Annotated in this window: 37 protein-coding genes; all 37 read right to left on the bottom strand. The window is 32.9% G+C overall.

Going from position 1 to position 43,807, the window contains the following annotated elements; translation table 11 throughout:
- Nucleotides 1-64: 64 nt before the first annotated feature.
- Nucleotides 65-190 carry a hypothetical protein gene (locus AB1349_04585; protein MEW6556616.1) on the bottom strand — a complete coding sequence of 42 codons (126 nt, stop codon included), beginning with the start codon at nucleotides 188-190 and terminating at the stop codon, nucleotides 65-67.
- A 599-nt stretch (nucleotides 191-789) separates the two neighbouring features.
- Nucleotides 790-2,097, bottom strand: coding sequence for an FAD-dependent oxidoreductase (locus tag AB1349_04580; protein MEW6556615.1), 1,308 nt, complete (start codon nucleotides 2,095-2,097; stop codon nucleotides 790-792).
- A 3-nt stretch (nucleotides 2,098-2,100) separates the two neighbouring features.
- A complete protein-coding gene (locus AB1349_04575; protein ID MEW6556614.1) occupies nucleotides 2,101-3,111 on the bottom strand; it encodes an MraY family glycosyltransferase in 1,011 nt (336 codons plus the stop codon).
- The gene (locus AB1349_04570; protein ID MEW6556613.1) at nucleotides 3,108-4,091 is read right to left on the bottom strand and encodes a tetratricopeptide repeat protein; all 984 of its coding nucleotides are present in this window, start codon (nucleotides 4,089-4,091) and stop codon (nucleotides 3,108-3,110) included. The genes AB1349_04575 and AB1349_04570 overlap by 4 nt, the downstream gene beginning before the upstream one ends.
- Nucleotides 4,088-6,007, bottom strand: a complete 1,920-nt coding sequence (locus AB1349_04565) for a hypothetical protein (protein ID MEW6556612.1) — start codon at nucleotides 6,005-6,007, stop codon at nucleotides 4,088-4,090. The genes AB1349_04570 and AB1349_04565 overlap by 4 nt, the downstream gene beginning before the upstream one ends.
- Nucleotides 6,007-6,789, bottom strand: coding sequence for a glycosyltransferase family 2 protein (locus AB1349_04560; GenBank protein ID MEW6556611.1), 783 nt, complete (start codon nucleotides 6,787-6,789; stop codon nucleotides 6,007-6,009). The genes AB1349_04565 and AB1349_04560 overlap by 1 nt, the downstream gene beginning before the upstream one ends.
- A complete protein-coding gene (locus AB1349_04555; GenBank protein MEW6556610.1) occupies nucleotides 6,786-8,282 on the bottom strand; it encodes a glycosyltransferase family 39 protein in 1,497 nt (498 codons plus the stop codon). Before AB1349_04555 ends, AB1349_04560 begins: the two co-directional genes overlap by 4 nt.
- 11 nt (nucleotides 8,283-8,293) lie before the next feature.
- Nucleotides 8,294-9,337: a glycosyltransferase gene (locus AB1349_04550; GenBank protein MEW6556609.1), complete on the bottom strand. Its 1,044-nt coding sequence runs from the start codon at nucleotides 9,335-9,337 to the stop codon at nucleotides 8,294-8,296.
- Nucleotides 9,298-10,500, bottom strand: a complete 1,203-nt coding sequence (locus AB1349_04545) for a glycosyltransferase family 39 protein (GenBank protein ID MEW6556608.1) — start codon at nucleotides 10,498-10,500, stop codon at nucleotides 9,298-9,300. Before AB1349_04545 ends, AB1349_04550 begins: the two co-directional genes overlap by 40 nt.
- The gene (locus AB1349_04540; GenBank protein MEW6556607.1) at nucleotides 10,475-11,452 is read right to left on the bottom strand and encodes a radical SAM protein; all 978 of its coding nucleotides are present in this window, start codon (nucleotides 11,450-11,452) and stop codon (nucleotides 10,475-10,477) included. The genes AB1349_04545 and AB1349_04540 overlap by 26 nt, the downstream gene beginning before the upstream one ends.
- Complete coding sequence (locus tag AB1349_04535) at nucleotides 11,452-12,390, bottom strand: glycosyltransferase family 2 protein (protein ID MEW6556606.1); 939 nt, start codon at nucleotides 12,388-12,390, stop codon at nucleotides 11,452-11,454. The genes AB1349_04540 and AB1349_04535 overlap by 1 nt, the downstream gene beginning before the upstream one ends.
- Nucleotides 12,391-12,399: 9 nt before the next feature.
- Nucleotides 12,400-13,398: a Gfo/Idh/MocA family oxidoreductase gene (locus AB1349_04530; GenBank protein MEW6556605.1), complete on the bottom strand. Its 999-nt coding sequence runs from the start codon at nucleotides 13,396-13,398 to the stop codon at nucleotides 12,400-12,402.
- A gap of 13 nt (nucleotides 13,399-13,411) precedes the next feature.
- A complete protein-coding gene (asnB, locus tag AB1349_04525) occupies nucleotides 13,412-15,274 on the bottom strand; it encodes an asparagine synthase (glutamine-hydrolyzing) (protein ID MEW6556604.1) in 1,863 nt (620 codons plus the stop codon).
- Nucleotides 15,275-15,280: 6 nt separating this feature from the next.
- Entirely contained in the window at nucleotides 15,281-16,381 is a 1,101-nt protein-coding gene (locus AB1349_04520) for a DegT/DnrJ/EryC1/StrS family aminotransferase (protein ID MEW6556603.1), read from the bottom strand.
- Nucleotides 16,378-16,899, bottom strand: a complete 522-nt coding sequence (locus tag AB1349_04515) for an acyltransferase (GenBank protein MEW6556602.1) — start codon at nucleotides 16,897-16,899, stop codon at nucleotides 16,378-16,380. The genes AB1349_04520 and AB1349_04515 overlap by 4 nt, the downstream gene beginning before the upstream one ends.
- The gene (locus tag AB1349_04510) at nucleotides 16,896-18,287 is read right to left on the bottom strand and encodes a radical SAM protein (protein ID MEW6556601.1); all 1,392 of its coding nucleotides are present in this window, start codon (nucleotides 18,285-18,287) and stop codon (nucleotides 16,896-16,898) included. The genes AB1349_04515 and AB1349_04510 overlap by 4 nt, the downstream gene beginning before the upstream one ends.
- Nucleotides 18,288-18,290: 3 nt before the next feature.
- Nucleotides 18,291-19,703 (bottom strand): radical SAM protein, encoded by a 1,413-nt coding sequence (locus AB1349_04505; protein ID MEW6556600.1) that lies wholly within the window; start codon nucleotides 19,701-19,703, stop codon nucleotides 18,291-18,293.
- Complete coding sequence (locus AB1349_04500) at nucleotides 19,696-21,111, bottom strand: FAD-dependent oxidoreductase (GenBank protein MEW6556599.1); 1,416 nt, start codon at nucleotides 21,109-21,111, stop codon at nucleotides 19,696-19,698. Before AB1349_04500 ends, AB1349_04505 begins: the two co-directional genes overlap by 8 nt.
- Nucleotides 21,108-22,085 carry an NAD-dependent epimerase/dehydratase family protein gene (locus tag AB1349_04495; GenBank protein ID MEW6556598.1) on the bottom strand — a complete coding sequence of 326 codons (978 nt, stop codon included), beginning with the start codon at nucleotides 22,083-22,085 and terminating at the stop codon, nucleotides 21,108-21,110. Before AB1349_04495 ends, AB1349_04500 begins: the two co-directional genes overlap by 4 nt.
- Nucleotides 22,076-23,446 carry a glycosyltransferase family 39 protein gene (locus AB1349_04490; GenBank protein MEW6556597.1) on the bottom strand — a complete coding sequence of 457 codons (1,371 nt, stop codon included), beginning with the start codon at nucleotides 23,444-23,446 and terminating at the stop codon, nucleotides 22,076-22,078. Before AB1349_04490 ends, AB1349_04495 begins: the two co-directional genes overlap by 10 nt.
- A gap of 233 nt (nucleotides 23,447-23,679) precedes the next feature.
- Nucleotides 23,680-25,248, bottom strand: a complete 1,569-nt coding sequence (locus AB1349_04485) for a glycosyltransferase family 39 protein (GenBank protein ID MEW6556596.1) — start codon at nucleotides 25,246-25,248, stop codon at nucleotides 23,680-23,682.
- A 111-nt stretch (nucleotides 25,249-25,359) separates the two neighbouring features.
- The gene (locus tag AB1349_04480) at nucleotides 25,360-26,772 is read right to left on the bottom strand and encodes a glycosyltransferase (GenBank protein MEW6556595.1); all 1,413 of its coding nucleotides are present in this window, start codon (nucleotides 26,770-26,772) and stop codon (nucleotides 25,360-25,362) included.
- Nucleotides 26,754-27,701, bottom strand: a complete 948-nt coding sequence (locus tag AB1349_04475; protein ID MEW6556594.1) for a GDP-L-fucose synthase — start codon at nucleotides 27,699-27,701, stop codon at nucleotides 26,754-26,756. Before AB1349_04475 ends, AB1349_04480 begins: the two co-directional genes overlap by 19 nt.
- A gap of 140 nt (nucleotides 27,702-27,841) precedes the next feature.
- Nucleotides 27,842-28,915, bottom strand: coding sequence for a hypothetical protein (locus AB1349_04470; protein ID MEW6556593.1), 1,074 nt, complete (start codon nucleotides 28,913-28,915; stop codon nucleotides 27,842-27,844).
- Between the two features lie 4 nt (nucleotides 28,916-28,919).
- Nucleotides 28,920-30,695, bottom strand: coding sequence for a carbamoyltransferase (locus AB1349_04465; GenBank protein ID MEW6556592.1), 1,776 nt, complete (start codon nucleotides 30,693-30,695; stop codon nucleotides 28,920-28,922).
- A 1-nt stretch (nucleotide 30,696) separates the two neighbouring features.
- Nucleotides 30,697-30,921: a hypothetical protein gene (locus AB1349_04460; GenBank protein MEW6556591.1), complete on the bottom strand. Its 225-nt coding sequence runs from the start codon at nucleotides 30,919-30,921 to the stop codon at nucleotides 30,697-30,699.
- 4 nt (nucleotides 30,922-30,925) lie between these two features.
- Nucleotides 30,926-31,099, bottom strand: coding sequence for a DUF5989 family protein (locus AB1349_04455; GenBank protein MEW6556590.1), 174 nt, complete (start codon nucleotides 31,097-31,099; stop codon nucleotides 30,926-30,928).
- Nucleotides 31,099-33,033, bottom strand: coding sequence for an asparagine synthase (glutamine-hydrolyzing) (gene asnB, locus AB1349_04450; GenBank protein ID MEW6556589.1), 1,935 nt, complete (start codon nucleotides 33,031-33,033; stop codon nucleotides 31,099-31,101). Before asnB (AB1349_04450) ends, AB1349_04455 begins: the two co-directional genes overlap by 1 nt.
- Before the next feature lie 4 nt (nucleotides 33,034-33,037).
- Entirely contained in the window at nucleotides 33,038-33,961 is a 924-nt protein-coding gene (locus AB1349_04445) for a class I SAM-dependent methyltransferase (GenBank protein ID MEW6556588.1), read from the bottom strand.
- Complete coding sequence (locus AB1349_04440) at nucleotides 33,906-35,459, bottom strand: radical SAM protein (GenBank protein ID MEW6556587.1); 1,554 nt, start codon at nucleotides 35,457-35,459, stop codon at nucleotides 33,906-33,908. Before AB1349_04440 ends, AB1349_04445 begins: the two co-directional genes overlap by 56 nt.
- Nucleotides 35,460-35,463: 4 nt before the next feature.
- A complete protein-coding gene (locus AB1349_04435; GenBank protein ID MEW6556586.1) occupies nucleotides 35,464-36,675 on the bottom strand; it encodes a glycosyltransferase in 1,212 nt (403 codons plus the stop codon).
- Between the two features lie 6 nt (nucleotides 36,676-36,681).
- Nucleotides 36,682-38,400 (bottom strand): radical SAM protein, encoded by a 1,719-nt coding sequence (locus tag AB1349_04430; GenBank protein ID MEW6556585.1) that lies wholly within the window; start codon nucleotides 38,398-38,400, stop codon nucleotides 36,682-36,684.
- 3 nt (nucleotides 38,401-38,403) lie between these two features.
- Complete coding sequence (locus AB1349_04425; GenBank protein ID MEW6556584.1) at nucleotides 38,404-39,807, bottom strand: radical SAM protein; 1,404 nt, start codon at nucleotides 39,805-39,807, stop codon at nucleotides 38,404-38,406.
- Nucleotides 39,808-39,814: 7 nt separating this feature from the next.
- A complete protein-coding gene (locus tag AB1349_04420; GenBank protein MEW6556583.1) occupies nucleotides 39,815-41,308 on the bottom strand; it encodes a radical SAM protein in 1,494 nt (497 codons plus the stop codon).
- A 4-nt stretch (nucleotides 41,309-41,312) separates the two neighbouring features.
- On the bottom strand, nucleotides 41,313-42,269 hold the full coding sequence (locus AB1349_04415) for a transketolase C-terminal domain-containing protein (protein ID MEW6556582.1): 957 nt from the start codon (nucleotides 42,267-42,269) through the stop codon (nucleotides 41,313-41,315).
- Nucleotides 42,266-43,090 (bottom strand): transketolase, encoded by an 825-nt coding sequence (locus AB1349_04410; GenBank protein ID MEW6556581.1) that lies wholly within the window; start codon nucleotides 43,088-43,090, stop codon nucleotides 42,266-42,268. Before AB1349_04410 ends, AB1349_04415 begins: the two co-directional genes overlap by 4 nt.
- 30 nt (nucleotides 43,091-43,120) lie before the next feature.
- Nucleotides 43,121-43,807, bottom strand: a 687-nt coding sequence (locus AB1349_04405; GenBank protein ID MEW6556580.1) for a hypothetical protein, incomplete at its 5' end; no start/stop codon positions are given.

Genomic DNA, 43,807 nt, shown 5'->3' with positions numbered 1-43,807 from the left:
GGAATCCATTTGTATCCACTCAAATATTAGAAGCGTCCCCATTTTCCATTTTAACTTTTAACCTTTAACCTTTAACTTGCCTTTTTGTTACTCGTAAGTGAACCATTTCAACCTCGTCCCCTAAATCCTTCAAGCCATCCAATGCATCAGTGACATCCGCAAACGATCTTCCAACCCGTGCCTTCGCCATAAAAAGCCCCTCCTTTTTATTTTTTTCAATTCGAACATTTGTTCGAATTGGATTTTCCTGTTTTACCGACGACCAATTTTCAAATGTAAGCATTTGCTTACATTTTGATTACAAAAAGAAAAAGCACACCCTGGGCGTGCTACTACAAAAAATAAAACGCTCCGATAAATCGGAGCGACTACATTTACCAATTTTACATTTTTAATTTTTACTTTTAACTTTTTACTTGCCCCCCCGAAAATTTTTGAGTTATCCACAGAGGTAACATCTGTGGATTCCCGATAGAGCCTGTCCCCGAATGTAGTAGTCGGGGACACTCAGGAATGAATACCCCGTCCCCGCGGGACACCCCTTTTGGGAAAAGGGGAATGACAGGCGAAGGATTTAGAATGACTTCACTTAAAAAATTGTTTCTCATTTATCTGCTTACGAAGTTCTTTTGTCCACTTCCCTCTTAGCTAGCATTGATAACCGATAAATATTGAATTAATAAATATCACAATACTACAAATTATTAAAAATAATTCAGTCCTCAAACCGAATAATAATTCCATTTTCTAAAACCTCCGATTTTAGTATAACACAAAATGTGCATTTTGTCAAGTAGTTTTTTCAGCAACTGATTTACCGTCTAAAATTGCATCTTCCATTGTGGAGTATTTCCAGCCACCGAATCTGCCAATAGAAAAAATAGAATTTTTTTGCAGATATCTCTGGATTGTTTCAACTGCCTTGTTTCTGTTTTTATCGTAGTGAACATATGCATAAGGAATATCAAGGATACATTTTGAGATTATTTTATCAGTTGGTTTTATTATTTTTGCAGTTTGTAAATCAAAAATTACCTGTTGAACAATTTTTGATTTATTAATTTTTCTATTTCTGTATGAAATCTCTATGTACATTGAAGATGTGTTTTTAGAGCAGAGTGATTCAGAAAAATTATTAAAAAAACCAACTCTGTAAAAAGAGAATTTTTTTTCAGGGAAATAAATCCAGTGTTTATCAGAGATATTTTTTCTTTTTACACCGATATTTATGTCTAAAACTGAAGTCCATCTTAATTTATGACAGGCAGATATTACTCGTTGAGATGGATTTTTGATCAGTTTTATCAATTCTGGTACAGGAATAGTAGATACGAGTTTGTTATACTGAAAATTGCCCAGATTGGTTTTTACAGTTTTTGCAATCAGGTTTATTGAGATTATTTTTACACTGGTTATAATATTTGCGCAGGAAATTTCTTGTATAAATTGGTTTATGAGCGATTGTATTCCACCTTCTTTGGGATAAAAAAAAGTAACATTATAACCGTACTTCCCACCGTTTTTAGTATCGGTAAATGCGCCTGTAATTACTTCCTGCAAAGTTGGTTGTGGAACATAATTTCCCAGCCAGTCAGTTGTAAGTTCCTTTAAGTTTCGTTGCCATAGTTTTTGGTTGTAAGGAATCATAAAATATTTTGAAATACCTTTACCAAAAGTTCTTAAGCACCAATTGTGGAATGAGAATTGAGAATTGAGAATTGAGAATTGAGAATTAGAAAGTTTAGCTTCTATAAAACCTTCAATACATTCATCAATAATTTTTTGAGGCAAGCCAAAAAGGTTCGCCTGGAATGGATAGCGAGTAAAAACGTTTTGAGAGAAAATCCAGGAATTGCGGACTTTCAATGTGAGATTATTTCTTAATAATTTTTTTACAAGGTTTTTTACATAATCACTTTTTATATGAAGCAGATGTCCTGTATAATCGTAAGTGAAACCATTTTTGTTGGTAACAGACCTACATAATCCACCAACGACATTTTCCTTTTCCAGTATGATAAACTTTTTATTTTTTAAGTGATATGCAGTAGATAATCCGGTGATGCCTCCGCCAAGTATTACCGTGTCAGATTTCATTTGTTAGTCCATTTTTATTTTAGAGAGTTTCCAACCACCATAAACTGCAAGAGAAAGGATGAATATGTAGATTATTATTGCAACAACCAGATTTACTCTTGAGATAACAAATGCTGCCAAACTTAAAATTACCGATATTAGCCATATTAAAATTACAACTTTTTTTCTTGAAAACCCTGCCTTTTCAAGCCGAAGTGCAAAATGGTCTTTGCTGCCTAAAAAAGGCGATTTCCCTTTTTTGAATCTCAGATACATTACATATAAAGTATCAAAAATTGGTATTCCCAAAATAAGTATGGGTGAATACAATGCAATATTATTTATTTTAGTGTAAGAGGTTCCAAGCGACAGTGCGGCAAGGACAAAGCCAAGAAGCATACTGCCAGTATCACCCATAAAAATTTTTGCCTGTGGAAAATTGTATCGGATAAAGCCTAAAATACTGCCTGAAAGTGCAGCAGCTGCAAAATTAACATAGATTTCTTCTGTAGGCAGTGCGATAAAAAGAAAAGTAGTCGCAGCAATAAAAGAAATACCCGCTGCTAACCCGTTCATTATATCAATGATATTGATAGCATTTATAATTCCCACAATCCATATTACCGTGAGAATATCAGCAAGATATTGTGGCTGAATAAATTTTATTCGTATATCAAAATTGATTAAAATTATTGCGACAACAATCTGCCATAAAAACTTCGCCTTAAAACCGATTATCTTAATATCGTCAATCAGCCCGACAATTACTAGCAATGTAGCGCCTGTAACGATACCTCTTAATGCCCGTAGCGTACCAGTTGGGAAATGAGTTATATACCGTATTACAAAAAGTGAGAATAGAAATCCCAGAAAAATTGACAAGCCACCAAGATAAGGTGTTGCAATTTTGTGTGTTTTGACAGAAGTATGTGGATGGTCAAGGATATCAAATTTTTTTGCAATAGTTACAAAAATGGGTGTAATAAAATATGCTATAAAAAAAGATATTAAAAACGCATAAAGATAACTAATCATTTTACTAATTTTTCCAGATTTTTAATTTTGCTCAATGCAATTCCGACCCAGATACTTTCAGGATAACTTGAAATTAGCAATTTATATGTTCTGATAGCGTATACCCAGTCCTTCATTTCTTCATAACATTGAGCGATATAATACTGTGCGTAATCGGTATATTGAAAATCATTGTAATTTTCAAGAAATTTTTTATACGCGGTAATTGCTTCATTGTATTTGTGTAACTTCCTGTAAGTATCTCCTATTTTGAATTGGGAATGTCCTGTGTATCTATGTGGTGAAAACCGTTCAACGAGTAGAGAGTAATAATGCAATGCAGTAGTATAATCATTTTTTTTGAAAAAGAATATATCGCCAAGAAAATATGCTGCACTTCCTGCAAGTTTTGTATGCGGATAGGAAGTAAGAATTGATTTCAGGAATTCTATTGTTTTGTTAAATTCCTGTACTTCAAAATATTTTTCTGCAAGTGCATATTTTTTCAAAGCGCCTTCTTCGTTAGGATAGGCAGATTTTATAAGTTTCAATCGTTCTGCTGCAACTTTCTGCCATTTACTATTCGGGTATTCCTTTAATAATTTTTCGTAAAATTTGATTGACTCAATAAAATTAAAATAATCAAAAAAATATATATTTGCAAGTTTGAATAGAACATCATCCATTTTTTCAAATTTCGGATAGTTCTCAATAAGTTCAAAATAAATATCTTTCAATTTCTTGAGTTCCAGTTCGGTTCTATCAATTTTTTGGAAATAAAATTCAGATATTAAATAAAATCCTGTCGCTTTTATTGGTTTTGTCGTTAGTATCCGGACAACCATTTCATAGTCGGCTAAGTTATTTTTTTCCGGGAGTTTCCAGTCAGCGATCAGTGTTTCAATTTTCTTAATTCGTTCAGTTTCCTTTTTTTTCTGATAGAATTTATAAATTATAAAACAACTAATTATCAATATAATTACTATTATGAGTATAATCATTTTTTTATTTCGTAAATGCAGATACCTTCACTATCATATATAGAATTCAGATGCTTTTTTTTGAATACATTTATAACTTCCAGTGCTTCCGCACTAAAGTCATTTGGTCTAAAACCATTTTTAAGGCGTTCATATTCGCCTTCATTCCATAAAATATGGGTAAAATTATCGGATTTCAATTTGTTAAACAATTCTTCAGATGTTTTTGAATTATTTGCTATCTCGGTTAAAATGTCTGGGTCAAAAGGACTGCTTGAGAGCGTATTAAAGTTTGTATAATAATTTCTTGCCTCACCGACAAAAAGCGTTTTTGATTTACTGTTAAATGTTTCATTCATAAATTTGGCAGCAGGATAAAAATTGTTTGGTTTAAGAACCTGTGAAGAAAGATAGGCATCTTTTGTTACATTCCCGAACAAACAAGTTAATGGTTTAACAAAATTCTGGATAAACATCAGAACAGCGAAATTAGATATTATTATAATACAAAAAACAATTTTTACAATACTTTTGACCAATTTATTATTATTTATAAATTCAGCAATACAAGCAGAAAATACAATTGCAGTTGCCGGCACTGCAGGGATAAGGAATCGTAAAACTCTTGCAGAAAATCCCCAAATCAAAAAGTAGAATGCCGTATAAACAAAACAGAGTTTTGCGATATTATCAGTTTTTGTTATTAAAAACAAAACAGGTAGAAAAACCAAATAAAACGGACCTATAACATCAAAGCCACCGCCGAATTTTACACCTTCCATTGTTATATCCCAAGGTAGATTGATTATAGAAAAAACGCCAACTGTGCCATGATGTGATACATGAGAAAGATATTGTTTGATATAAAATGATGCTTGGCTGAAAATAAAGAATGGAAAAAAAGGTTCACCAGTAAAGATATAATTTTTTACAAGCCATGGCAATGGAACTAAAATAGCAGGTATAAAAAACAAAAATAATATAGCAAAGATATTTTGTTTTAAGGATACACACTTATATAAAATTACCAAGACAAAAATAGCAACAGATATTATTGCAGTATATTTTATACTGAGTGAAAAACCTGAAAATAAACCCGACAAAATCAACCATTTTTTTTCAGATGTCTCTGCCCAGTTTATTAAAGAGACAAAACTTAAAAATAGATAAAATGTAAGTCCCATATCAATATATGTTCCAGAAGCGAGCAATACAATTGCTGGTGTTATTACAAAAATTAGTGTTGCATACAATGATATTTTTATGGATAAATACTGTATTGAGAACCCGTAAATTATGCATAATGTCAGTGGTAAAAATGCCCAGTGTATTAAATTTGCAAGAATATCATTATAAAGCAACAGAGCCATTGTATAAAGCATTTCTATATTTTGTGGGAAGTTAGCAAAAAGGTTTGTTTCTATATGACATATTTTATGCTGTTTTATATACTGTGCAGGAATTGATAGATGGTAAACAAGTGAATCATAAAAAGTTGGTGGGACTAAAGCACCAATGAATGCGGTTGATAAAAAAATAAAGAAAACGAAAAGTAATAGAACTATTTTCAAATCAAACGATGGAAGTTTTATATTTGTGTATTTAAAATTTTTTAGTGATATAAGGAACAGAAACAGAATTAAAATATAAAAAACCAATTTGTATAACATTCCGAAAATACCCAATAAAAATGTAACTATTGACAAAACAGCGAGACCTGAGCCGATAAAAAATGGTATTTTTAATACTTCAATAAAATTCAAATTAGATTTTGTCAGTATAAAATTTCCTGTTTGAAAAGAAACAAACATAATGATACCAAAAAACAAAAATTCCCCAACCCGTTCACAAAAATTGGGTAATGGATAATTACGGAAATACGAGATTAAAACGATTGCTATCCAACAGAAGACGAGATATAAAAATATCTTTTTCATTATTTTTCTGTAAAAATTTGCTGGCGTAATAAATTTGTCTTATGCAACAGAAACCTGAACAAAAAAAACAGAGCAGTGATTCCATATTTGCAACTTCTTAAAAAGTTTATTGATGATGCTTCTTTGAAATATTTGGCAGGGACTGGAATGTCACCGAGCCGGAATTTGCAGGCGACTGCTTCAATCAGAAATTGCTGGTCGAAAACAAAGTCATCAGAATTATCCTCCCACCGCATCGTTTCAATGACTTTTTTTGAATAGGCGCGGAATCCAGAATGAAATTCACCAAGGTTTTGACCTAAAAGAAAATTTTCTAAGATTGTTAGAAATCTGTTAGCAATATATTTATACAAAGGCATCCCGCCTAAAAGTGCTTCCCATCTTGTTCGGATTCTGTTTCCCAACACTACATCGCAAATATCATCAGCAACAATCCCTGCAATATAGGGCACCAGCCGTGCATCATACTGATAATCCGGATGTATCATAACAACCACATCAGGATTGTATTTAAGTGCTTCGCAATAGCATGTTTTCTGATTCGCACCGTAGCCCATATTTTTTTTATGAACGATTGTTTTTATTCCAAGTTTTTTTGCAATTTCAACCGTTTTATCTTTTGAAGCGTCATCTACAAGTATAATTTCGTCTACGATATTTTTCGGAATATCAAGATATGTTTTCTCTAAAGTATTTTCTGCATTATATGCTGGCATCACAATAACAACTTTTTTATTCTTTATCATACTATCGCTATCGCTGATTCCCGCTGATGATGTCATTCTGAGCGAAGCGAAGAATCTCGAGACTCTTCACTGCGTTCAGGGTGACACATTGTATCATCCGCGGTCATCTGTGTTATTTTATAGATTTTTATCGTAGGGTTATGAAATTCTCCCGCCGAAACTTTTGATATTTCGTAAATTTTTTTTCCGTATTCCATTAATTTCGTCGTGAATGTCTCTGGATCTGAATGCAAAGAACTTGTAATTACAAAGTCAAATTTTTTTTGTAATTCTGAAAATTTTTCTGCTTTTATTTTATCATGCCAGTCAACCGTCGTAACATAATTGTCGTTCGGGAATTCCGGACAAAACGGTCCCCGCAGGATTTTTGATTGCTCGGGAATATTTTTAATTACCCATTCTCGTGCTAAAACCCGGCTATCTTTTTGCGTTAGCAAAATATCCGTTTTTATAATTTTTGGAAATGTTACAATCAAAAAAATTAGCAGAATAAAAGTAAGTATTTGCTTATTTTTAATTTTTGCAGTAACTAACGCAGATATTATAGCAAAAAACGGATAAAGTGCAAGTATGTATCGTCCTGTAAGTCCCTTCCAACTGCCAAAAAATACCACCAGAATAAAAATTATTGCAAGTAAAAAAACATTTTGCTTTATTCTATTTTTTATTAAAAGTAATAATCCCGAAGCTGAAGTAATTACTAAAAAATAACCCAAACCATCAACTAAAATATCAGGATAATTTAAAAAGCCGTGAAACAATTGATTTTTGTCTGTTGCAACGATCAAATTAAATCTATCCAAAAACCTTTCTGAAAAACCTGCAAAATCAATAATTGAATAAGGACAGCCGATAAAAAAACCGAGTATCAATGCAAGAAATGAATACAGGATATATTTTTTATTTTCCCATCCTAATAAAATTATTGTCAGAAAAAGAATCCCGCCATAGTATTTTGTAGCGGCGGAAAGCCCGCAGAAAAACCCCGCATAAATAAAAGATTTTGGTTCACCTTGCGAATAAACATTCCAAATAAAAAATGCAGTAAGCAAAGTAAAAAATGCTGCGGTAATATCCGTTGTAGCATAATGCGAACTTAAAATATGTTGCCAACTCAAAGATAAAAATAATGCCGACAATAATCCTGTTTTTTTATCAAAGAGTTTTTTTGCAAGTAGATATGTAAGATAAATTGTACCAATAGAAAATGCAACCGTAAGCAACCGTCCTATTAAAATAAAAGGCACAGCGTTGGTATTATAATGCGATATAAAACTACCGATTGAATCAAATTTACCGAGTAGCAATCCGAGCATAAAATATAAAAAATAGCAAAAAAAAAGCAGATATAAATAAAAAGTTGGGTAATCAAAAAACGGGTTCGGATTAAAATCACCTGTAAAAAACCGCATTGTATAAAAAATAACAACAGATTCATCTATATGTCCATATCGTAGTGGAAACGCAAAATTTATCCCCCAAACTCTTACTATCGTAGAGATTAAAAGTATCAACCAGATTGGGTTCATATTAAAATTTTTTATAGTCCATAGTTACTGTAAATTTTGTCAATAGCATTTATCATTTTTTCAATTCTGAACTCATCGGATTTTATTTTAGAGTTTTGAGAATAATGGAGATAGCAATAATTGTTCTGTGAGATAGAGAGAATCGCATCTGCAAATGCTTCGGGCGTGAGGTATTTTATTAAAAATCCTGTTTTTTTGTCGTCTACGAGTTCAGAAACACCACCTACATCTGAAGCAATTACAGGGATGCCATAAGCCATTGCTTCAAGTGCTGATTGTGGGAATGATTCTTCTTCCGACGGTAGCAGTAGAATATCAATTGAACTATAAATCTCATTTAAATTTGTTTGCCAGCCAAGAAATTCAACTCTGGTTTCCAGTTGTAAATTCTTAATTCTTAATTCTAAATTCTGTCTTTCCGGACCATCGCCATAAATTAAAAATTTTATTCTGTCATTTTGCTGGCAAACAATTTTTGCAATTTCAGGAATAAGATATACACCTTTTTCGTTATGAAGGCGGCCGATGTAAGCAACAGTAAAAGTGGTTGACGGTTGACGGTTAACGGTTGACGGAAAAACAATACCGTTATAAACAACAGTGGTTTTGTCAGTAGGAATATTTTCGCGTGTTATTAGGATATTTTTGGAAGCTAAAGAATTTGCAATTATTAGATTACAGAAGTTTGCTGTCCACTTATCAATCCAGATATGATAAAACTTTTTCCAGCCATCAATACTTCGCTGACTTGAAATTATTGTTGGTACACCGGTGATTTTTCCTGCGAGTCGTCCTAAAATATTAGCACGATAAAGATGGGTATGGATAATTTGTGGTTTGTTTTTTTTTAGATATTTTACAAGCGAAAAAAAATTGAATTTTAATACAGAAATATTAAGTTTTTCAATTTCTTCTGTAATAGCTCCTCGTTCTTTCAGATACCCAACAGTAAAATTGTATTTATCTTGAAGGTTTTTTAAAACCGCCAACAAAAATTTTTCAGTTCCACCGATATTTAAACTCGTAATGAGATGTAAGATCTTAATTTTATCCATAGTATATGAATTGTATATGCTGCAAAAATTATAATATAAGGGTCAATGGGAACTCTATATCTTAAAACAATTGCAAAAGGAAGATGAACCAGAGTATATATAATAAATAATACAATAAATAGCGATGTATTTTTAAAATGTTTAATTGATAAAATTATACCAATAAAACACAATGGGATATAAATTCCTGATGTTAGCATAGCAACTATTTTCTGCCATTTATACGCCATCATAGGATATAAACGCCAGAAGTGAATCAGGCGCCTTTTAAGGACCCATCTGAATTTTTTTGGATTATCCTTTATCCATTTTATTGCCTTCTGCTTGAATATTTTTTCCGATTCCATTCGTGGCAGTACAAGTATTTTCTGATATTCCTCCGGTACATATGTTTCGGTCATTGGTTGGTCGCACTCACCCGCAGTTTCCAGTATCATTGCAGTATCGTTGTTGGACCCTGCCAGACTTTGGTATGCAGGTGAAATAAGAATGAAATGTTTGTAACGGATGTAGTTTCTGAATGTCCACGGTGAAATCGTAAGTAGAGTCATCATTCCTGCAATAAATGCAGGTTTTATTTTTTTTGTCCTGAAAACAAGCCAGAAGCACGAAAAGAAAAAAAACGGCAGTATTGTAGATTTTGTAAGTGAGGTTATTCCCCAGAGAAAACCGGTTATAAGCGAATTTTTGAAATCCGGTTTCTCTGCAAGATTCAACAAAACAAACAGCGAAACGGCAATTAAAAACGTATAAAAAGTTTCCGAAAGCAAATCACCGGTATATGCTATCAAGTAAGGATAAAAGCAGACAAGCACTGCAGATATTCTGCCTGTTGACTCGGCGAAAATTTTTTTCCCTGTTAGATATACGAAGACAACTGTCAAACTGCCAAGTACTGCATTTATTATTCTGACTAAAGCGACCGATTCGCCGAACAAAAAAAATACAACCCCCAGGAATGTTGCATAACCTGGCGGTCTCCAAGTATCAGCGAATCCATTGCCTGCTGCTATACTTCGTGCGATGGCCATCCAGTCATATGAATCCGGAGATAGGTTCTGCTGCGACAGAAGTAAAACATAAACAGTTCTTATAATGAGAGCTAACAGGGATACTGATAAAACAAAAGAGTGTTTTTTAGTAAATGAATTTTTGTATGACATTTCTTATGCTTGAAAGATTGAAAGAAAAAACTGATGAATATTCGCCGTGGCATTTTGCAAAGCAGTAGCATTCGTCTGCCGGTTTGTCAAGATGTTTGAAGTCATCCACGCTGTCTTTGCCGTACCATGCACAGTTTCTTATGATGCCGGAAGGTTCCATCTGGCAGTAAAGGAGTCCAGCGTAACATCTGTTTCGTTTAAAATTTTTGGTGCCGTAATTAAGGCAATATCTCAAAAAATGTGCAGAAGTCATTATGCGTCTGTTTTTTGCTTGTTCTATCTGTCGTATTAGATATTTTATGTTTTCTTTGAGTGCAGCAGTTTTTTTACCATCGGTTACAGTGGCATTATCCTCTTTTCCGGTTGATGGTTCAAATACCGGTTGGAATCCGCAGAATATGCCGTATTCTTCAGCTAGGTCAATTATGAATTTTATTTCGTCAAGATTATCGTGAAGGACTACGCAGTCAAAGGACACCGTTTTTATCCCTTTTGGTTTTATTATTTGCAGAGTATTTATCACCCTGTCAAATGTTCCTCTACCGCGGATTGTGTCATTTTTTTCTTTTGACCCCTCAATGCTTAGCATTAGAAAATCAAGATGCTTGCCATCCACTTCTGAAATCTTTTCCGTCAATGTGCCGTTAGTGACAACCGAAGTCAAAAAGCCACATTTGTTTTTTGCATAACGGAGCAGTTCTGGTAAGTCGTTTCGTAGAAACGGCTCTCCGCCGGAGAACCCCCATGCGAGTGTCCCCATTTTTTTGAGCATTAGCATCTTATTTTTTATTTCATCGGTCGCTAGTTCCGGCAGATTTTCTGGTAATATACAGAACCGGCATTTCAGATTGCAGCGGTAAGTAATGAAATGTGTGACTCTTAAAGGCGTAGTTTTTCCGAAGGATAGTCTAAACCGTGCAAAAGCGCTTTTTATTATACATTTCAGTTTCATTATTTAGATTCCAGCATATCAAACAACATTCCGAACAGGAACAACTGTCCGCCAGTTATCAGAAGCAGCGCTGTTAGCACTGCGGTCGCACCCGTCAGAACCGCTCCCTGGATTTTTGCGATTATGATGTAAGAACCGGTCAATAAACCCATAAACAGAAGCACCATACCGGTGATGTACATAAAAATCAATGGATGGAAATCACCAATTAGATATCTTTTGTATAACCGATAGAAAAAGTTTCTCAATAACATTGGGGATACGCGTAAAGCATATGGGAGCCCTTTTATTTGAGATTGTCTTACGCCTTCAAGATAGATTGCTCGTCGGGAAACGTCCATAACCCGAAACTTATGCACATTCAACCGCACGAGAAAATCCATCGGGTAGCCGTATTTTTTCCATGCCTTATCCCAATCAATTGTATGAAGTGCTTTTTTGCTGATTGCTGTAAAGCCATCAACAACATCAAAAATTTTATAATAACCCGATGCAATTTTTGTAAGCAATGAAATAATTGTATTCCCAATGACCCGTGTTATTGGCATATCTGAAAGTTTTTCCCCGCTTTCAAGGAACCTGTTGCCTTTTGTATAGTCGGCAGTACCATCAATTAAAGGATCAAGTAGGTTCTTAATTTGGTCTAATGGCATCTGGTTGTCACCACCGCAAACCGCTACAATATCAAAATTTTCTTCAATTGCTTTTTTATAGCCAGTGATTATTGCAGCACCCGGTCCGATATTCTTTTCATGCTCAAATAATTCAACTCGTTTGTCGTGATATTTTTTGACAAGTTCAGATGTTTTATCAGTAGAACCGTCATTAATTACATAGATTTTATCTATATAATCAGGCACACTCTGTAGTGTTGGTAGTATCAGTTTTTCTTCATTTCTTGCAGGTATTACGAGTGCTATTTTGTATTCTTTATACATTTTTTTCTCCTATAAATTTATTATTTTACCCTGTTTAATTGAATTCTGAACTGCCTCTAAAATTTGCACAACAGGCAGAGCTTTTTTTGCTGATGTCAGTGGCTCTTTGTTCTCGCTGATGCAATCAGTGAAATGCGCCGCCTCAATTTCCAGCGGTTCCCTGAAATCTATTTTAGGAATGTGGATGTCGCCTGCACGGTGAATCAACTGAAACTGCCCGAATGTCTGGAAATCTTCAAATCTGTCTATACCTTTATCATAAATCTGAACCTTCATATCTAACGAGACATCGTCATAGATTACCATTTTTTTACTTCCAACAACGGTCATCTGTCTGATTTTGTGAGGGTCAAGCCATGAGACATGAATAAAGGCCGTAGGCACTTTTTCAAACTTTATATTTGCGGATACGACATCTTCAATACCATTCTGGATAAACGAGACTCCAAAACCGTGAACAGATTTCGCTTTCTGATTTAGCCAGTAATTGATTATAGAAACATCGTGCGGTGCAAGATTCCACCACACATTTACATCTTTTCTTACGATACCAAGATTTAATCGTTGAGAATAGACATAATAGATTTCACCTAATTCACCGGAATCAATAATTTCTTTTATTTTTCTAACCGCTGCGTTATAAAGGAATGTAAAACCCACCATCAGAATTATTTTTTTCTTTTCTGCCATTTCGGTTAATTCTTCTGCATCTATAAGTTGTGTTGTAAATGGTTTTTCAACCAGAACATTTTTTCCACATTCTAAAGATTTTTTTGTTAATTCATAATGTGAAATAGCAGAAGTTGAAATTACAATCCCGTTTATATTACTGTCAGTTAGTATTCTTTGAAAATCATTTGTACAAGTTATATCAGGATAAACTTTGTTGAGTTTGGTTAACAGTTTTTCGTCAATGTCACATATCGTTTTTAGCACACCAAGTTTATAGAAATTTCTCACCAGATTTTTACCCCAGTAACCGCATCCAACAATAGCAATATTTTTCATAACAAATCCTCAATTATTGATAATATTTTTGCCACAGAAAAAACGAAATCAAACAGGTTAATTTTCGGGTATTATCTTTTTTATATTCTAAATGTTCTTTTTGGAGTTGCTTGATATAGTTGAAATTGAACATATCTCTGTTTTTTTTCTCTGCTTCTGAAAAAATACTATCAACAAAACCTTTCAGTTCTTTTTGCAACCAAAACGATGTTGGCATAGCGAGTCCCTTTTTTGGCATTTTTGCAATTTTTGATGGTAAATATTCTTTCAATGCTTTTCGTAAAATATATTTTGTTGTAAGACCATGTAATTTTAAGTTAAGCGAAATTTTTTCTGATAGTTGTATCATTTCCATATCAAGAAATGGCACACGGCATTCCTGCGAGTTCATCATTGTTGCCATATCTGCTACATGAAGTGTGCAGTCGGGATGAAAGACCTTTAAGTCAAGATATAGCAACCTATTAATTACTTCTTCGGTTGTAACATTTTCAAGATGTTGTTTATAGACATCAAATGGATTGTATTGGAATATATTATACAAAAGTTTTTGTCGTTCGTCATCAGCAAAAATTTCTTTATACCTTAGATGTGCCTTTTCAGATGGTAAATCAGCACCGGCTACAAATAATTTTGCTTTTTGGTCAAACGGCAATCGCTCATATGAAGCCGGTAGTTTATTGGTAACAAATTTTATAAATTTTTTGATAGGTTTCGGTAATTTTTTATAGAATAAGGCAATCTTTGATGCAGTTAATGTCGGATAGCCACCAAAAAGTTCATCACCACCTGCACCTGAAAGAACAACCGTGATATCTTTTTTTGATTGTTTAGACAGGTAATAAAAAGCGATATGTGTCCAATCGCCGTGTGGTTCTGCAAGATGTTTTATCATTTCAGGTAAAAACTCTTCAACCTGATTTGGTTTTAATATACAATCATAATGTTCGGTGTTATATTTTTTTGCAACCAGTTTTGCTTCTTCAAGTTCGTTATAACTTTTTCCATTTTCATAACCAATAGTATATGTTTTCGTCAAATATTTAAGTTTTGACATCATTGCTACAATTGAAGTTGAATCCAGACCGCTTGACAAAAATACTCCCAATGGAACTTCACTTTGGAGATGTCTTTTTACTGAATTTAGCAGTGTATTTTTTATTTGGGATATAACTTCTTGTATATTATTTTGCTCTGGTATGAATTTAAAATCCCAGTATTGTTTTATTTCTATTTTTCCATTTTTTAATATTATATAATGTCCGGGATAAAGTCGCCTTATATATTTAAAAATTGTCCATGGTGCAGATATATAATAAAAAGAAAAATAGTTTATTAATGCTTGATTATCTATTTCTTTAGAGATTGTTTTCTCTGCCAGAATCGATTTGATTTCCGAAGCAAAATATAAACAACCGTTAAAAATAGAATAAAAAAGAGGTTTTATGCCTATCCGGTCTCTTGCTATAAATAATTCTTCTTTTTTTTTATCCCAGATTGCAAATACAAACATCCCGTTTAATTTTTTTACGCAGTTGACACCTGAATCCTCGTACAGATGTACTATAACTTCCGTATCAGATTTTGTATAGAATTGATGTCCTTTTTTTTGCAGGTCTTCACGAAGTTCCAAGTAATTATAGATTTCACCGTTATAAACAATCACAATATCACCGGTTTCATTGAATATCGGCTGATGTCCGCCTTGCAAGTCAATTATTTTAAGCCGCTTAATACCAAGTCCAACATACCTATCAAGGAAAACTCCTTCATCGTCAGTCCCACAGTGTGTCATTAAATCCAGTGGCACTTTTATTTCATTTTGTTCAACCGGATTTTTTTTCTCAAAGTTTACAATTCCGTATATCCCGCGCATAAGATATTAGCATAGAAATTTTCTTATGTTTTCTATGATATAGTCCTGTTTTTTTAGGCTCATTGACGGATAGATAGGAAGCAGTAATGTATCTTTATTGCATAATTCAGTAACAGGGAGTTTTTTTTCTCCAATTTTTTTCTGATAGTATGGCTCTAAATGTGCTGCTAATATCTTACGTGTAGCAATCCCTTTCTTTTGTAATTCTTTCATTAATTCGTCTCTTGCTTTTGGAGAGTTTTGTTTTATTCGGATTATATAAGACTGATAAATATGTTTAACATTTTCTGGAATATATGGTGTAATTATATACTCTATTTTGTTTAAAGATTCATTATATCTCCTTGCTAGTTCTATTCTTCTATCTATTAAATGTCTTATTTTTTTCATCTGTTGGATTCCTATTGCTGCTTGAATATCAGTCATTCTGTAATTAAATCCAGCAATATTATATTTGCCAGAAGTTGATATCCCATGTGACCTAAGCGATATTAGTTTTTCATATATATCTTTGTTATTGGTTGTGATCATTCCTCCTTCACCGGTTGTGATTATTTTTCGCGGATGGAAGCTAAAACATGTCAATTCACTTATTGAACCTATTTTCATTCCATGGTATTCTGTTCCAAGAGCACATGCTGCGTCTTCGATTATATGTAGATTATATTTTTTCGCTATTTTAGAGATGTGTTCCATTTCTGCAGGCAGACCAATTTGATGCACAGGCATAATTGCTTTTGTTTTTTTTGTTATAGTCTTTTCGATTTTGGTGTGATCAATGTTATAAGTATTTAAATCAATATCTACAAAAACGGGTGTCGCTTTTGCATTAACAACACTATTTACAGTTGCAATAAAGGTAAAAGATGGCACGATAACTTCATCCCAGTCATTTATCCCCAATGATAATAATGATATATGCAATGCTGATGTACAGGAGTTAACTGCTAAAGCATATTTTGCACCTACAAATTCTTTGATCATCTGCTCAAAATGTTCAACCAATTTTCCTTGAGATATCCATTTAGACCTAATGACGTTTACTACTGCACTTTCTTCTTTTCGTGATAAATCCGGAATTGATATTGGTATCTTTTCTCTTATCATTTTCTTTTCCGTAAAAGTTTAGCAGGAACCCCTGCAACTATTGAATAAGACGACACATCTTTTGTTACAACACTACCAGCACCTACAACACTGCCTTTGCCAATTTTGACTCCTGGCAGGATAATGGATCCGGTTCCAATGTCACAGTTGTCTTCCAGTATGGTCTCCTCGTAAATTTGTTCCCGTGTAATGATTGGACGTGATATGTCTTTATCAATTACATGTTGAAGGGTAATAATCTTTACAAACGGGCCAATACCAACAAAATTTCCTATTATTAACCCTCCACCACTATGTAGAAATGAGCTTTGTCCTATCCATGTATTACTACCTATTTTCATCAGGTTTTTATAATATCCTTTTAAGAAAACATTGTGTCCTATATAAACATTATTACCAATCTCAATGTTTTCCGGATGAAATACTAAGACGCCTCTTTCAAAAACAACATTTTTCCCAATTTTCTTAAAATCTTTTTTACTGAATTTTCCAGATCCGTGACTTTTATAGATTTTCATTTTGTTGTCCTTTGCCGCAGCCCTGCCACAGAAAGAATAAATGGCATGCATTGAATTGCCCGAATGAACCATTTTGGATTTTTTGTTACAATAAACCCCCAAAGTTCAATAATTTTTGCCAGTCGTGTGTAAAACTTTCTCGATGCTAATGAACACAATTCATCAACTCTTTCTTTAGAAAGTGAGCAGACATTATTGCTACCATATTTTTGTTCTATTTCCGAACCCTCCAAAACAGTCAGTGCAAAAAAACCCGAAATATGAGGATTGACGGAAATCGTATAATCAATACTTTGCTTTATTGTTTCTTCGGTATCACCGGGCAATCCGAAAATCATTTCCAGCTGGATAAGTATTCCCAGTTTTTTGGCTATTCTAATCGTTTCTGCGGCTGCTTCGGGTTGTTGAGGATCTCTGTTAATATTTTTAAGAATTTCAGGGACAGCAGATTGCAATCCCAATATCATATGGTCACAACCTGCTTGTTTCATTATTTCCATTGTTTCCTGTTTGCGACCCTCAAAACTAAAAGGATTGATTGCGCAACACCAATGAAAATCATATTTTTTCTTTATCAATAGATTACAGAACTCAAAAAGCCATTTTATATTTAACCCAAAATTTTCGTCAAGAAAATATACATATTTTAATTTATGTTTTTTAAGGATTTCATTTATCTCTTTCACTATATTTTCGGGACTTCTTAACCGTACCTTTCTTTTCCAGAAAACATGGGATGTACAAAATGAACAGTTATACGGACATCCGCGTGATGTTATTATACTGGTAAAAGGTGTGCGCATTGTAAATTTATGAAAATCATAATATTTGTTAAACTGAGTTTTTTTCCTGTCGGGGAATGGCAGTATGTCCAGGTCTCTGATCAATTCTCTGGGTTCATTATTGATAATCTTGCCGTTCTTACAATAAGAGATTCCTTTTATTTCATTCAAATGTTTTTTTCCTTTAAGATATTCGACAATTTCACATATTGTAACTTCTCCCTCACCATTACATACAATATCACAACCTGCATCAAAGAACGCTTTGTTATTCAGCGTTCCCGGTCCACCAACGACAATCGGAATTTTTAAGGTATTCTTTATCTCCCGTATATATTCGCAAATGATACTTTTTAAGGTGGAATCAGAATAAAATCCTATAAAGCCGTATTTTTCGGCATTTAATTTGTTTTTTAAATCTGCAATTGAGAAATTATCCACCGATTGGTCCATGAAATCCGTCGCAATACCGTAATTTTCCAAAGAGGAACTAACATACAATAAACCAAGAGGTTGATACCTTTGAAGGCCGTATTCAGATTCTGCTACATTCCAATAAAATTTATGCTGTTGTTTTAGTAAAATTAATAATACTTTCATTTCCATATCTTATTTGCTAAAAGTGTAACCGATAAAACTTTTTGTAGCTGAATACAGTGATTTCGCCTGTTTTAAATTTAATCTTGAAAGATAAGACAGTATTGTTTTTGGTTTAAGGTAAAATTCTCTTAATAGATTTTTTTGCATTTTTATTAGGTATTCTTTTGTCAAACCTGTAGGAACAAAAACAGGTTCCAGATTGGCATCCAGTTTTTTCCAATCATCATTGAAAGTTCCATATTGTTTTGCTGTCTGAAAAATTTTTGACCCTGGATATGGTGTAAAAAAAGTAATCTTAATATCATCCAAATCCAGTTCTTGGATAAGTTTTTGTGTTGCTTTAATTGTTTCTTCTGTTTCTTTTGGATTCCCAAGCATAAAGTAACCCAATGTTTTGATTTTCGCCTCTTTTGTTAACCATATCGCTCTTCTGATTTGTTCCAATGTAATATTTTTGTTTAGTATGTCTAGTATTTCCTGCGAACCGCTTTCAATCCCATATGCAATTTGCCAGCATCCAGACATCTTAATCATTTTCAATATGTCAGGATAGACCATATCAACCCTTGCAAGACATGACCATGTTATGTCAATTTTCTGTTCTTGTATCATCTTACATACTTTTACTATTTTTGACCGGAACAGTAAGAAATTATCATCCATTATCCGTATATCCCGAATAGCATATTTTTCTTGAAGATACTTGATCATATCAAGTATGTATTCAGCACTGTATCCTCGTATAATTTCACCGAACCCGCTTCTATCGCAAAAAGTACACTTCCCAGTACATCCACGTGTGGTTATTATTGAAGTTGACGGCAGTCTTTTGTAACTGGCAACAGCGGGACGATATTTTTTCATATCTGATAAAAGGTTCCATGCTGGTAAAGGCAGTTCAGATAAATTTTTAACAAATTCTCTTTTGTTGGTAATAGTTAATGTTCCATTTTTTCTAAATATTATACCATTTATTTTATCAAGCGGATGCTTTTCGTCAAGGGTTTTTATCAGTTCAATTATTGTTATCTCACCTTCCCCTATGACTCCGATATCAAATGACGAAAACTTGTTCATAGTTTCTTTTGGCAGTGCTGTTAGATGCGGTCCGCCAATGATGGTGACAATTTTGCTGTCAGCCGCCTTTATCAGCTGTGCAAGTTTTGCAGCGTTATGGATAGATATGGTTACTGCCGTTATTCCAACATATTTAGGTGACTTTGTTTTTATAATATTTACTATTTGTTCGTAATTCAATCCGAATACAGGCGCATCCAAGATTTCAGTATCTATATTATGTTTTAGACATACAGCTACTAAATTACATAAACCATGGGGTGGCTCCAGACTACCAGCATTTGCCAATTTACCATATCTTTCTTCAAGTGTTAATGGAGGATTGATGAATATTATATCAGGCATAATTTTTTTTCTCAAAAGGAATCCAACTTATCTCATTTTTAGATTTTTTGTTTAAAATGTGCTCAGCTGTTATAATTCCCATTTCCATTGCTACATCCATGTCAACATATTTAAATAAACCTTGTCTACCACTTATTAGCAGATTATCAAAATTTTCAATATATTTTGTTATTTTATCCATTCTTACTTCATAATCTATGTTATAAATTGGATAACCATTTCTTACTTTAAGAATATCATATTTTAGCACGTCAGCTCTGTTTATAAAACCCTCTTCCTCCAGTTCTTTAATTACTTTTTGACAAAGAAACTCTTTATCGGCATTCCATATATTATCACCAACATCACAAGTAATTTCCGCCATTAATCCTGTTTTACCTTCTTTGACTGCATTTGTTGCACCGCAATTTTTGATATCTGAAAGACGATTGAAGATTTTATTTGTAAAATATATCCATTCTGCATCAAAGACTTTTGGTTTATTAATTAATAAACATACAACAACAATTGCCCTGTAATGCGTCTCATTAGCTATAGATATTATTTCATGGTTAACAGGAGGGTTAAACATAGATAATAAATCGGTTATTGGGATAGTAGATACGAAGTAATCACTTTTTAACTCTATAATACCTTTGTTTGATTTATAGGTTACAGATTTTATTTTATTATTTTCCCAATTTACCGCGATTATTTTTGAATTTAGATATATATTTCCGTTATGTTCAAAAATTTTCTTGGCCATTCGTTTTGGAATAGACCCAGCTCCGTCTTTTGGGTAAAAAAAATCTATTACAAGTGGAGAATATTTATGTTCTTTACCTGTTAGTTTTTTTGTGCCAGTTAAGAAAGATTTTATAGCAACTGTGATAAGACTTGTATGGGGAATTCTATGCTGTGCAAACAAGGAAGACATCTGAGAGGGTTTAAGCCCCCATACCTTTTGAGTATAAGGTCCAAAGTAAATGTTATATAATGTTCGCCCAAATCTACTTACAAGCCAATCTTCAGTTGAATTTATTTTACTTTTGATAAAACTATTTTTTATATTAACAAATAGATAATCAAACAAACATTTTGCAGCGAGTAAAGGATTTAATTTGAAGATAATATCCGTTGCTTCTAAAGGGTATTTGTAATATTTACCCTGGAATTTGATTCTGACATTTTTTTTCAGCTCAACAAAATTATTATCAGCTAATTTTTTAAGTTGAGATAATACTTCAGGCGTATTAGAATGATATGCATGAGGACCATAATCAAATGTGTTGCCATCAATTTTTACGCTGGCTGCGAGACCGCCAACATAAAGTTTTTCTTCCAGGATTTCAATATCAATACCGTTTTCTGCTAATTTCAACGCACAACTTAGTCCTGTTATACCTGCACCTAATATTAGTACTTTCATATATTTTTTTCAGATAGGTCTATTTTCTTATACCATTCAATAGATTGAGATAATCCCTCATCAAGTTCAACCTTTGGATAAAAGCCTAAAATCTCCTCAGATTTCTTTATATTTGGGACGCGCAGATCAATATCTATATTGGGATGAGGAATAAATTTTATTTTTGATTTTGAATTTGTTAACTTTATAATTTTTTCTGCCAGTCCCAAAATAGTAATAGTTCCTCTAGGATTTCCAATATTGAAAACTTCTCCAATAGTTTTTTTACTTTGCAAACATAAAATTATTCCATCAATCATATCGGCTATATAACACCAGGCTCTAATTTGATTTCCATCGCCAGTGATCGAAATTTCCTTATTTTTTATAGCAAGAGGAACAAATATCTGAACCGCACCTTCACCAACCTGACCAGGACCGTAAATGTTAAATGGTCTTAAGGATACTATGGGTAATTTATATTGCTTATAGTAAGCAAAACAGAGATGTTCGGCGGCAAGTTTACTTACAGAATATGTCCATCGCGACATTTTCACTTCACCTTGTGTTGTTGGCTCATTTTCTTTCGCCCTGAATATGAAAGGACCATAAACCTCGCTTGTTGAGAAATTTATAAATTTTTCAAGTTTTAAATCCTTTACCGATTCCAGAATATTATATGTACCAATCATATTTACTTCCATTGTTTTTAATGGATAACGAAAATAATCTGAAACACCTGCCATTGCTGCTAAATGAATTACAATATTAGGGTTGTGTTCAAGCATATTTTTTTTAAGAAAAGGTTTGTCTAAAATATCTCCATTTATGATTGTAATGTTCGGATGTGATAGTAACTTTGTATATTTGAGTGCATTTCGTCTACCATTGTCATAAATTATTAACTTGTTATAATTAACAAGTTTTTGACATAATGAACTGCCAATAAATCCCAACCCACCTGTAATGAAAATCTTCTTACCTTTTATGGGCATACTTTCTCCTTTTTTGTTCTTTCTAGTATTAATATTGTAGGACAGGGAAATTTCCAATCTACAGGAAATGAATCTTTTTTCTTAAATGAAAATATTAAAAACTGCGGTGCTGATTCAAAACGTTTGATTTCAATATATTTACCAGAAGAAAAAATTTCCTCAATAAAGACTTTAGCATCCGGTCCCGCGGGTAGGTTGTCCAGATACTCAAATTCGGAAGTAACTATGTAGTCAGGTTTTTCCATATTCAGTTTAACGGGATTATATTCCAGATTAACGATTTTGTAATCGGGTTTATTGTATTCAGGATTATCGGAGTATCTGCTCAAAGCGAAATATTTCATATTTATAACAGGTGGAGAATAATAATATGGCTTTCTAATTACCCCAATTTTACTTCCCCGTGAAATGTTATTTTTTATCCACAACGAAGCGATATCCTGTGTTGACAGTTTTATCATCATATTTGTATATGATAAAGTATATATTGAGGTTATAGATATGGATAAAAGTATTATAATGTTAACAACATATTTTTTAATAGAATCTTTCAGATAAAAAATAAACCTGGCAGCCAGTAATATTAAAAAAGGCAAATATTCATTTTGATACCTTGCAATCTTAAATCCGGCCTGTGCCTGAATATAATAGTATAATAGTATCCAGACCAAAAGCAACAGATCGGCTTTTTCTCTTTTTAACAAGGCGAATACAACGCCCCCGATTGCAAGTACCAAAATAAATGGACCTATAGTATGATAAAGAAGGTTTATTATAGGATAAAACCAGTTAATTTTCAGACTCCCAACACCTTTTGTTGCAGCATTAAAGAATACAGACATGTTATACTTAAATGTTGGCAAATCCAAGACGGAATAGGGCACTCCCATTATGAAAAAGACTACGGTCATTAGGAAAAATAAAAAAATGTTTTTATTTATAATTTTGTCCCGTCTTAATAAATGTGCAAGCAATACTATCAATCCGAAAGGAAGGGCGGTGTATTTTGAACCGATTGCCAACCCTAAAGAGATACCTGCCAGTATGTACCATTTTTGCTTACCGGTGTGGATAATGGATAAACTGAAAAACATCGTAAGTGTAAGCCAGAATGTTACGGCTACTCCCGGTTCCATGTAATGTGAGCAGACAACATTCAGAGGAACGATGCTAAGGAATGCCCCTGCTAGAAGTCCTACTCTTTCAGAGTAAAATTTTTTTCCAATAAGATAAACAAAATAAACCGTCAACACTCCCATAGCAGATACCAAAAGTCTACCTACTAGATATATTTTTGCATATTCCTCAGGATGGTAGAGATAAAACTGTTTAGATTGACTTAAAGTAAGCAGTCCCAGCAAAGAAGCCATTTTTGTAAAAAAACCAACAAGAAAATAAAAAAATGTGGGATTGGCCATTGGTACAGGTGGTGTAAAATTGAACCGACATGGATTAATCGTTTCCAGTGTATGAATGACATTGTATTCATCCGGATAGTATGAATAAAAATGTTCTTTATTAGGCAGCCCCCATTTTATACCATATAATCGCAGAAATAGTCCGATTAATAGGATAATAATTATCAAATATCTTTTCATATTAATTTTTTATAAATAAGTATTGTGGGATTAACCATACGAAATTCAGGTGGAAAGAAGCCACCAATTGGTATAATCCCAAATAATTTAGGTTTTTTTTCAAATTTTTTTATAAGTGTATATCTATCGCTTTGCATTATTTCTTCTAAAAACGGCATCAATTCCGGATGAGGATATTTATCTTTTAGTTTAAGAATTGGGTAGTATTCATAATCTGCCAGAACTACATAGTCAGGATTTATTTTTTCCAATTTTTTTATATCCCATTCGGTTTGAAAAATTTTATATTTTTTTATATTAGCATAAAACGGTTCCGTTTCTTTATACCAGTAATTTGTCATTACTATTGATGGATTCCAGAAATATACATCAGGAACTGCAATTTTTTTACCTTCCGGAATATTTTTTTCTATCCATTCTGATGATTCATCTCTGACATCTTTTTCAGTCATCATTTTCATATAAGCAACAGAATAAAATAATGTAGCGATGGAGATGCAAGCAACAATCAGCAGTATTAAGATTTTTAATTTTTTGCTAATATTTTCTAAAACAACAAAAATAGATTTTGCTGATAAAAGGCATAAAACAGGAATATATGGAAGTTGCCATCTCATTGATTGCCAGGGAGAAGAAAGTGCTATGAACAAATAAAATATAATCATCCAGACTATAATGACAATATCTATTTTTTCTTTTCTAATGAATGCAAATATAAAACCAAATAGAAACAAAATAGCAAGTGGTATTCCAAAACTGTATTTTGGAGCAGTGGTTAGATAATATAAAAACATTGGTTGTGGCCCGAAGGAGTCCAGTGGATTTAGAACCGAGTTTACAGTTACATTAATCTGTGATGAGTATTTCAATGTTTCATAAAAACATCTGGGTTCCAGAACACTGTAGGGATTACCCAGTATAAAACCTGCGGGCACGAAGAGCAGGTAAAGAAACAATTTTTTGTTGAAGAATTTGTTCGACGACAGATAATGAGCTATTACCGGAATAAGAGTCAGGGGTATTATGCTATATTTTGTTGCTCCGGTTAAACCCACAAGCAAACCGGTAAATAAATATATTTTGTTGCTCCCATTTTTTAGAATATAGAAGCACAACAGAAAAACAAGACATACTTCAAATGTTAATAACGCATCCGTTCCGATATAATGTGACCATATAGCATGTATTGGAGTAATTGCAAGTAAAAAAGCCGATAGAAGCCCAATTCTGTAATCGTTATAAAAAATCTTTGCCATAAAGAAAAGCAAAATTACTGTTAATATCCCGAAAAAGATAGACAGGCTTCTTCCTGTAACATATAATTTCACAAGTTCTCTTGGATTTGCTTTATAGTAGTCAAACGAAGAAGAAATTTTTACAAGTTTGAACACAGAGGCAATTTTTATCCATACAGCCATCAGATACGGCTGAAATGTTCCTTTTGTTTGAACAGTGACCGTGCTTAATCTAAAATCAAGTTTTTTAGGATTTATTCCTTGATATGCTTTTAATACTTCCGATTCATCGGGATGGTATGCCGCTGCATGAAAATATTTAGAAGTCATAAGTCCCCACCGAATACCAATTATTCTTAGGGACGCACTCAGTATCACTATAATGATTAGTAATAAAAATTCCTTTTTCATCACCAGAAATTTAGAAATCCCTTTTCGATTTTAAGACAATTTAAATTTTCTAAATCCGATCCAGCACATTTTTAGCAATAGCCAACCGTGCAAGAATCTTCTTATTTTTATCTCACCATATTTTCTCTCTTTATATCTTACTGGCATTTCAACGATTTTTAAGTTGAGTTTTGCAGCACCGAAAAGTAGGTCAAAATCGCCAAACGGGTCGAATTCACCAAAAAATTTCCTACCTGCTTTTATCCGAAGATAATCATTTCTAAATAGCGCTTTAGTGCCACAGAGTGTATCTTTTATTCTTTGTTCCAAAATCCAAGTAAAAATTAAAGAAAACATTTTATTGCCTAATTTATTCAATATCCTCATTGCTTCTTTTTCCATTGGATATACAAGTCGTGTGCCGGAAATAAATTCTCCTTTACCTTCTGATAGTGCAAGATAAAATTTTGTAAGGTCTTCAGGTGGGACAGTTAAGTCAGCGTCGAGTATCATAAGGATATCGCATATGGCAGCATCAAAGCCCTTCCAAACAGCATCTGCTTTACCAAATACACCACCTTGAAATATTAGTTTTATGTTCTTATCATTATGTTTTTTAATCATTTCTCGGATTTTTTCAACTGTTCCATCTGTTGAATTTCCGTCAATAAATATTATTTCAGTTGATTTTCCAATACTTCTAATCCGCTCTATGGCTGGTTCAATATTTCCAGCTTCGTTTCTACAAGGAATTATTACAGAAACAGAATAATCTTTTTTTTGAACTTCTTGTTTGATTTCTTTTGCTATTACAAATCCGACAAGACAAAATTTCTTTATTATCGGTAGTTTTGCAGTGTATTTATTGATGATATTGGAAATGATAGGAATGTATATTGGGAAGAGAAATCTGTAACCTTTTTTTATAACTTCATAGTGATTTAGATATAAAAGATTTTCAATATCTTCTATTGATAACCAATTTTGATATGGTTGTTTCATTTTCAATCCTATTTTTTCTGCAAAAAATATTATTGGTTCCCAGAAATGATTGTAATATGTGATTATTACTCTTGTTTGCGAGGTGGTAACCTTTTTTAAGTTTCTGAATGCTAACCATACATCAGAAAGATGTCCAATAAGGTCTTGCAAGATTAGGTAGTCAAACTTCTTATCAATAGTTAGATTCTCGATATCGTCTACATAAAATTCTAAGTATGAATATTTTTCTTTTGCAATTTTTATCATTTGTTCACTTATGTCTATACCAGTACCATTTTTAGGTTTGAGATTTGCAAGTAAATCACCTGTGCCACAACCGATTTCTAATACTGAACTATTCTCTGGAATAATAAACGAGAAGAATCTTTCCAATTCTTTATGATAGTACCAGTTTCTTTTTCGCCAGTAGTTCCTTGTTTTTGCTGATTGATTAAAATACGAAATTATTTCGCTTTTTTCCATATTTCTTCTCTATACCGGTCGATAGTTTTTTTAAGTCCTGCTTTAAATGAAGTTTTTGGTTTAAACCCAAACTTTTTTTCTGCCTTTGATGTATCAAGGTATCTTCTTGGTTGACCGTCGGGCTTTGTGCTATCCCAGATAATTTTACCTTTAAAGCCTGTAAGTTTTACGATAAGTCCAACTAATTCCTTTATAGATATTTCAAATCCTGCACCGATGTTTATTGGCTCTGGTTTGTTGTATTTTTCTGTAGCTAATACAATTGCTTCTGCACAATCTTCAACATATAAAAATTCTCGCGTGGCTTTTCCTGTTCCCCAGACAATAATTTCATCTTTGCTATCTTTTATTGCATCAAAGCATTTTTTAATCAGTGCTGGTATCACATGTGATGATTTAGGGTCAAAATTATCACCCGGACCGTAGAGGTTTACTGGCATAAGGAAAATTGCATTAAAACCGTATTGTTGACGATATGCCTGTGCTTGAACTAAAAGCATTTTCTTTGCTAAGCCATATGGTGCATTTGTTTCCTCAGGATAACCATTCCATAAGTTTTCTTCTTTAAAAGGCACCGGGCTAAATTTTGGATAGCAGCAGATAGTTCCCAGGGCAACGAATTTTTCAATACCGACCTGTCTGCCTATTTCCATAAGTTGTGCACCCATCATTAAATTGTTATAAAAAAACTCCCCAGGTCTTTCTCTATTAGCACCAATTCCGCCGACGACTGCTGCTAAATGAATTACAATATCCGGTTTTGAATTCTGATATAATCGCTTTACTGCTTCAATTTCTACAAGATTGTAATCTTTGCTTCTCGGAACAAAAACATTTTTACAACCATGCTCTCTTAGTTTCTCTACTACATAGGAACCTAAGAATCCCGCACCACCAGTAACCGTAATTTTTTTATTAGATAAATTCATAATAAATTCTATACCACAACTCTAATATCAAAAGTGCCCAGAGACGGTAGCCATGGTCACGATAACCGTTTATATACTCTTTAAACAATTGCTCTAATGCTTCTTTATTGAAACATTCCCGTTTTATTGCTTTCTCTGATTCATCTTGACTTTTTTAACTCTTTATACAATCGTTCTGCGATCAATTTATGTCCTTTAGCAGAAAAATGTACCACATCATAATAGACGGTATCTTTCTCATTATCAAAGACATCAATCATATTAATAAAGTTTACTTTATTTTCAGATGTTACTGCTTTTACCTGTGCAAGTGCTGATTTATACATTTCCACCATTACTTCTAAGTAATTACCGTGTACAATTTTCTGTTCCTCCGCAGAGAGATATTTTTTAGTACCAAGAAATGGCTGTGGTGAAGCGATAACTAATTTTACATTTTTTGATTTACAAATTTTAGCAATCAAATCAAGATTCTTTCTGTAAAAATCAATCACAGGGGAATTGGGTTCATATGTTTCTTCTTTTTTCCTTATTTTTTTTAGATTGGTATCTAATATTCCAACAAATCTACTTTTTTGTGCCAGAAATTGAATCCCACGACTTAAACCCAGTATAAAATATCTTTTCAATGGTGTCTGTCCACAGGAACGTTCAATCATATCAAACAGGTAAGGATATCCAGGTCGGCGGTCGTATACAACAGAATGATGCAGATCATTCAACCCATCAAATACTATTATCATATCTGGAGTATAATCAAGGATTTGCATTTCTATAAGAATCATTTCTTGCGCAGAAAGATATGAACTTCTACCAGCATTGATCACTTCAAATTTTCTATCTTTAGAGGTTAGATTTAACATATTCTCAAGCACAGCGCAAAAAGTTTCATTGTCGGCAACCTGTATACCTAAAACTGCCGAACCGCCTACTGTAAAAATCCTATAGACACCTTTAGGTTTTTGGGGATTAAATTCTTCTCCTCTGAATCCCAGCGAATTTATATTTATCAATTCTGAATGAAAGTTTCGCTCTATCTCAAACATTATATACGGTGCAAGTTTGTAAAAATTTGGCATGCAGACAGATTGAGTAGAAACATGAGTCCTATCTTTCTTTGATAAAAACAGTATTGCTTGTGTAATTAATTCTATAACAATAAGAAATAACAAAACCGATAAAACAGAAAAAATAATTTTTTTTGCCGTGCTCATTTTTTTATTTTTTAACTATAAAATTTTCTAAGACAAGCATATCCAGTTCGCTTCTTGTAAAGGTACTGTAAGCGTTTTCGGGAGTATTAACAATTGGTTCACCTTTTAAGTTAAAAGAAGTATTCAAAAGTAGTGGTATTTCTGTTTTTTTGTAGAAGTTTTCTATAAGTTTATAGTACCGTGGATTAGTATCTCTAAAAACAGTTTGAATTCTGGCGGTGCCATCAATATGTGTAATAGCAGGTATTTTTGGGATTTTGTCTTTTTTCACATTTGTGGTTAAAAGCATAAACCGTGCAGGATAATTTTCAATTGTTTGAGGCAGTTCAAAAAAGTCTTCTGAGTATTCTACGAGCACTGACGGTGCGAATGGTCTGTATGGCTCTCTGAATTTAATCTTGGTATTGATGATATCTTTCATATCCTCTCGTCTTGGGTCGGCTAAGATACTTCTGTTGCCAAGTGCTCGGGGACCCCATTCAAATCTGTCATGGAACCAACCGATAACTTTGCCATCAATAATAGCATTAGTGACTTTTTCAATAAGTTCGTTTTCATTCTGAATAAATTTATATTTTATTTTTAATGAATCCAGAAAGTTTTTAATATATTGATTAGAATATCTTTTTCCCCAACAGGCATGATTCATTACAAAATCCCGTTTGTTCCCGAGAATACTATTCCATAAATACAATGCAGCACCAACCGCCCCACCACTATCACCTGTTGCAGGCTGAATAAAAATTTGCTTAAACGGTGTTTCTCTTAAAATTCTAGCGTTTGCCACACAATTCAGTGCCACTCCTCCACCAATACAGAGTTTGTCAAGATGTGTTTTTTTGTATAAATAGTTTGCCATTTTAACCAAAATTTCTTCGGTTATATCCTGAATACTTGATGCGAGATCTGCATAGTACTGATTCTTTTCGCAAAGTTCGTCGTAATTTTCTGGTTTTTCACCGAAATAAGATGGATAACCAGATGACTTAGTAAAGAAGTGTAGTTTCGGCGGTCTTGGTGGACCAAATAGTTTTACAAATTTCTTACTATAACTTGTGGTAGATGAACGATGGTATGCGAAATAATCCATATCCAACGAAAACGAGCCGTCGTCGGCAATATCAACTATTTTATAGATTTTATCAACATAATTTGGTTTACCGTAAGGTGCCATACCCATAACTTTATATTCACCTTCGTTGACTTCAAATCCCAAAAAGGCGGTAAATGTACTGTAAAGCAATCCAACCGAAAAAGGAAATACCATTTCTTCCAAAAGTGTAATTTTGGTATTAGAACCGTGGCCGACGCTAGTAGTTGCCCATTCGCCGACGCCATCTACTGTAAGAATTGCTGATTCTTTGAATGGGCTGATTAAAAACGCACCTGATGCATGTGATAAATGATGGTCTAAAAACAAAACTCTGTCTTCAGCAATGTTAAACTTCTCTAAAAGCAATCCCTTAATCCACAACTTGTCCAGCAACCAGGTTCTGATTGCGTCCGTGAACACCCGTTGTGAGTGAGGAAATTCCTTCAGAATAGTTAAAAGTATTCGCTGAAACTTGACAAACGGCTTCTCATAAAATACAACGTAATCCAACTTATCAGGTGTGATGTTTGCAGTCTCAAGACAGAATTGAATAGCCGATTTCGGGAAATTATAATCGTGCTTTTTTCTGGAGAACCGTTCCTCTTCAGCAGCAGCAATCAGTTGGCCGTCGCATATAATAGCCGCTGCTGCATCATGAAAATAACAAGAAACACCTAAAATATACATATCAATATTGTCGTTTCGCCTGTTCTAAATCCAGTTTCTTTATTTTCTTGGACTGCCAGCCAGCATTGGTATTTTTAATATTAAATATAGTTGGGAAAATTTTTGCCAATATAGCAAAAAATGAAACAACAAACCAGTAAAACAAAGTCAGGACTATTTTTGCTTGAAAATTAACAGAGCGGTTAACCAATAACTTCCAATTCTTACGCAAATTTTTGATGTTCATATATTCAAAATAAAGTATAAACAAATGGTGCAATTCCTGTTGCCTGACCGAAAATCAATAGTAACCCAATCAAAACCAAAACAAGCACCATCGGTATAATCCACCACATCTTGTTTTCCCAGAAAAACGATAACAGCTCACCTAAAACTGAGAATTTCCTCAACATTTTTTTCAGCATTATTTTTTCCCCAATACTTTATCTATGTAAACTCTGTGCCATAATTCAAGCATCAACAGTGCCCACATACGATAACCGTGGTCTCGTTTGCCGGAAATATGTTCATAGAACATTTGTTCTATAACTTCCCTCTGAAAATATCCGCGATTTATTGATTTGTCTGATAAAACCATTTCTTTGAAATAATTTTTCCATTCGGTTCTGAACCATTTCCCGATAGGAATGCCGAATCCCATTTTGCTCCTGTGTAAAATCTCTTTTGGTAAAAAATCGTTAAACGATTTTTTAAGGATATATTTTGTTGTCAAGCCGTGAAGTTTCCAAGATGAAGGTAGCGATGCCGAAAATTCCAACACTTTATGGTCTAAAAACGGGCTTCTTGCTTCAAGTGAATTTGCCATAGATGCGATATCCATTTTCACCAGAAGACATTCGGGCAGATACGCTTTTATATCGGTATAAAAAGTTCTATCCATAATATTTTTGGCAGGTGCGTTTTCAAATATTTCTGTCAGATATTTATATGCATTATTATACAAATTTTTTTTCATATTGTCAGTATATAAATTTTCTTTTATCTCGTTTGTAAAATAACAGTGCCACTGTATGTTTCTCGTTGCAGCCCGGTTCGGCAGACCTTGAATGAAACGTGAGATGTACCTGAATATGTTTTTTCCTACTGCAGTTTCAGTATGCGGTATTAAATTTGCAATTTTTCCTGTCAGTTTCTTACCGAGCATTCGGAACAGCGGTGAAAAATACAGTGCCCCTTTCATCGCCTTGTATCTGAGATATCCACCGAAAGTTTCATCGCCGCCATCGCCGTTTAAAGCGACGGTGACGAATTTTTTCGTCTCATTGGCAACTATGTACGACGGCAGTGCCGAAGCGTCTGCAAACGGCTGCCCGTAATGCCAGATAAGTTTTGGCAAAATTTCTATAAAGTTTGGTTTAACAATAAACTCGTGATGGGCAGTTTTAAAATGTTTTGCGACAATTTTCGCATATTTTAATTCTGAGAAATCCGCCTCTTCAAAACCGATAGAAAACGTTTTTACTGGTTGTGTAGAAAGTTCACTCATCAGTCCAACGATAACACTGGAATCATGTCCACCAGATAGAAATGCACCGAGTGGTACCTCAGAAATAGTCCGCAGTTTTGTTGCTTCCATCAATAAATCTTTTGTTTTTTGGCAGGATTCGTCAAAAGATAAATCCGTTTTTTTTGTAAAATCCAAATCCCAGTATTTTTCCGTGTTAACTTTTCCGTTTTTATTGCAGGTAAGTGTATGTGCAGGAGGCAGCGAGTTTATATTCTTAAAAATCGTTTTTGGTGATGGGATATATTGATATGTTAAGAAAAGGTCAATTGCTTCTGAATCTATCTCTGGTAACTTACACAAATGTGTAAGTATTGATTTTATTTCGGAAGCAAATATAAACGAACCGTTAAGTAGTGTATAATAAAACGGTTTCTTTCCGATTCTATCTTTTGCTATAAAAAGTTTTTTGTTTTTGTCGTCCCAGATTGCAAAAGCGAACATACCCCGAAGATGTTGAACACATTTTTCGCCAAAGTCCTCGTACAGATGTACTATAACTTCCGTATCAGATTTTGTATAGAATTTATGTTTTCTTTCAAGTTCATTACGCAATTCTTGAAAATTGTAAATCTCACCATTAAGCACAATCCACAGTGTTTTATCCTCGTTATGTATCGGCTGATTGCCCGTTTGTAAATCAATAATAGCCAGTCGCCGTACTCCTAATCCGATGGAAAATTCGGAATTTGGAATTTGGAATTTGGAATTTGACAGATAGTATCCTTCTGAATCAGGTCCGCGGTGTCTAATGATATTACACATTTGTGTAATAGTTTCTTTTTTCACTGATTTATTATTTCCAAAGTTATAAATTCCAACTATTCCACACATTGTATTAAATTTTTTTGGCTGTTATATTCACAACACCAGTATACCCCAAAAGTGACAGCATAACAGATAAAGGTATTGTAATTATTCTGTCCAATACTTTTATGATAAATATAATAAAACCGCGTTCTCTTATGTTGCTATTATGTTCCAATAAAATTTGATATTCTGTTTTTCGTAGAACTATTTTTTTGAATAAAAAGGTTATCAGTTCAGTACATCTACCGTTTCTAATATCATTTCTATAGTCATACTTAATTATTCTCAATCCCACTTTTTCAAATAGAAATTTAATGCTTGGCATTGACCAGACCAATTGCTGTCTTGGGAAGTTGTGGACTTTCATTATTGCTCGCTGAACGGAATAATAATTACTCATAACAAACAAGATTTTACCGCTATTTTTTAAGACAGTTTTAACTTTCTCAAAAAATTTCAGCGGGTCTATTAAATACTCCGTTACTCCCCAGAAAGTAACGATATCAAAATAATTTTCAGGTAAATCCATTTCCTCAAATATTCCATATTTTACAGGTAAGTTATACAAGTTATTGCCTTCAAATAGTTCTACTCCTGTTACATCCCAGCCCAGTTTTTGTGCTTGATACAAGAATTCACCATTACCACAGCCGATATCCAAAAGTTTTCCGGGTTTATTTTTTTGTAATCGGGCTAAAGCATTTTTTATATATTTCTGCGAACTTAAATATAATCCTTTTTTGATATATTCAAGCCATTCCGCTTTTTGTAGCGATGAATTAAGAAATACAAGTTTGCATTTTTCACATTGAACAATGTCCTGTGAATCATATATATGATGAAAAATAAGTTTATTCCTGTTGGTTTTACAGACGGGACATTCTTTCATTTCTTCACTATTTGGTATTTTGTAAAAAATTTCTTGAGCTGCGCCATAATCTTTTAAACTCACACTGAAATACCAGTCCCAATCCAAAAGTAAGTTTCGGTAGAAAAGCAATCCAGTTTGTTAATTGTGGATATTTTCTAAAGTAATTATTTTTTTCAATAAGACGAATAAGCCAGCGAGGAAAAACTGAGATAACTCTACCGGGATTTTTTTTGCTTAAATTTATAAAACTTGACAGAAGTTCAAATAGTTTATACAAGAAAACCAATTCCTGTTTTTGTGTTTCAGAGTCAAAATTTACATGCCACTGGTTAAACCCTTTTACCGATGCACCGTCAATATCGTCCGGTAATATAATTTTTTGTTGTAGAAAAGTTTCTGTAAGTTGTGTCTTAGGATGATATTGCAACGAGTACATATTTATTCTGAAAGGACGCGGTAACCCAAGCATAAAAAGAAGTGTATTTTTAATATCGTTTTCCGTTTCTATTGGGTTATCAAATATCAAATCATATGAAGGGAATATATGAAATTTTTTTAGTATTTCTGCCTTTTTCTTTAATTCAACTTCTGATGTTTTCCGACCATAACAGTGTTCTCTTATCTGTTCGGAACCGCTTTGTATTCCAACTGTAATTGTTCTTAAACCAGCATCCACAAGCATTTTGATAATATCTTCGTTGATAAATGTTGGATAAATATCGCAGTGGAAAGGAAGATTAATTTCGCTTTTATACTGTTTGCAAAATTCTTTAAGCCATTCTTTATTCAGAACAAAAATTTCATCGTTAGATGACACACTTCTTAATTTTTTGAATCGTTTTTTTGCTAATTTAAGTTCTTCAATTACATTTTGCACAGTTCGTTGTCGTATGTAAGGTCCTTTGTTCTCAAAAATGTTCTTTAATATACTGTTAGAACAGAAATTGCAATGAAATGGACATCCCCTGCCGGTCATGAAATTATAATGTATCAGATTATCATTGTAATAAGGTTCGCCCTCTTGTATACAATTATTTTCAATTGAGTAAGTATCTTTTTCGTCAAAAGATGGAAGCGGCAGTTCGTCCAAATCCTGTAATAGCATCTGTGGTTCATTCTGTATTACTGAACCGTTTTTTTTAAGCCATAGACCCTTTATTTTGCTTGTATCCTGTTTGTTCGCTAATCCATCTGCTAATTCAATTACTACTTTTTCACCTTCGCCAACGCAAATCATATCAGCGACCTGAATACATTCTTCAGGACAAATTGTTGGATGTACGCCGCCCCATATTATAGGAGAACGAACATTTTCTCTTAATTTTAGAGTAATATCTTTGGCAACAGGGAAAAAGGTTGAGCGGGTACTGATACCGATAAGTTCAGGATTTATATCTTTTATCAAATCAACCAATAATTTTTTTTCTTTTTCTGTCGGTAGTTCCATAACATTGGTCTTATCTTTTTTGAAAAAGATATTAAACACAGAATGATTTGTACTTTTCAGCACATCGCTTAAAACCATGCTGCCAAAGGCACCATATTGATATAAGGTTATTATTACAATCTTCTTCTGCATACTGTTAACTGATTTTTGCGGTTATATTTTTTAGTACCCTGACCAGCCCACCGTAAAAACCTGCAAAAAATATAAAAAAACCATATCTGAATAATTTTATAAATAGTTCCAGTGCATAAAATATTTTTTTATTTTTAAGCATAATAAATACAGAAAAAGTTAAACTATTTATTGACTTTATTTTGAAAGCTCTACTCAAGTATATTTTAATTTTTTCTGTTTTTTGTTTATTATTTTTTTCTAAAATTTCACCTAATTCTTTTAATACTTTCGGGAAAACAATTTTTGGCACATAATTATTGATTACTCTTTTATATGCATTTTCAGCCATTTCCTTTCGTTTAGTTTCATTGGAGAGATAATACTTTACTTTTTCTAATAATTCCTTCTTGTTATGAAAGACATCAATTTCTTTACCGATTTCGAAATAAATGTTTATACTGGGTGCATATTCTGTAAGACAAAATGATTTAGTTAAAGCAATTTCAATCAGTCTTCCTTTGTTTTGTTTTATTCTGTTTAATATCGGTTCGTCTCTATTTATCCAATTTAAAATATCTATTTTAGTAAAATTCAAATTTACTTTGCTTCTAGAAAATATTTCTGATTGTTTTCCCCAGTCTACAAATCCATTTTTTGAACCTTTCCCAAAAGTTCTTATATCAATCCCATTTTTAATCAAAAAAATGATATATTCCATTCTATCACTTTTAGTGCAATCCCCTAAAAAACAAACATCAATATCTTTTTTTACTTCAACAGGATAATAGTCACTTTTGCTGCGGGTATCAAAGTAACAAATCGCAGGAACACCCAATTTTTTATATGCAAAAACACTAAAATAATCTGTAGTAATTACAGCATTTGCAACCTGAGAATAGTACTTATTATAAGAATCAAAATACATCTCATCATCACCAAACCAAAAAACAATTTTTACTTTATTTTTTAATAAGACATAAAATTCAACAGATAACTGATATTCAGTTGCAAAAGGAGATGAAATAAGAATATCTATTTTTTTATTGGATATTAAATTTTCAATGTATTTTACAGTATTTTTGAGACCGTTCTGGTTGAAATATCCAACAACATCTAAACGATAGATATTGGCCAAGTATTTTCTTAACTCTTCATATAGAAAATTCAAATACTGGTTTTCATCAGTCGGTAAAAGATATAGAATATTTTTATTTAGAAAGAAAGTATTCTGCATTAGATATTATCGTCCTTCTCTTAAAATAGAAGTGTAGATATCATCTTCTCTGATGACTAAGGGAATACCTTTGTTGACCGTTCTTAAAGAACTGCTGATATTTGAAAAGTATTTCCGTTTCTTGATGAACAGTTTTCTACAAAGGAAGGATAATAATTTTCCTAAACCGAAATATCTTACGATTGTAAAATACTTTAATAAGAATTTTCTTATTATCTTTGGAATGGTCATATAAATTAATCCGTATTTATATCTATTAGCTTTTTTACTCTTCAATGTTTTTATAATACCGTGTTTTCTTATATACGCCACGACTAGTTCAAAAAAAATGTAATTTTTCCAATAGGCAATCTCTTCTTTTTCGTAGTCTGTAAAATTTAAGTAATGGTTAATATCATTAGCATCTACATTATAAAGACTTTCAATATATTTTTCTTCTTCTTCCAGTGTTTGCCCGATAAATCCTATTCTCCTTGTGAATTCATAACCTGGTGTGCCTGGAACTGCCTGAAACCAGTTGATGGATATTTCATATGGTATGTTTATATCATTAGGTATAACGGTGGATAAATTTCGTATAGTTTCTTCTATGGTTTCTTCTGTTTCGCCAGGCATGCCGATAAGAAGTCCGAGTATATAGAAAATTTTATATTTATTTAATAATTCAAGGGCATTTAAGTTTTGTTCAATGGTGGTATATTTTCCCAGTACATTTAACATTTTTTGAGAACATGACTCTATACCAAAATTTATATTGACACATCCTGCTTCCTTCCATAATTTTACCGTTTCTTCATTAACAGTTCCTGCCCGAACTGCTCCCGCAGCCCAGTTTAACTTTTTTTCTTTTAAGTAATTTACAATTTTATAAGTTGCTTTACTATTTGAACCAAAATTTTCTTCTGCAAACTGTATTAACCCGATATCATATTTTTTTATTAATTCATCAAGATAATTTATTACTGTATCCGGATCAATGACTTTATAGCCCTTAAAAAATCTATGACAGAATGTACATCTGCCCACACATCCTTTACTAGCACATACCTGTCCTATTTTTTTGTTCAGATTTTCGCTTCTAAATAAACTGAAAAAACTTTTGATTTCATTCTTGTTAATCCTGTTTCTATAAAATTGGCTATCAATTGGTTGCATATATTGGTCTATATTTGTAAATTTGGAAATCAGGTCATAATTCATCTGTCTAACTGCATTTGTTGTTTCCTTTTCTTCGTAGCCAGTAAAAAAAGGTAAGTCATTTATTAAAAAAACAAGTCCTTTTATATCTTTGTAATTTTCTTTGTTTGTAATATCAAATTTATTCTGCTGTAATCTGGAAATTAGGTTGCTGAAAGTCGGTTCTGATTCACCAGTTACGCAGAAATCAATTTTTGTTTTTTGCAAAATTATATTTGATATTACAGCCATTTCACCGCCTAAAACCTGAATTATATCAGGGAAATTATTTTTTATAAAAGCGGATAGTTTTTTTAAATAAGAATAAGCAGAGGTTAAAACCGCACTGAAACCGATTATCTGTGGAGAAAATGATTGAATTTTTTCTTTTATTTCTTCAAAAAGCGGTCTGTAACAGTCTAAATCAAAAAATGAAAAGTTACAATTTAAGGTTGGGCTTAAGCCTTCAATAATTCTTGATATTGCAAATGGCGGGAAGTCAGTCGGATATGGTCCACCTGGAATGTTCATCAGCATAATCTTTGTCATATTTTATTTTATTTCTAATTCCTTTTTTATATATTCTTGTATTTTTTTCTTTGGTAGCAATGTATAAGCCAATTTTTGTAATTCTCTTCTTTTCTCTATGGACAACTGTTCACTTTCCATTACTCCAGGATATTGTTTATCGTAATCGTCCCAGTTGTCTGTCAGTATTTTTAAGCCATAGTCATGATTTATGGCCATTTTTCTTAAAATTGTACCTGGGAATGGCACAGCAATTGGAAATGTGACTGAGTATAAACCTAACTCTTGGGCTAATGCTATAGATTTTTTTACTGTTTCCTCAGTTTCGCCAGGTAGCCCAATTATAAAACTTCCACTGGTTATGATTCCTGCTTCTTTAGTCCATTTTACAGCTTTTTTCATCTGTGCAATTGTTATATTTTTACTAGAAGATTTCAAAATATTTTCATCCGCACTTTCAAATCCAAAAAAAATATAATAACAACCAGAATCCTTCATCAGACGGAAAAATTCTGGCGTAGCGATATCTACTCGTGTTTCACATGACCATGTAATCTTTTTATTTATTCCTTTGGTAATCATTGTATTAAAAAGTTCACTGCTCCATTTTAAATCAACGATAAATGTCTCATCAATAAATGCAATTGATTCACACCCAAAGTCTAAAATATTTCTTTCAATTTCACTAATCACAGATGCAATTGACCTATGTATTCTGTGTCTTCCAAACGATCTGGCACAGAATATACAAGAGAAAGGGCAACCTCTGCTTGTCCATACTGGAAGTTCTAATTTTGTTCTATGCGGATATATACCCGTATATTTAGTAATATCTATTTCTTCCCATGCCGGGAAAGGAAGCATATTAAGATCTTTGATTCTATCAAAGGAGAAATCCATTTTCTCTCTTGTAACTACACCTTTAATTGTCGATAATGATATTCCTTTTTTCAAATTATTGAATATATTGATAAGGACAAGTTCTCCCTCTCCGCAGACGACGAAATCAAATCCGGAAAACTCGCTCAACGTTTCTTTTGGCATCACTGTCGAATGAATACCACCAACGCATATCAAAATATCAGGGAAAAGATTCTTTATTTTTTCTGCAATAAATCCTGCTGATTTGATTTGTACTGTTAATGCGGTAAAACCAATTATTGTTGGTTTAAATGTATTGATATATTGTATAAGATTGTCAATAGTAATACTTTCCGCAACCATATCAATGAATTTAGCATTTAGTTTGTTTTGTTTTGCAACTGCAAGCAGATATGCAATTCCGGGAGAAGGACTATTAGAAATTATAATTTCATCTTCAACCCTTCGTGCTAAAATACTCTTTTGATCTTTAAAATAGTTAATACTTGGATTGATCAATAATAAGTCAAGTTTTTGCTTTTTAATATCTGTTTTGTTTTCTAACATTTTTTTTCTACCTCCTTGAAAAAGATGGTTTGTCCTCGGTTAATATCTTTCTTTTTAATTTTATTTTTGTCATTCCTTCAATTTGTTGTCTAACTTTTATGCCAAATTTTGCTTCAATCATACATAAGTAATTTGAATTTTGGAAGTATTTATAAAAAGCGTCATCTCTGAATTTTAGTACCTCTTTTGCCGTAACATATTTTGTTGATAATGGCAGAGTTTCATAAGAATGTTGAGAAAAACCATGCCACGCATCCGGGAGTTTCCATTTTTCTTTAACCGCAATTTCATAAAGTTTAGAACCGGGATATGCCATCGCACAGTAAAAGTTTACAAATTCACAATTTAATTCCAGGGCCATATCCAAAGTTTCTTGCATCGTTTCCAAAGTATCATTCGGCAATCCGAAGATAAAATTTCCCAGGACTCTAATTCCGGCATTTTGAATTGATTTAACAATAAGTTTAATATTGCTCTTTATTTTTTTTGATGCGCCGTCTCTAACGCCAGGATTTGCAGATTCAATTCCCAGCGCGAGCCAGTTAATACCTGCCCGTTTCATTTTTTCAAGATTTTCAGGTTTTACGGTATCTACTCTTGCATATGCCCATATATTTAGGTCATATCCTTTTTGTAGCAGTAAATTTACGATGGACATGTAATGTTTTTCGTTCAAAACGAATAATTCATCAGCAATTTTAAGATTTTTTATTCCATATTTTTTTACTAATAATCCTATTTCATCAACAACTAATTCAGGACTCCTGTATCTTATACCTGGCTTTCCAAAAGGAGCATTTATACAACAAAAAATGCAAGAGTAAGGACATCCAATGCTTGTATATATGACGCCATATGGCATTCTATTTTCAATATTATCAAAGCAATGCCAATTATGTGCTCTATATTTTTGCATCGGTAGTAAGTCCCATGCAGATATAGGTAATATTTCATCTAAGTTTTTAATAATTGGTGCTCTTGGGTTACTTTTTATATTTTCATTTTCATAATACCAAAGTCCAGGAACAGCAGAATAATCATTTTTGTTTGACTTTAATACTTCCAGTAAACTTTTTAAGGTAATCGGTCCTTCACCATCTATTACAAAATCAACACTTTCCTCTTGTAATGTTCGTTTGGGAAGCGCTGACGGATGGAGTCCGCCTATCGCAACTTTTGAAGATGTTTTTTCTTTAAGCGCCTTACAAATTTTTCCTGCAATCGTCATAGTTTGTGTGGATGCTGATGGTTGAGAACCATATACTATTACTGCAGTTAATAATGGAGCAATCTCATTAACTTTTGTAGCGGTTTCTTCCGGAGAAATGTTTTCTGCGTTTGCATCATTAATTACTACATCAATCCCATTATTCCTGAGATATGCTGCAATAACTGCTACCCAGAAAGGAGGTTCAATTGCAGAATATTCTTTTTCCAAATTTTGATAAATTTGTTTTCTGTCACCAGGGTTTACCAGAACAATATCCACTTTCTTAATCATTATTTTAGCTTAATAACTCTTTTATATTTTTTATAATATTTTCTTCATCTAACTTATTCAATTTGTGCAAATATTCTCTGGCCCCGAGATCGAAGACATATTTATCAGCCAGTCCCATAGTTTTAAGTCGTATATTTGAATTGTTGTTGTGTAATGTACATGAAATTATGCTATCTAACCCCCCTTTATTTACAAATGCTTCTTCAAGTGTAATGGCAGTTTGATATTTTTTTATTGTCTTCAGGAAAAAAAACTGATTAAAGGGTTTCAACATGAAAACATCTATCACTCCGATATTAATATTTTGTTTTGAAAGTTCTCTAGCAAGTTTAATTGCTTTTTGTGTCATGTATCCTGTTGTAACAAGACATACTTTTTCACCTTTACGTAATTCACAAAGTCCTTCTTTCCAGTTTATCTTTTTTTTATCGGAATATATATTTGCCAAAGGTTTACCATCTAATCTCAGATATTTTGGTTTTTTCACTTCTATTGAATAATCAAAAAACTTTTCAACAAGAACAGAATCGCTGGGTGAGAAAAACTCAATATTAGGCAGTGCTCTTATTATGCTTATATCTTCAAGAGAATGGTGAGTTGGACCGGATAAATCATAACTGATTCCTGCTCCGACACCAATTAAATTTATGTTCAAGGGTCTTAATTGAGTAAGTAAAGAAACGTTTATCTTTAACTGCTCATATGCTCGCATTGTCAAGAATGGTGCGAGAGCATAGACATAAACTACAAATTCCTCAAGTGCTAATCCAGTTGATATGTTTATAAGATTCTGTTCTGCGATGCCAACATTGAAAAATCTGTTTTTAAATGTCATTCGTAATTTGTCAAGCATTGGTGCTCCAAAATCAGCAGAAAGAAACAGAATATTTTTATCTGTACGCATACGTTTATAGATCTGTTCAATAAAAACCTCGCGCATAATCCTTATTTCAGATTTCATTTTAGCCTCTTAATTATTTCATCTATTTCTTCAGGCGAATAACTCCTGATATGACATAGTGGATCGTTTTCTATCCGCGGTATTCCTTTTCCTTTTATTGTGTCAGCTATCAGAATCTTTGGTTTACCAGATTCTATTGATTTAAGCACTGTTAGTGAATTGTATAACTGTTCAATATCATGGCCATTAACAGTTGTTACATCCCATCTAAATACCTTAAATTTTTCATCAAGTGGTTCCATGTTAATTATATTCTTGCAAAAACCAAGCATGCAGATTTTATTGTTATCAAGTATCGCAGTCAGGTTGTCAAGTTTGTATTCTCCTGCAAACATAATTGCTTCCCATACTGAACCTTCGTTTAGTTCACCATCGCCTAAAAGAACGAAGACTTTTTCAGTTCTTTTTTTCTTTTTAAGTGCAAGGGCAACGCCACAGGCAACCCCCAATCCGTGGCCAAGCGAACCATTTGTAGTTTCAAATCCTGGTATTATACAATCGGGTATTCCACCCAAAAAGGAATCTTTATAACAGACTCTTGATAATTCTTTCATATCAAAATAGCCTAAGTCAGCAAGTATGGGATAGAAAGAAATCCCGCCGTGGCCCTTACTGATGATAAACCGATCTCTTTTTTCCCAGTAAATATTGGATGGATTGAAATTGATAATTTTTCCATAATAAAGCACAACCAATATTTCAACACAGGATAACGATGAGGTAAGTCTTGTATCCCTTGCTATCCTATGTATATTCAAGGTTTCTTTTCTTACCCAAAAAGATTTTTCTTTTAAAAATTCAACTAAACCTTCCTTTCGCATAAGTATTATTTCCTTTTATTGATTTTTCTACTATAATCCTTCTCTTAAAATAACGGTATAAACGTCATCCTGCCTGACCGCTATTGGAATATTTTTAGTTATTTTTCTAAGGGGACCGTTTATATTTGTGAATAAATTTGTTTTTTTAATAGTTAATTTTCTGTAAAAAAGATTAAATAATCCAGTTAATCCAAAGATCTTTATAACTGTAAGATATTTCAACAAAATTTTTCTTATTATTTTTGGGAAAGTCATATATATTAGCCCATATTTATATCTATTTGCTTTTTTGTATTTTAAGATATTAAATATGCCGTGTTTTTTTATGTAAGCTGCGATTAACTCCAAAAAAATATAGTCCTTCCAGTAGGCAATTTCTTCTTTTTCATAATCGGTAAAATTTAAGTAGTGTTTTACATCATTTGCGTCTACATTATAAAGACCTTCAATATATTTCTCCTCTTCCTCCAATGATTGCCCAATAAATCCTATTCTACTTGCGTATTCATAACCTGGTGTGCCCGGAACTGCCTGAAACCAATTAGTAGATATTTCATATGGTATGTTTATGTCATCAGGTATAACAGTGGATAAATTTCGTATAGTTTCTTCTATTGTTTCTTCTGTCTCACCAGGTATTCCTATAAGAAGGCCGACTATATAAAAAATTTTATATTTGTTTAACAACTTAATATCGTCCAAATTTTGCTTTAAAGT

The sequence above is a fragment of the Elusimicrobiota bacterium genome (assembly GCA_040757695.1).
Lineage (GTDB): Bacteria > Elusimicrobiota > UBA8919 > UBA8919 > UBA8919 > JBFLWK01.
Note: the sequence above shows the minus strand (reverse complement) of the source record. Positions and strands in the feature narration are given on the sequence as shown.

What these genes read in the sequence shown, in the direction of transcription:
- AB1349_04585 (MEW6556616.1), bottom strand. Translation starts at nt 190, where the DNA reads ATGGCGAAGGCACGGGTTGGAAGATCGTTTGCGGATGTCACTGATGCA.
- AB1349_04580 (MEW6556615.1), bottom strand. Translation starts at nt 2,097, where the DNA reads ATGAAATCTGACACGGTAATACTTGGCGGAGGCATCACCGGATTATCT.
- AB1349_04575 (MEW6556614.1), bottom strand. Translation starts at nt 3,111, where the DNA reads ATGATTAGTTATCTTTATGCGTTTTTAATATCTTTTTTTATAGCATAT.
- AB1349_04570 (MEW6556613.1), bottom strand. Translation starts at nt 4,091, where the DNA reads ATGATTATACTCATAATAGTAATTATATTGATAATTAGTTGTTTTATA.
- AB1349_04565 (MEW6556612.1), bottom strand. Translation starts at nt 6,007, where the DNA reads ATGAAAAAGATATTTTTATATCTCGTCTTCTGTTGGATAGCAATCGTT.
- AB1349_04560 (MEW6556611.1), bottom strand. Translation starts at nt 6,789, where the DNA reads ATGACATCATCAGCGGGAATCAGCGATAGCGATAGTATGATAAAGAAT.
- AB1349_04555 (MEW6556610.1), bottom strand. Translation starts at nt 8,282, where the DNA reads ATGAACCCAATCTGGTTGATACTTTTAATCTCTACGATAGTAAGAGTT.
- AB1349_04550 (MEW6556609.1), bottom strand. Translation starts at nt 9,337, where the DNA reads ATGGATAAAATTAAGATCTTACATCTCATTACGAGTTTAAATATCGGT.
- AB1349_04545 (MEW6556608.1), bottom strand. Translation starts at nt 10,500, where the DNA reads ATGTCATACAAAAATTCATTTACTAAAAAACACTCTTTTGTTTTATCA.
- AB1349_04540 (MEW6556607.1), bottom strand. Translation starts at nt 11,452, where the DNA reads ATGAAACTGAAATGTATAATAAAAAGCGCTTTTGCACGGTTTAGACTA.
- AB1349_04535 (MEW6556606.1), bottom strand. Translation starts at nt 12,390, where the DNA reads ATGTATAAAGAATACAAAATAGCACTCGTAATACCTGCAAGAAATGAA.
- AB1349_04530 (MEW6556605.1), bottom strand. Translation starts at nt 13,398, where the DNA reads ATGAAAAATATTGCTATTGTTGGATGCGGTTACTGGGGTAAAAATCTG.
- asnB (MEW6556604.1), bottom strand. Translation starts at nt 15,274, where the DNA reads ATGCGCGGGATATACGGAATTGTAAACTTTGAGAAAAAAAATCCGGTT.
- AB1349_04520 (MEW6556603.1), bottom strand. Translation starts at nt 16,381, where the DNA reads ATGATAAGAGAAAAGATACCAATATCAATTCCGGATTTATCACGAAAA.
- AB1349_04515 (MEW6556602.1), bottom strand. Translation starts at nt 16,899, where the DNA reads ATGAAAATCTATAAAAGTCACGGATCTGGAAAATTCAGTAAAAAAGAT.
- AB1349_04510 (MEW6556601.1), bottom strand. Translation starts at nt 18,287, where the DNA reads ATGGAAATGAAAGTATTATTAATTTTACTAAAACAACAGCATAAATTT.
- AB1349_04505 (MEW6556600.1), bottom strand. Translation starts at nt 19,703, where the DNA reads ATGCCTGATATAATATTCATCAATCCTCCATTAACACTTGAAGAAAGA.
- AB1349_04500 (MEW6556599.1), bottom strand. Translation starts at nt 21,111, where the DNA reads ATGAAAGTACTAATATTAGGTGCAGGTATAACAGGACTAAGTTGTGCG.
- AB1349_04495 (MEW6556598.1), bottom strand. Translation starts at nt 22,085, where the DNA reads ATGCCCATAAAAGGTAAGAAGATTTTCATTACAGGTGGGTTGGGATTT.
- AB1349_04485 (MEW6556596.1), bottom strand. Translation starts at nt 25,248, where the DNA reads ATGACTTCTAAATATTTTCATGCAGCGGCATACCATCCCGATGAATCG.
- AB1349_04480 (MEW6556595.1), bottom strand. Translation starts at nt 26,772, where the DNA reads ATGGAAAAAAGCGAAATAATTTCGTATTTTAATCAATCAGCAAAAACA.
- AB1349_04475 (MEW6556594.1), bottom strand. Translation starts at nt 27,701, where the DNA reads ATGAATTTATCTAATAAAAAAATTACGGTTACTGGTGGTGCGGGATTC.
- AB1349_04470 (MEW6556593.1), bottom strand. Translation starts at nt 28,915, where the DNA reads ATGAGCACGGCAAAAAAAATTATTTTTTCTGTTTTATCGGTTTTGTTA.
- AB1349_04465 (MEW6556592.1), bottom strand. Translation starts at nt 30,695, where the DNA reads ATGTATATTTTAGGTGTTTCTTGTTATTTTCATGATGCAGCAGCGGCT.
- AB1349_04460 (MEW6556591.1), bottom strand. Translation starts at nt 30,921, where the DNA reads ATGAACATCAAAAATTTGCGTAAGAATTGGAAGTTATTGGTTAACCGC.
- AB1349_04455 (MEW6556590.1), bottom strand. Translation starts at nt 31,099, where the DNA reads ATGCTGAAAAAAATGTTGAGGAAATTCTCAGTTTTAGGTGAGCTGTTA.
- asnB (MEW6556589.1), bottom strand. Translation starts at nt 33,033, where the DNA reads ATGTGTGGAATAGTTGGAATTTATAACTTTGGAAATAATAAATCAGTG.
- AB1349_04440 (MEW6556587.1), bottom strand. Translation starts at nt 35,459, where the DNA reads ATGCAGAAGAAGATTGTAATAATAACCTTATATCAATATGGTGCCTTT.
- AB1349_04435 (MEW6556586.1), bottom strand. Translation starts at nt 36,675, where the DNA reads ATGCAGAATACTTTCTTTCTAAATAAAAATATTCTATATCTTTTACCG.
- AB1349_04430 (MEW6556585.1), bottom strand. Translation starts at nt 38,400, where the DNA reads ATGACAAAGATTATGCTGATGAACATTCCAGGTGGACCATATCCGACT.
- AB1349_04425 (MEW6556584.1), bottom strand. Translation starts at nt 39,807, where the DNA reads ATGTTAGAAAACAAAACAGATATTAAAAAGCAAAAACTTGACTTATTA.
- AB1349_04420 (MEW6556583.1), bottom strand. Translation starts at nt 41,308, where the DNA reads ATGATTAAGAAAGTGGATATTGTTCTGGTAAACCCTGGTGACAGAAAA.
- AB1349_04415 (MEW6556582.1), bottom strand. Translation starts at nt 42,269, where the DNA reads ATGAAATCTGAAATAAGGATTATGCGCGAGGTTTTTATTGAACAGATC.
- AB1349_04410 (MEW6556581.1), bottom strand. Translation starts at nt 43,090, where the DNA reads ATGCGAAAGGAAGGTTTAGTTGAATTTTTAAAAGAAAAATCTTTTTGG.